Source organism: Aeribacillus sp. FSL K6-2848, from assembly GCF_038004325.1.
GTDB lineage: Bacteria > Bacillota > Bacilli > Bacillales > Aeribacillaceae > Aeribacillus > Aeribacillus composti.
Map to the genome: position 1 here is coordinate 435,001 of NZ_JBBOQQ010000001.1, position 57,671 is coordinate 492,671.

Genomic DNA, 57,671 nt, shown 5'->3' on the forward strand with positions numbered 1-57,671 from the left:
GCCCCCGCAACCAATGGTCCCGTAGTGTAGCGGTTAACATGCCTGCCTGTCACGCAGGAGATCGCGGGTTCGATTCCCGTCGGGACCGCCATTACAACAATATACGAACAACTAACGAAACGTTCAACGTTTCGTTTTTTTATTTTATGAATATCTTGGATAAGCTAAACATATGCGGTAAACTATACAAGAGGATTGAATTGGATTCTTTAGGAGAGCATCTTTTAAAGAAAGAGGTTTTATATGTCAATTCAGGATGAATTTGAGTTTATCCGAAGTATTCGGCCAGCACATTATTTTCATGAAGGCCTTGTTGTCGGAATAGGTGACGATGCCGCAGTTTACACACCGAATAAAGGTTTTCAGCAAATAGTCTGCACAGACACAATGGTCGAAGGGGTTCATTTTTTACGTAAAACAATGGAGCCTTTTGATATCGGCTTTAAATGTTTGGCAGTGAACATTAGTGATATTGCCGCAATGGGCGGGATTCCAAAGTATTTTTTAGTTTCCATTGCGATTCCCTCTCGATGGCACGAGAAAGACTTACAATCTATATACAAAGGAATGGCAGATGCCGCAGAAAAATATAAAGTGGATTTAATCGGTGGAGATACTGTTTCTATTGCTGATCACCTTGTCATCACCGTCACCTTGATTGGAGAAGTTGAACGCGGGAAAGCCCAATTGAGAAGCTCAGCAAGACCGGGGGATGTGGTTTTTGTTACGGGTACTCTGGGGGATTCAGCTGCTGGATTGCACCTTCTATTAAACGATGAGTTCAATTTGCCGGAGGACGATTATCAATATTTAGTATCTCGCCATAGACGTCCGAAGCCGCAAGTAAAAGCGGGCAGGATTATTTCTGAAGTGGATCGGGCGAGCCTTAATGATATTAGTGACGGTATTGCAAGCGAATTGAATGAGATAGCTGTCATGAGCAACGTACAAATCGTCGTACATAAAGATCTTCTTCCATTAAGTGATTCAATACAATTATTGCCGTTAGAAAAGCAATTTGAGTGGGCTATCACTGGAGGAGAAGATTTTGAACTGGTAGGAACGACTTCTAAACATTCCTTTGAAGTATTGAAAAAAAAATGCGAGCAAGAAGGAATACGCATAACGAAGATCGGAGAAGTATTTGAAGGCAGCCCATCGGTTTATTTGCAAGAAAAAAATATTCGCAAACGGCTATTAAGCAAAGGCTACAATCATTTTAAAAAAGGTGATTCATTTGGATCAATTTGAAATAAAAACAACAAATCCTGAAGAGACAGGGAATATGGCGATGAAGCTGGCTCAGCACTTACAAGCGGGCGATGTGATTACGCTTGAAGGAGATCTTGGAGCAGGCAAAACTACATTTGTGAAAGGACTGGCAAAAGGTTTGGGCATTGGCAGAACAGTGAGCAGTCCTACTTTTACAATCATGAAGGAGTATACAGACGGCAGACTGCCGCTTTATCATATGGACGTTTATCGGATTGAAAATAGCGATGAGGATTTAGGGTTTGATGAGTTTTTTGATGGAGACGGTGTAACAGTTGTAGAGTGGGCGCATTATATAGAAGATCAACTGCCGGAGGAAAGACTGGATGTATTCATCCGTTACATTCAGGACAATACAAGATCTCTAATTTTTAGGCCGAAGGGAAAAAGATATATTAAGCTGTGTAAGGAGTTTTTTACTGATGACGGTATTAGCGATTGATACATCAAACGACTGTTTAGGCATTGCGTTAGTAGACGAAACTAAAATTATTGGCGAATATATGACGAACTTGAAAAAAAACCATTCTGTTCGTGCAATGCCGGCAGTTGATTATCTTTTGAAAGAGTGCCACGTTCAGCCCAGCGACTTAACAAAGATTGTGGTTGCCCAAGGTCCTGGCTCTTATACTGGTGTGCGAATCGGTGTAACAATTGCTAAGACGCTTGCATGGGCTAGAAACATTCCTTTAACGGGCGTTTCCAGTCTTGAAGTGCTTGCGCTGAACGGGCGTTTTTTTGACGGATTGATTTGCCCTTTATTTGATGCAAGAAGAGGACGAGTTTATACCGGGCTGTATGAATTTAAAGAAAACATACTTTGTGTGAAAGAAGACAGAAATATTCTGCTAGAAGATTGGTTGAATGAAATAAAACAGCTCAAAAAGCGGGTGCTCTTTTTAGGGAATGATGTTTCTCTTCATTTAGATCTGATCAAAGAAATAATGGGTGAGTTGGCAGTCATCGGGGATCCGTCATTGCACCAGCCGCGTCCGGGATTGCTAGGTTTGCTGGGAATGACTAGAGAAGCAGTCAATGTTCATCAGTTTGTGCCAAATTATTTAAGGTTAGCAGAGGCGGAAGCGAAATGGATCGAGCAGCAAAAAACGTCAACATGATTAATAATCAAGTAAATGTTCGAAAAATGACAGTTGAAGATATACATCGTGTTTATGAAATCGAACAGCTGTCATTTTCGGTTCCTTGGACAAAGGAATCATTTTATCGGGAATTGGTCCATAACCATTTTGCTACTTATTTAGTAATAGAATATGAAGGAAAAGTTGTAGGTTATTGCGGTTTATGGGTGATTGTTGATGATGGGCAGATTACCAATATTGCTATTTCTCCAGCGTATCGGGGAAAAAAGCTGGGAGAGACCCTGCTTAGAAGCGTTTTAAACGTAGCAAAAGAAAAAGGAGCCAAAACCGTTACATTAGAAGTCCGAGTTTCGAATACTGTTGCGCAATCATTATATAAGAAATTGAATTTTGAACCAATCGGAATCCGGGAAAACTATTATACGGATAACCAAGAAGATGCGATATTAATGCAGGTGAATTTATAATGAAAGATCGATTAATTTTAGGAATTGAAACAAGCTGTGATGAAACAGCAGCTGCCATTGTGAAAAACGGAAAAGAAATTGTTGCACAAGTCGTTGCTTCCCAAATTGAAAGCCATAAACGTTTTGGCGGAGTCGTTCCAGAAATCGCTTCACGCCATCATGTCGAGCAAATTACTCTCGTATTAGAAGAAACGTTAAAACAGGCGAATCTTTCGTATCACGATTTGAACGCCATAGCCGTGACAGAAGGACCGGGGCTGGTTGGTGCATTATTGATTGGAGTCAATGCCGCAAAGGCTTTAGCTTTTGCGTATGATCTTCCACTAATCGGAGTACATCATATTGCAGGACACATTTATGCGAACCGTCTTGTGAAAGAATTTTCTTTCCCGCTGATTGCATTAGTTGTTTCCGGCGGCCATACAGAGCTTGTCTATATGAAGGAGCACGGTTGTTTTGAGGTGATTGGGGAAACACTTGATGATGCAGCAGGAGAGGCTTATGATAAAGTAGCGCGAACATTAAACCTGCCTTATCCGGGCGGGCCTCATATCGACAGGCTAGCACATGAAGGAACTGCTTCCATTGATTTGCCGCGAGCATGGCTTGAAGAAGGCTCGTTTCATTTTAGTTTCAGCGGGCTGAAGTCAGCGGTGATTAACACTCTTCATAACGCGGCGCAAAGAGGGATCACGATAGATCCGAAAGATATGGCTGCAAGTTTTCAGCAAAGTGTTGTAGAAGTTTTAGTGGAAAAAACTGTTCGTGCCAGTGAGAAGTATCAAGCTAAGCAAGTTCTTTTATCAGGCGGAGTAGCGGCGAATAAAGGATTAAGAACTGCTATGGAGGAAGCATTCAAAAAGAAAAAAGGGATCGACCTCGTCATTCCACCATTGTCCTTATGCACAGATAATGCGGCCATGATTGCAGCTTTCGCTGATGTACTTTATGAAAAAGGAATTTTCGGTGATTATCGTATGAATGCTCATCCTGGATTGGAATTAACGTCATATATATAGAGGCAAAATAGGGTCGAATGAACAGCGGCCCTATTTTTTTGTTTTAACCACAGGTTATCCACAAAGAAAATCTTCATTTTGGATAAATAAGACGAAACATTGAAATAGAAGAAGAAAAAACAAGGTGAAACATGTGGATAACTAAAGGGGTTTGTTGTGGATAATGTGAACAAATAAGACAAATATTATAAGATAAGGAACTAATGATGTGGATAACTGTTTGAGAGAAACATGCTGAAGGAAACAAAATAAATAAAAAACCGGCATGAGCCGGTTATTCAGAAAGAAGTGATTCCCATTCCTCTATCAGCTGATCTAGTTGTTCCGTTAACATGACATTTTGATCATGAAGTTTTTGAGCTTTTTCATGATCTTGGTATATATTTGGATCGCAAAGCATTTCATTGTTTTCAGCGATCGCTTCTTCAATTTCTGCTATTTTGTTTTCAAGTTCTTCAATGCGGCGCTGTCTTTGCCGTTCCTTTTTTTTCAATATTTTTTCTTGTTCATAAGATAATTTTCCTTGTTTTTGCTCTTTGGTTTCGATAGTTGGTTTTTTCAACTGTTCAAGCTCGATCATCTCCGCTTTTTTTGCAATGTAATAATCATAGTCCCCGATATATTCGGCAATGCCTTCCGTGGATAATTCAAAAATTTTGGTCGCGATTTTGTTGATAAAATAACGATCGTGCGAAACAAACAAGATTGTTCCAGGAAAATTTATCAGAGCGTTTTCCAATACTTCTTTGCTGTCGAGATCCAGATGATTCGTAGGTTCATCCATGATGAGAAAGTTAGCTTTTTTTAGCATTAATTTCGCTAAAGCGAGCCGAGCTTTTTCTCCTCCGCTTAAAGACGAGACGGTTTTCAGCACTTCATCTCCGGAAAAAAGGAAATTCCCTAAAACCGTTCGGATTTCTTTTTCTGTTTTTTCGGGATAGTCATCCCACAATTCATCTAAAACCCGTTTAGATGAAGACAAATCCGCTTGTTCCTGGTCATAATATCCGATTTGGACATTAGATCCAAACTGAATTTTTCCGCTCAGCGGCTTTAAGCGGTTGATGATCGTTTTTAATAAGGTAGATTTACCAACTCCGTTTGGCCCTATTAAAGCAATTGAGTCCTTCCTGTTGATCGAAAAGTTAATATTTTTCACGATCGGAGTTTTTTGATCGTAGGAAAGGGACAAATCAATGGCTTTTAACACGTCATTGCCGCTTTGCTTTTCGATTTCGAAGGAAAAGCTGGCTGACTTCTCGTCCCCAGCGGGTCTGTCCAGTATTTCCATTTTCTCAAGCATTTTCCTTCTGCTTTGCGCACGTTTCGTTGTCGATGCTCTTGCTAAGTTTCGTTGAATAAAATCTTTCATCCGCGCGATTTCTTCTTGCTGTTTTTCAAATTGTTTTAATTCCCTTTCGTACGCTTCCGCTTTTTGTTTTAAATAAGTGCTGTAATTCCCAACATACTTCGTACAAACTGTTCGTGATATTTCATAAACAGTGTTGACAACGCGATCTAAAAAGTACCGGTCATGGGAAACAATTAGAACCGCTCCATTATAATGCTGTAAATATTGTTCGAGCCAGTTTAATGTTTCCATGTCGAGATGGTTTGTCGGCTCGTCGAGTATGAGCAGATCCGGTTTTTTCAACAGGAGCTTTCCGAGTGCTAACCGGGTTTTTTGTCCTCCGCTCAAAACCGAAATTTTAGTTGAATAGTCGTAATCAGCAAACCTTAATCCATGCAGCACAGAACGGATATCCGCCTCATATTGATATCCGCCATTTTCTTTATATAAATGTTGGAGTGAATCATATTCCTTCATTAAGCTTTGCAAAGCATGAGAATCTCCAGCTGAGGAGATAGCTGCCATTTTTTGTTCAATATTTCGCAGCTCAGCTTCGATGTTCCGCAGCTCTTCAAAAACGGTTAGCATTTCATCCCATATCGACTTAGTTGATTCTAATCCTGTGTTTTGTGCCAGATAGCCGATTGTTAAATCTTTTGGCTTCACAATTTCACCAGAATCAAAGGGCATTTCACCGGCAATGATTTTCAATAATGTTGATTTTCCGGCTCCATTGCGGCCTACAACGGCGATTTTATCTCCTGTTTGGATTTCCAGCTTAATATTCGATAAAATAAGGTCAGCACCATAATATTTTGTGATTTTGTTTAACTGCAATAAAATCATCCATAGTTCACCTCAATCTTTGCTAGAATAAGTGTAGCCTATATATTTGACTGCAGGCAACTGACCTGATGAACAAAAGGACAAGAAATTGTAACAATCGTTCAAAAGACACGAATAAAAAAATAGTGTATAGTTTTTATATAAGGAGAGTTTGGAGAAAAAACAAATAAAAAGAAATGTAGACGGAGAAGAAGATCAGGATGGAAGCGTTATCAGTCTGATATTGTTTCATACAGGCGAGCAGCCGCTTGCTAGAAAACATAGTTAAAAACAAAATTAGTCAGGTTGTTTTGGATTGCGAGGGATGAGCATTGAATCAAGATCAATCTAAGATACCGCAAGCAACTGCAAAAAGATTACCTCTATATTATCGGTTTTTGCAAAATTTACATGCCTCGGGAAAACAACGTGTTTCCTCTCAAGAACTGAGTGAAGCAGTAAAAGTAGATTCTGCGACAATTAGAAGGGACTTTTCATATTTCGGAGCGCTGGGCAAAAAAGGTTATGGATATAATGTCAATTATTTGTTATCATTTTTTAGAAAGACGCTTGACCAAGATGAGTTGACCAAAGTTGCCCTCATTGGCGTCGGAAATTTGGGAACAGCTTTTTTAAATTACAATTTTACAAAAAATAACAACACACAAATTGTTATTGCATTTGACATTAATAAACGAAAAGTAGGAATGAAAATTGGTGGAGTTCCAATTTATCATTTGGATCAGCTAGAAAGTGAATTGCCTGATGATGTGCCTGTTGCGATATTAACGGTCCCGGCAACCGCCGCTCAAGGAATAACGGATCGGTTAGTGGAAAAAGGCATAAAAGGCATTTTAAATTTTACGCCGGCTCGCTTAAATGTTCCGGATAAAATTCGGATTCATCATATCGATCTATCTGTTGAACTTCAGGCTCTTGCATATTTTTTAAAACATTATTCGAATGAAGATTGAAGGAGCGATATTAAATGCCAACAATTGGAATTGGAAGCTTGCTGTTGATTGTATTTGCAGCTCTGCTTGTTTTCGGGCCGAAAAAACTTCCTGAGCTTGGAAAAGCTATAGGAGAATCATTAAAGGAGTTTAAAAGTGCCACGAAGGGCTTAGCAGACGATGATGAAGAAAACAAGAAAAATGAATAGCAAGAAGAATGGATGAATAATGATGAGCGAAAAAAAAATGTCCGTGTTGGAGCATATAGCGGAGCTTAGAAAACGGCTGATTATTGTAGTCGTTTTCTTTTTCGTTGCTATGATTACTGGCTTTTTCATAGCGAAGCCAATTATTGTTTTTTTACAGCAAACTGATGAAGCAAAGCAATTCGCCTTAAATGCTTTTCGTCCTGCAGATCCATTGATCGTTTATATGCAGATTACATTTATTATTGCTTTAATTCTAACTTTCCCTGTTTTATTGTACCAGCTTTGGGCGTTTATCAGCCCAGGACTGTATGAAAAAGAAAGGCGGGTCACATTAAGCTATATACCGTTGTCGGTTGCTTTATTTCTTTTAGGAATAAGCTTCTCTTATTTTATTTTGTTTCCTTTTGTCATCGATTTTATGGGGCGGCTTTCCAATGATTTAAACATTCAACAAATGATAGGAATAAATGAATACTTTCGTTTCCTGCTGCAGTTAACATTGCCTTTCGGACTGTTGTTTCAGCTTCCCGTTGTCATTATGTTTTTAACAAGACTCGGGATCATCAATCCGGCGTTTTTGGCAAAGGTTAGAAAATATGCGTATTTTGTATTGCTTGTTATCGCAGCGATTATTACGCCGCCTGAAATTGTGTCGCATTTAATGGTCACGATTCCGCTATTCATTTTGTATGAAATAAGTATCATTGTTTCAAGATTTGCTTACAAAAAAGCACAGTCTTCTCAAATAAAAGAATCAGATCAAAAGTAAAACCGATGGGCTGTTATAAACATATCCCTCTTGTGAAGACAGTATAGGCTTTTTTCCTACTGTCTACACAAGAGGGATAATATCATTACACCTCATCGGTTGTTTTTTGCTTTCCGAATTTTATATGAGAAAGTGAACATGCGGATGGAAACAGCAAAATCAAACGTGGCTAAAATCATTAAAATCATATTTGTAGCTGTCCACATACCATTTTCAGCATGATGAATTGCTAAATATGTAAATAGAACTCCCATGATAAAATAGAAGAGTCCCATGGAAACGGGATGAAAATTCATAATCTTAGCTGCCTCCAATAATGATTTGTATTTGTTCCATTTGCTTCATCATGTTTTCAATCTCATCATGATAAATTGTTTGAATGATGACTACGATTGTATTCATCATTGTATGGGCAAAAATAGGGACTAATATGCGTTTTGTTTTATAATATAAAAAAGCGAACGTAAACCCCATTGCTGTATAACGCAATAAAAGTTCAGGTTCCCCATGCACGATGCCGAACAATAGCGAGCTGACAAGCGCGCCGATCCAAAAATTCGTTTTTTGATAAATCACCCCGAAAATAATTTTTCGGAAGATAATTTCTTCAAGAATCGGTCCTATTATTGATGTGACAATAATCAAATAAGGCGTTGCTTCAATTAAATCCATAATAACTTGAGTATTTTCCGACATCGGATTAACTTTAAGTACATATATTTCAATATTGCCAACGATTGTTTGAATGAAAAAAGCTAAAAAAACTCCGAAAACAGCCCATATGGCAGATTCGCCGAAAGAAGCTTTTTCAATCCGGACATTATTTTTCCGTTCATGACGAAGGAGAAATAAAATAATGACGAACGCAGCAGTAAAACTTGTAATCGACCAATATGCTTGCGCTTGAAAAAGTCCTGCATTGAGATTTTCATCGTCGCCAACACCCAGTTCATAAAAAAGGGGAACTCCAATATAGGATGAGAGCTGCATAATGATGTACGTAATGATGATCCACCAATATTGCTTTTTCACGAATAGTTCTCCTTTATAAAAGATTCATATGACTATTTTAACACACAATGTTTTAAAGAAAGAAAAACAATTTTGACAAGGAAAGCACTTAATGGAGGATGTTAAAATTTTTTTAAAAGAGACTTGAAAAATAGAGGAGGTTTCTATAATATAATAATTGGTGTTAGCACTCGATAGCAATGAGTGCTAATAATGAATAAGGAATAAATTTTGAAAATCTCAAAAGATATTTGAGGAGGTTGTTTCCCTTGTTAAAGCCATTAGGTGATCGCGTTGTAATTGAACTTGTTGAAACAGAAGAAAAAACAGCAAGCGGCATCGTATTGCCTGACACAGCTAAAGAAAAACCTCAAGAAGGTAAAGTAGTAGCAGTTGGTACTGGTCGTGTATTAGACAGCGGTGAACGTGTTGCAGTTGAAGTTGCTGTTGGCGATCGCATTATCTTCTCAAAATACGCCGGCACAGAAGTAAAATATGACGGCAAAGAATACTTAATTTTGCGTGAAAGCGACATTTTGGCTGTGATCGGCTAATAGAGACAGCCCAATATCATAGACAATTTAAATTTTGAGGAGGTTTTCGCAACATGGCAAAAGAAATTAAATTCAGTGAAGAAGCACGTCGTGCAATGCTGCGTGGTGTGGATAAATTAGCAGATGCGGTTAAAGTTACTTTAGGACCAAAAGGCCGTAACGTTGTTCTTGAGAAAAAATTCGGTTCTCCGTTAATTACAAACGATGGCGTTACGATTGCAAAAGAAATTGAATTAGAAGATCCATTTGAAAACATGGGTGCAAAATTAGTTGCAGAAGTTGCTAGCAAAACAAACGATGTTGCTGGGGACGGTACAACTACTGCAACAGTTTTAGCTCAAGCAATGATCCGCGAAGGACTTAAAAACGTAACAGCTGGCGCAAACCCAATGGGTGTGCGTAAAGGAATTGAAAAAGCAGTTGCTACAGCTGTTGAAGAATTAAAAGCAATTTCTAAACCAATTGAAGGAAAAGAATCAATTGCTCAAGTTGCTGCTATTTCTGCTGCGGATGATGAAGTAGGTAAATTAATTGCTGAAGCAATGGAACGTGTTGGTAACGATGGCGTTATCACTATTGAAGAATCTAAAGGTTTCACTACTGAGCTAGACGTTGTAGAAGGAATGCAGTTTGACCGCGGATATGCTTCTCCATACATGGTAACAGATTCTGATAAAATGGAAGCTGTTCTTGAAAATCCATACATTTTAATTACTGACAAGAAAATCTCTAACATCCAAGAAATCTTGCCAGTTCTTGAGCAAGTTGTACAACAAGGCAAACCTTTATTAATCATTGCTGAAGATGTTGAAGGCGAAGCTTTAGCAACATTAGTTGTGAACAAACTTCGCGGTACATTTAATGCTGTAGCTGTAAAAGCTCCTGGATTCGGTGACCGCCGCAAAGCAATGTTAGAAGATATCGCCATTTTAACAGATGGTGAAGTTATTACAGAAGATTTAGGTTTAGATCTTAAGAGCGCTACTATTTCTCAATTAGGCCGCGCTGCAAAAGTTGTTGTAACGAAAGAAACAACTACAATTGTTGAAGGCGCAGGCGCAAGCGACAAAATTGCAGCTCGCGTAAATCAAATTAAAGCTCAATTGGAAGAAACAACTTCTGAATTTGATAAAGAAAAACTTCAAGAGCGCTTAGCAAAATTAGCTGGCGGCGTAGCAGTTATCAAAGTTGGTGCCGCTACTGAAACAGAATTGAAAGAACGTAAACTTCGCATCGAAGACGCTCTTAACTCCACTCGTGCAGCAGTGGAAGAAGGAATTGTCTCCGGTGGTGGTACAGCTCTAGTTAACGTTTACAAAAAAGTTGCTGAAATTGAAGCAGAAGGCGACGTTCAAACTGGTGTAAACATCGTTCTTCGCGCTTTAGAAGAGCCAGTTCGCCAAATCGCTCACAACGCTGGTTTAGAAGGCTCTGTTATCGTTGAACGCTTGAAAAAAGAAGAAGTTGGAATCGGCTTTAACGCTGCTACAGGCGAATGGGTGAACATGATCGAAGCTGGTATCGTTGACCCAACAAAAGTAACTCGTTCTGCTCTTCAAAACGCAGCATCCGTTGCCGCTATGTTCTTAACAACTGAAGCAGTTGTTGCTGACAAACCAGAAGAAAACAAAGGCAACGGCAACCCAGGCATGCCTGACATGGGCGGAATGATGTAATAATTGCAGTGAACTAGTCACAGAAACAAATATATTCAATCGTAAGGACTACTTCCTATAAAAAGGAGGTAGTCCTTTTTTGTTGCTCAAATTTGCATATCAAGATTTTTTAGAAGATCGGAAATTCAAAAACACAACAAAAGCGAACATAAGAAATTATGAAACGCTTCTAGGTGAATTTATCAACTATTGATTGATGGTCAATATGCTTATAAGGAAGAAGAACTTTTTAAGCCGAATGAGGATATTTTAAAGAAATTTAATTATGATGAAAAAGCTGCACATGCCTACATAGACGAACAATGGAAAAAGAATGTGATTGAGTTTTTTAATGATAAACCTGAATATGCGGAAATGTATATGCATTACATAATTAATTTTAGGCAGTATAAAGAAGTTCCTTTTGATGATGATTTTTACCGTTATTGTACTTTGAAGTTGTTGCAGCAAGGCGATTGGATAGAGTTTGAGATTAAGAAGGTAATATAATCAATTAGAAAGGTGAATTGAATGAAAAAAATTGAAATTCCTAGTTTATTTAAATGTACTAAATGTGGTTTAAAAATCCCGTATGAGAAAGCTGGAGAAATGGAATGTGGACAGTGTTCGTTTGAGGATTGGGAGAATGGCTTTAAGGATAAACATGCTGTTTTTAGTGATTATTGTGATGCCGGGCAAGAAATATTTGATACATACGAGGAAGCAAAGGCAGAATTTGAACGAAGAAAAAATGATGAAAACGAAAATGGTGTAGATGTTTGCTTATGCAAGGTAATTGAAGAATATCATGCTAAGTGAAAGGGAATAAATCAAATATTTAAAATGATAGATCACAAAAAGTTATCACAGCTATTATTTCTTTGATGTGGTGTACTGTATTTGCGGCTTTAGCGTGTGGAATTGCTTGGTTGATTGAAACGCTATTTAAAGTAAATGTTAATTATTATGTAGCTGGTGGAATTGGCGTGTTTATTTATGTGTTATTGTTTTTGATTGCGTTGAACCAATATTTGTTTATGAAGAAATTTAGTAATGAGATTGAAAAGAATTGGTGATGAAAACTACATTCTGGGAATGTGGTTTTTTATTTTTTCTTTTTGGACTCGTAGCTCAACGGTTAGAGCAGCCAGTTTGAATACTGTGCGGTTTGCAGGTTCGAATCCTGCCGAGTTCACCGTAAAATGTGTTTTCTCTTGTCGAAGTTACTAGGAAATTCCTCCTATCATTCTCGAAATATGGTAAAATATAGAGAAGATTGGAGGATGATATGAGTATTGAAGAAAAAATGTCAAAACTTGTTAAGGAAGTTCAAGATCTAAAACCAAAAATGAAAGAAGAATACTTTCCTAAAGCAGAGGGGATTATAAAAAATATACCTATTGAATGCTCATTACATGAATTAGCAATTCAAAATCAAAAAAAAGAAATGCTAATCCTAATAAAATTCATCCTATTCAAGTTAAACGAGGTCAAATTTACAATGCTCTAATTGGAGAGAATATAGGTAGCGAACTCTGTGAAAATCATTTGGTCTTAATATTACAAAACGACACCGGAAATATGTTTGCTGATACCGTTAATGTATTAACGATTAAAGGTGATGGAAATAATATTAACGAAACGTTTCATGTCAAACTCACTAATAATGATATGTATTATGGCAAACTAGATAAAGATCCATCTAGAATAAATGTTACAGAAATACTAACAATTGATAAAGCTCGATTAGATAAAAGAGTAGGTAAGATAAAAAATGAATTATTCAAAGAAATAAATAAAAAAGTAAAAAATCAATTAGGTTTAAAATAAATCTATTGACAAACCCTTATATAATACTTTAAAATGGACTCATAAAATTTATTTAGCCTTAAACAAGGCAAATGGCTCAATCTTTTGAGTTTTGTTAGGGGGAGAAATTGTCTTCCCCAATTTCATTTAATAATCATATTTTTGTCAACAGTGCATAAAATATTTACACCATTTCAAAAAATTATTTAGTCACTTTAGTGACAATAGGCTTCCAAATGGAAGTTTTGTGTATCTTTGAAATGGGGCAGGAGTTTTGTCTCCTGCTTTTATCAGTCATTAAAGACCTCCTCAATAACCATATGGAGGTCTTTTTCGTTGTAAATTTTTTAAAAAAGAAGGAATTTTGTAATGCCCTATTGAATTATACTAACGTATAATTCAATAGTTAATCAAAAAATTAATAAAAATTGTGTATAAGCATCCTTTTTTCAGGGTGCTTTTTTTATTTGGAGGGAAGAAGATGATAAAAGCCAGTGATTTGTTTGAAATAAAGACGGAAACAGTAAGTGAATCTGATTATAGTGTAACATTTGCTCATTATATAAAGCTAAAAGGAACAGATGAATGGCAGTACATTGGAGCAGTACAGTATTTTGCCAATGGCGATATTGATTTAGTGGTGATGCAATTTATCAGGAGGGAAGAAAATGAACGAAATAAAAATAAAGTAAGAAAATGTTACTTGAAATACTTTCTTAAATTAAATGAGAATCATTTGTTAATATTAAGAGTTCTTCGTGATATTTGTATTGCTAATGATTATAACCTTCGTCAAATTGTATCAGTACATGAAGATTATCGAAATAATAAAAAAGAATATGATTACCTTCATAAGAAGGGTTATATCGACCTTTATTGTGATACTGTGAATGAATCAAATCGACATGCTTCATTAACCGAAAAGGGAATAAAATTTGTACTCAAAAATCTTGGCTTTCTGACTCAAGTTTGACACCATTTCACTACATGTGGATAACTAAAGGTGATTATACCAATAGTTATCCACTTTTTTTATCGAAAATATAATCATTATGTAGTGTTATGTGGATAACTTTTGTATATCCAATAATATGTAATATATGTTATACTATTAGTGCTATGTATATTCGAATTAATAAGCAAAAAAATAAAAATGGTTCTGTTCGTCAATATCTACAAATATGTCGTACATTTCGTGTAGACAATAAAGTTCGGCAACAAACGCTTTGTAATCTAGGGAGGTTAGAACATTTATTAGAGAATGGCTCTGTCGATAACATAATCGAGGGATTAGCCAAATTTTCAGAGCGTTACTTTGACCGAATTCACGGGCAAGGCTCTTCCTCTTCTGTCTCCGTGCTTTGGACAAAAGAGTTTGGGCCGGTTTATCTGTTCCGAAAGGTATGGGAAAAGTTAGGGCTTGGTCGGCTATTACGTAAAATCATGGATGATTCCGAGGCTGCTTCTCAGTATGACGAAGCCATTTTTGCCATGGTGTTAAACCGTCTCATGGATCCCAATAGTAAGCATTATATCTTCAAACAATGGATCGACACGATTTATGCAGAAGGTCTTTCAGACATCCAACTCCATCACTACTATCGTGCATTAGACTTCTTAAGTGAACAAAAAGAAAAAATTGAGGAACAACTTTATGGACATTTAACCGATTTAACCTCATTAGAAGTAGATATCGTGTTTTACGACACGACAAGCACCTATTTCGAAGGAGAGGAAGCAGACGAACTGCTGGCTCACTATGGTTACTCCAAAGATCATCGTGGAGATCGAAAACAAGTCGTGATTGGCTTATTAATGACCAAAACAGGGATTCCGATTGGGCATCAAGTCTTCCCTGGAAACATGCATGATACGAAGACATTTGGCATGGTGGTTGGAGACCTGAAGAAGCGCTATCCTATTCAGAAAGTCATTCTAGTGGGAGACCGCGGAATGGTTAGTGAAGCCAACTTAGATCAAATTCGTGAACTGGGCATGGAATATATTGTGGGTGTCAAATTACGAAAGTCGAAGAAAGCCCAAGAGCTATTATCCATCCGTGGGCCATATAAGAAGGTTCTCCCGAATCTAAAAGTGAAGTCAAAGAAAATCGATGGCGAAACGTATGTACTCTGTTACAATCCGGACGCTGAAGAACGTGATCGAGCGAGTCGTCAAGTCGTGTTAGAAAACCTTCAATCGAAGCTTGATGAACTCGGTCCATCTGGACTCGTCAAAAACCGTGCGTATTCCAAGTTTTTAACGATAGAAAAAGCATCGGCCAAAATTGATGAAGAGAAGGTATCCAATGACGAAAAGTTTGACGGAAAGTACGCCATTCGGACCAACTCGTCATTAACGGATGAAGAGGCAGCACTTGCCTATAAAGAGTTGTGGAGAGTGGAACAAGCCTTTCGTAACCTGAAGTCGAATCTAGAACTTCGCCCGATGTACCATCGAGTGGAATCTCGTATTCGAGGCCATATCATGGTTTGTTTCCTTGCGCTTGTCATGGAATCCTTTTTGGCCTATAAGCTAAAAGAAATAGGATGCCAAACAAGTGTAAAGGATATTTTGCATGATGTAAGCCAGATGAAGGCCTCGAAAATACGCGTGAATGGTGAAGAGCAAATCGTTCGTACAGAATTACAAGGTCAAGCAAATCTAGCATTTGAAGCACTTGTCACACAAGCGCCTCCTAGAGTATTAGAAAAAAACACGTGCCACTAACAAGTGTAGTGGTACGTGTTGTGGGTAAAGTCCAAAACACCAGTATTTTCGGGCTTTTCTTTAGTGTACTCTGTCAAACTTGAGTCTGACTGATGATGAACTTGAACAATTAAAAGAAATTATCAATAATTCACCGAAAAATAATATAACAAGTGATCAACTTAAATTGATAAATAGATGATAAATACGCTGTGTTAGGAGATGATATATGAAGAATTTTTGTGTTGAGAAGATCGAATTTATTAATAATGAGGAGTTTAAGGTTATAGTGAAGCTTATACATAAAGGAGAAGAAAAATATTTTGTAAAAAACTTTGGTAAAGACTATATGGAGAGGAGTATTAGCGAACTGGAACAGATTATGAAAGGAATTGTTTTTGATTGTATTTTAGATGGCGTGTGTAAATTGTAGACAATTCTTATTTTTTTAATTATATAAGTGAATTATTATATGTTTATATAAAACATCCTTTTTCATCTGGTAACAATGTTACATTTTCATTAAATAGATATTCGTTGTCTTCATCTCTGTGAATTTTTAAGTATAATCCAAAGTAGTAATACTCCCACTTTTTACATTAAATTGGTATGTCAACACTAAACTAGACAATTTTTTTGAGGTGTTTCTCTTTGTACTCCACCGGGCTTAAATACCCAAGTGTTCCATGTATTCTAATATGATTAAACCAATGAACATAATCATCTAATTCCAGTTTCAATTGGTCTAAATTTTCGAAATATCTACCCTTAACAAATTCTGTTTTGATAATTTTAAAGGTTGCTTCAGCTACTGCGTTGTCATAGGGGCAGCCCTTCATGCTTAACGACCGATTAATCTGAAAAGTATCTAGAGCTTCATCAATTGTCTTGTTCTTGAATTCATTGCCTCTGTCTGTGTGGAATAATTGAATTTGCCGTAAATCTGCTTTCACGGTCGATAAAGCTTGGTAGACTAGCTGGGCATTTTTGTTTGGGCCTGCACTATGACCAATAATTTCTCGATTATAAAGATCGACAAATAAACAGATGTAATGCCAGCTTTTTTCTACTCTAACGTATGTTAAGTCACTAACCACAACTGTTCATTCTTTTTGTTGATCAAATTCTCGTTTTAACACATTTTCAACTTTTGATTCATTGCATTTATCTACATGAGGTTTAAACTGGGCAACCGTATAATTTGATACTAGCCCGTTTTCTTTCATGATTCTGCCAATTCTTCGTCTTGAGGCAATCATACCAAGCTTCTCTAATTCATGTTTGATTTTACGTGTACCATAGTTTTTTCGGCTTTTCTGGAAAATTTCCAGAATGGCGGCTGTCAGTTTATCTTCTGCATTCCTTTTTTCTTTTGCTTCGTAATAATAGGTGCTTCTTGGAAGTTGTAGGACATCGCACATTGCTGATATCGAGTATTTGTGTCTGTTATTCTTGATCACATTTACTTTTGTCCTAGTATCAGCGCGGCTTGCTTTAAAATATCATTCTCCATCAATAAACGCTTGTTTTCTTTTCGAAGCTGGATCAATTCATTTTCTTCTGGAGAACGATTGTCCTTTTCCTTAAATGAACCGGATGTTTTGCTTTGTTTGATCCATTTGTCCAAGGCTGAAGGCGTTAAATCATATTCACGAATAATATCTTTTCTTGGTTTCCCATTTTCATAAAGCTTGACCATTTGAGCCTTGAATTCTACAGTGAATGTTCGTCTGTTTCTCATTTTTAAACTCTCCTTAACTGTGGTAGTGTTGAAGTAGACCACCAAAACAGTGGGTTTGCGACGAAACTTGACATGGAGCCTCTGCGGGCATGCTTTCCCAGCCAGGAAGTCAGATGATGTGTTCATCTGTCTCGCCGACAAGGCTAGCATCCCCGCCACTCCACGTAAAGTTTCTAGTACGGATCCTTTATGTTTAATAAGCAGTATACCCAAATTTGGTGTTTAGTCTACTTGACCTTAATTTTATTGTCCAGTTAAGTGTAGCCGATTCAAATGTGTAGTCTTTGTTGGTTTCTCCATTAATCTTTAATTCAGGTTGAAAACTCATTGTAGTATTGTTAGCTGTTGCGTCAATCATTAAATCTTTGATAGCAGTATCGGATTTTCCAATATTATAAACGTCAATTTTTATTTTTAATTCTAAAAATGAAGCTTCATCGGGAGTTGCTATCTTTTCTACGTCAAAACCATTTTCATTTACAAAATTTTTATAGTAATTAAATTTTCCAGATGACTCATTGATCCCAGTTCTAATTTTAGGCTTATTTTGAATATAATCTTTGATTAAATTTAAACAAAAACCTAATACAACACCAATTAATGTCATGAAGGGTAATAATAACTTCATATTAATTAAATTTATTAAACAAAAGCCTAGTACAACTCCTATCAGTATCATGAATGGCAAAAGTAACTTCATATACTTACTCCTTTATTATTGTACTGTACAACATTAGGATTGAAGTCTACTCATAAAAGTTTATTCTTCCTCTTCAACCTCAACCAGTTCCGCAAGATCATCCACTTTATACCCTACAATTTTCGCTAAAATAAAGGCTTTCTCTAAAGTCGGGAAACTTACTCCATTTTTTCAATTCCAAAGCTGTTTTTGTTGCACATTTACGTGTTTTCGTATGTAATCATTCCGCAATTCACTCTTTTCAATTAGTTCCCCAATATTGCTTTTCAGTTTGTATTTTTTCATCACTCATCACCATTTAAAATAATTCCACTCGTTTCATTTTTTCCTTCGTCCAAAATAAATAATACAGTTATAAATAAAAAGAGTTAATGTAAAAAGATTATCCATTTCGTATTGTCCAAGTAAATGGACTAAAATTACGCTCATAAGGGACGGTAAGTTACCGTTCCTTTTTTGGTTCACATAGTAATGTTATAATTAGTAGGAAAATTTCGTAAAGAGGTGATTAAGTTTGAAAAAAAATTTGCTTTTAACAATATTTTGTTTGGTATTTATGAGTATGATAGGTTGCAGTTCAGAAAAAACTGTTGAAGAAAATAAAACAAAGGAAGAGCAACAAGTGCAAAGTAAAATTGAAAACAAGGCAAAGTACGATATAGATAAAATTATTGTTCCCGTTCAGACAGAATGGACAAACGATTTAAAAGTATATCGAGACTTTAATATCGCAGTAATAAAAGAAATGGCTCAATCAAATAATATTCCAGTTGAACTAAGAGAATTTCCTACATTTGACGATGTGATTATTGCTTTAAAACGTGGAGATGTTGATGTTGTGCCGGGTATTGATAACCTCGTAGAAACAGATTTAACTAAGACGTATACATATTTTACGGGAGCTATATATCTCCCTAATGGAGAAGAGTTTGTACCGAAGAAAAGCTATGCAATGGCAGTAAGAAAAAAAGATACAGAACTTTTAAAATTTTTCAATGATATGATCTTAAAGTTTAAAGAAACAGGTAAATTAGAAAAAATCCAACAGGAATATCTAGGAGATCGAAATTAAAGAGAATTTCGTTCAAAAAGGTAACCGTTTACGAATATTAACATGGACAATAGCGTTAATAATTAAGACCACTCATTTCGAGTGGTCTTTTTCATCATCAATATATTCAATAAGATCCTCAACTTTGCAATCCAAAGTTTTACACAACTTGTTTAAAGTATCAAACTTTATTCCATCAGTTCCCTCATTGTATATCTTTGCAATTCCATTCCGATGCAACCCTGTCATTCTTGCCACATCTGAAATCTTCAACCTTTTCTCTCCCATTATCCTTGAAAGATGTACTTTAATCATTATTTTATAATATCCCCATTGACTACTTTACACTTTTTTGTAACTATTTTATAATGTAAATATCTTAATTAAAATAGGAAGTAGTCAGTATGTTTTAAATATATTTATAACTGTGATTTATATATGTTTGGACATTGTTGGAAAAGTATGAACTTCAAAACTATTACTGATTCAGCAATACTTTATTGTTAAGCCCGCAAGGATTAAAAATATAACTCCTTCTTAACATTCATAATGTCTATCCTAACTTTTCCCTTGATATATCATCTAGGTTAGAAAAAAGAATGTCACATCCTAAGAATAGAAATGTAATAAAAAAGGATAAAAGTAACTCTCCTCCTTGAAATATGGATACATTACTTAGATGGCTATCTGTAACATACTGTATGGAGAAATAAACAGCTATCCATGCAACAGCAAACTCACATATGTAAGTTATCCACTTAGGGATTCTGAGAAATATTGAGAGTCCTTTTATAACTGCCATAAGTATAAGCATGTAAACAAGTGCTAATGCGCTTACCAATAAAGAAAATATATATAAATCGGATCGAGAGCTATAATTTACATAGTCGCCTAAGAAATGATTAACACCTAAAGAAACAAAGTAAATAATTAGGCTAGTAACAGCTATGACAAAGAATAAACAAAAGCCAATAAGGAGGATAAAGGATATAAATGCTAAGGTGTTTGGAGGATTATCTATAACACCCTTTTTAATCAAAAATAAAAACAAACCACAGGAAATAACCAAACATGAAAGTATAGATAGAGTTATTGCTGTAAAGATAGTCAAGTCATCTTTAACCTCCATTAGAAAAGTGCCATTAGCAGGGAACTAACAGCACTTTTTCTTAAATTTTTAATGCGTTAAATCAGCGCAACAATGAATTTTGCCAACGCTCTCGCCACATCAGGTGGACAGCCAATGCCTCTAAGTCCATTATAAAACTGATTCTCTGTCCATTTTTCGCCTTTATCCATCAACTTAGCTACTTTAGCAGAGTTTTTTCTAACCCATGCGGCGGCCTTTGGAGACAAAGGTCTTAGCATTTGCGATAAAGCCCATCCTCCTGAGCGGAGAGCTAATTTAAAGGCTTTATAACTCCAGGACACTGCGCCTTGAGTTTGAAAATTCCCATTAGCAGTAGCTACTGTTTTAACAGGTACATTCTGTGACTTGATAGCGTTTTGTATCCCTTTATGAACAGTCACTTTCACAGGAACAGGAGCAGATGACGCTGTTTTTTCAGATGCTAATGCACCTGATGTGCCTAAGAAAGATGTAAGAAGTGTAGCGCTTAGAACCACTGAAGCTATTCTCTTTTTATTTTTCATATATATTTGCCTCCTACTATTTTATGAACATTTTTTAATAAATTGCTTTTATTGCAATGGTTGTCCAATGCGGCATAGCTTTAGCACTTGAGTCAGAAAGTCCTGACTTTTTAAGCGATTTATATAGCTTATTTTGGACATCAGACCATCCAAAAGCAGAATACTCATCCAAAAGGTCTCTCAGTACCGGCTCAATATACTTTGAAAACCTTTTTTCAAGCTCAGTTCTTATTTTCTTTTCTGCAAACTTTTCTATAAGTTTGAAAAGCTTTGCTTTGTTTTTTAGTACAGCTCTAATAGCATCTTTGACAGGATTTTCAATGAGTAACTGAATCTTTGATGGTTGATTATCTATAGTATAAACAACAGATGAAGCTATTCCAGTGGGATTGGTATCATTTTCTTTAGTTTGAGGTGACTGGACAAAAGAAGTAGAGGCAGGGGCTAAAGAAGCAGTTACTATGAATCCTTTAGCTAGTCTATTGATGCTCATTTCCTCCCCTAATTAGTCGTATAATTAGTAGCAAACCAATGACCATGTATTTAGGTTACAACCTGTAATTGTTTGCTTTAGTATAAATTCCCACCTCCTCCTTGTTATCATTCTATCAACAGGAAAAATATAGGTGAATAGGAAAAAGGAACAATATTTATTTACATAATTTACACTCTTAAAAAAGTTCAAAAAGTGTAATTGCGGATAATAATGTATTTGTCATATCGGAGAAGTTTTAAGTATTAATAACAGAAACCATGTAAAAAACATAAAGATAACTTTTTAGAAAAAGTTTTCTAAGTGAAAAAACAATTACAGTAGAGGGAAAGATGGTAAAAGCCTTTTGCATCAATAAAATTATCTTTTTAAGGGTAAAACAGATAACAAAAAGGTAGCTAAATCCTTCTCTTAGCAGATAAGGAGAATTTACAATACCTATTTAGCCCCTAAATGAACTTGGACAATAAGAGTAAAAAATAATATACTGCTTAATGTACCAAGGAGGCTAAACAACATGACACGAACCAAACACTCCAAGGAGTTTAAATTACAAGTCATCAAAGAGGCACAGGAGACAGGCAATAACAGCCTTGTTGCCCGCCGTTATGAACTGAATTCCAACATGGTATCCCGTTGGGTGCGGGAATATAAAGATGGCAAATATGGTGATGTTGATGTCACTGTTTTGCCGGGCCTTGACCCGAAAGAAATATCCAAGGAAAATGAAAAGCTCAAAATATTGCTTGGTGAAAAAGACCTTGAAATCGCGATCTTACGCGACATGATAAAAAAGAAAAACCCTCACTTGCTGAAAAAATTGAAGTAGCCGACAACTGGATCCAAAAAGGCTATTCCATTTCCAAGGTGCTAAAGATTATAGGGATTGCTCGTTCCACCTACTATTATCAAAAGAGCTACCGAGTGGAAGAGAAAAAAGTGAGTGAGGGGCGTCCGGCACCAGGTTATTCCTTCACAGAAGACGGGCGAAAAGTATCAGACGAACAAATCAAAGAATTCCTGCTGGAGGAAATTGCAGGCGATGGCTTCAACTAGCAGGCATAATGCTTCTTTTTCGCGATATCCATGCCAACGACGAGCGTTTGATCGGTGACTTGATTAATCTTCTTGTTTGAGATAGAATTCATGTATAGTCCTCCTTGGTATCCAAATTAGGGGTCAATTCATCCGATTGACACCCCCGAATCATACCAAGAGGGCTTTTTTTATTCAAGTCCCCGAAAAAACTTCTAACAGGAATGCTCCTTTTATAGATTTATAAATAATCTTTACTTCGCTATTTCTTACTAATACGCAATAAATATGCATTAACTATTGTCATTATATACCTTTATCATAATCATCACAATGTCTGTGCCAGAATACCTATTAACCGTTTGAATTCTTCCTCTAACTCTTATATACGCTTGTTTTTAGCAACGATAAGGACATCTTTGCTTGCATCTGTCATTTCCCGTTTTAACTTGCATTCAGTATTGATATTTACTTATGTAAAAAAATAATAGATAGAGCATACACAAAATACCATGTAGCCTATCTATTATCATAGTTTAGATAAGAAATTCTGGATCGTTTTTTGATAATTTAGTTTTTTCAGAAGAAAGTTTGTTTAATAGTGATATGGAAGATTACAAAATACTTAAAAATACAGAAATTTGAATCAAATTTCAAAACGTATTGATTCATGTGGCTGCTTAAGCGGAGTGAATAACCAAATGGCGCTTTCGACGAAATCCATTGCTTTTAGTTAGCCCGCAAACGCTGTTCATTTGATTCCTATAAACTTGGTATGGAGTCCGTTTGAAAAACAAAAACATCCCCTTTCTGTATAACATTCATTTCTATATTCAGGCATGAGCTTTTGCAAAGAGGGGCAGGTGATAGGACTTTGCACGGCATACAGACCAGTCTATCACCACACCCGCCCCACAGGTTGAATATGATGCCACTGTACAAGGCTTTGATTGTATAAAAACTCAATGATTCACAAGTGATTTCAAAAGGTCTAAACAGGGATTAAAATGTTTTTGAAATCATATCAATCGAAATAAAACGACTTCTGTCAGGAGATTTCTTTATACTTGAACTTTCATTTCATCCCATTGTTTTAGTTGTCTTAAAGATTCTTTATAGTAATTGACCACCACATCTAAATAGTTTCCATGCTTAATCGGCGTAAATGGATTGGGGCCTTCTGCGACCATTTCCATTATAATCGGTCCTTTGAAACCAATTTCATCTAAAGCTTTTATTTGACCTCTAATATCAGAGTGTCCGTTACCTATAGCTTGCCTATTGGAATCAGCGACATGATAAACACCCAGCTTATTCCCTGCGTCCTTGATTGCCTGAATTGGACAAGCCTCCTCAATATTCATATGATATGCATCTAATAATATATAAAGGTTGTCGCTTTTTACTTCATTAATTAATGAAATCGCTTCCTTTGCTGTTAAGATTTGATGGTTCTCATACCGATTGAGTACTTCAAATACAACTTGAAGGCCAACTTCCTCCGCTTTATTTACAATCTCCTTCGTACTAGCTACAAGCAAATCCCAGTCTTTTGTTAAATCTCCGCATCCATGTATTTTCCCAACATCACCATGTAAGCAGATTCTGTTGGCGCCTAAATTTTTCGCCCAACTGATTAGGTCTAAAAAATATTGTACGGCACTAGCTCGAATATTTTCATCAGAACTGGAAATGTCTACATTTTCAGGTGTTACGGACAATACCTTCAAGTCATATTTTTTTAAAATCGCTGCTAACTCTTCCGGAGATTGTGACAAATCCCCTTGGACCTCCACTCCGTCAACACCAATCTCCTTGGATATTTTACATTTCTCTTCAAAATCTATATCTCCAAACGTCCATAAACAAAGACCATAATCTCTTTTCATATTATTTTCCCTCCGGCAAGTAGTCATTTATACAATTCTATTATTTATAGATTGTATCAAAATCTGAAATATTCTGAATACTATAAGTTGTAAGATTTTGAATCTGTTAAGCTTTCACAGATTCAATACTAGTTATTGCAATTTTGTTGAAACGGATCTCGTCCTATTATCTTAATTTTTCTTAGTTTTACAGTTGGCGGATCAAATATAATAGTAATTTCCGATTCAGAATCTATAACTTTAATTCCTTCTTCCATTCATTGTTTTGCAGCTTCAAACAGGTAAGTCCTCAGCTTGTTCTTTCTTCATTTACAAGATAGTCTAATTCTTCTTATATCAGATTTTCTGCTTCTTCCGGCCTATTATTTCATCTTTCTTTCCAATAGTTAATATTTCCTGTTTTACATGTAATAAAATTTACAATTAACCCTATATATGGTAATTGATAAATAAAGGGCATGTAAAAAAATTGTCGTCTCTTCATCATTTTCTGTAAACAATATCTTTTGCCACACTTGTTTTAATTACAGGAGAAGTATTTGAACCGGTAGGACTGCGGGTTCTGGTTCCAAATCTAGATCATGATGTGGCTGTTGCTCTTCTTAATCAAGTTGAGCCTTTTTTAATACGGCAGTTTGTTTTATTGTATTTTGGTGTTAAAGCATTATTGAAATCTGAAAGACGGGTTGCTCCTTTACTTATTGTAAGTATTATCTTTGTAGCAAACTTGACATTAAAAACAATTCCATCGATTATGACAAGTTTCCTATAAATTAAGGAGAGTAGTTATTATGAAAAAAAGAATGCTCATATTTTTATTGGTCACGGCGTTTTTTACAGTTTCGGTTATTATGGTTGAGTTAAGTATCCGTTCAGCTGTTTTATCGCCATTTATTCTTCTCGATTCAAAAAAAAATGTAGGAGTCCAGAAGCTTTTAACTGGCTATTCCATATACCAAGGGGACTATCTTTTAGATATTGAAAATACTGAAGAAGACTCTACCAATCGTCCGCTCGCTTTTCATATTGGACCTATTGATTATCAATTTATCAAAGTCAATACAGAAAACATTATCTTACCTGCTGGAGAAGAGCTGACTGTTATGACGAGAAGAGGGGTTGAACCGTCTTTTAGTAAGGAAGTGACGATTCAGTCTAGTAAGAGGAAATTTTTTTTTAATGAATATACAATACGTGCTGCAAAAAATGATGGATCATTCTCCATCCAATTGAAGGCGGAGTTTAGTAAAACTCTTACTTTTTTGATATATGGTTGTTCATTTTTATTGCCCTTTCTTTTGGCATTGTTTATTAACAAGGTTCTTCCATGGCGCAATCTTTTTACATTGTTTGTTCCGTTTATCTTAGCTGGAATCCTTCCATTGATATTAAACTATCATTTTTCGATGGGTTACGCACTACTTTTAACAAAATCATACATTTGGAGCATTTTGTTATGTATCTTTCTCCCGACGTTTTTATCAGTTTCATTGACAACTGCTATATACCAATGGACGATAAAAAGTGATGAGGATATTGAAGGAGAGTCTGAAATGGAGGAATCAGATTTCCTTGAATTTTCAAAAAGAGAAATAGTTATAATTTTTGTACTCACTATAGGAAGTCTTGCTTACTTTTTCTCATTTTTCCTTTTTCCACTATCCCTATATGTAAAAATTGTGGACAAATGGTATTTATTTGCTGCTTGGTATTTATCGTTAACCCTTATTATAATGCTAGTTTATACTGTAATACATCGTTTCATGGGGAACTATGAAAATGTGGGATTCACCGAGCAATTTTACTCTTTGAAAAAAACGATAGAAGCTGCATGTAGTATAAACGTTAACCTATTTACGAAGAAAGAGTCCGAGAATGAGACGAATGCTTGGGTGTATAGTACTCCTTTTGCATCTAAAAAAAGCATTAACATTTACATGACAGAAGGTTTGATAAAAAAATTTACTTTAGATGAGGTAAAGGCAGTGTTATTTCACGAAATTGGACATATCAAACGAAAGCATGGTCGTTGGATACTGTTTATTACTTTTGGAGTAGCGACGCTTATTAGTTTGCTGATGTTCTTTACTAGAAAAATTATGCTAGGATTTGGATGGGGACAGTATATCCTTATTTTTCCAGTTGGTATAATCGCTTTAATAGGGCTCACAGAATGGCTTCCGAATAAAATTAGTAAAATGTTTGAACACCAAGCAGATGAATTTGCTGTAAGGCAATTGGGGAATAAGGAGTTATATATTCAAACATTAATGAAGTTAGAGCGAATCAGTGAAAAAGAGAATGACGAGTTTGACTTCAAAAGGAAAGAGTGGAAAGAAACTCATCCATCCTTCCAAAAAAGAATTAACTTTATCAAGGACTTGGTATGAACGTGAAAAATATATTTCGACTTAAGGTGTTTGGTATGGCATTTTTGGAAAGAAATCGAGATGTTTTTTTATTTCACTTTTAATTGTTTTAATAAGTTTTTGTGGACCAATGATTTATTTGCAGTTAACTGATGAAGAGAAGCAACAGACACGGAACAGGAGGCTGTAGTAATAGTTTCAGAAAACCTCGATGATGAGGAGCTTACGTGGCAGTCTATATTTTTTCATAATTTCATGATTTTATTGCCAGCATGTATTGGTGTGTTTTCATTTGGTTTCGTTTCTTTTTGGTATATCCTTTTACAAGGATATTTATTAAGTACTAGTAGGGGCTGTCTTTGAAAGTCAAATCGCCATAGAAAACAAAAAATCATAAACACCGATATATCAACGTTTCTAAAGCATTAATGGGGGCGTCAATAAGCCGTAAAAACGACTTATTAAACACCCCCATTCTCTTTTTGGTTTGTATTTAAATATACAATTTTTCATGGTGTTTTTGAAATCCTAGCAATTATACTTGTTGGGGCATTCGCACTAAAGCCTGCAGTAGTGACTTTTAAGTGCATTATATTAAAAAAGCCCTTTTTCCAAAAAAAGAGATTTTAAAGATATGTCTATACTGTTTGTGCTCTATGTATTTTTTCTTCTCTTGGCAGCGTTAATTGAAGGTCTTATAACAACAAGGCTTTGAGAAATGGGGACTTATATGAAAAAAAATTTGGCTTATATGGAACAATCGGACACGGTTAACTATTAATAAAATTGTGTACCAGGATGAAAGCATGATAATAGTTAGTAGTTCCTATTTTACAAGTGTTATATGGAATTTAATTTACAATCAACCCTATATATGGTAATCTAGGGGATTGAAGGTATTTGTATAAAATTGCTAATTTAGGAGATAGTATCAATGAAGCAATGTGTAGACCTGAAAAAAAGGATTTTTTGCTAGTCTTTTAACTTTTGCATTAGGTTTAATGGCAGCTCAAGTTACTACTGAAATAGGAACTGTAAATTCATCTTTCGCATGATTAGCTACTAAACTCGGAATTAAACAGGCTACAGCAGGGCTTATTATTGATTTGGTTTCTGGAGGTTCAACTCTTTGGTCGATTGTTGCGGCAGTAGCTGGACTTAGCGGCGCAATTGGAGGTATTACTGCAATTAAAGCCGTTATTCAAAATTCAGGAAGAGACTTTGCTATTGCTTTGTAATTAAAGCTGAAAGAGTACAAGCACAAGCTGCGGAAATCCGGCAAAACTTGTATTCGCAGCTAATACTAAAATTAACATGCCACTTCTTTTTTCTGTTTACCTAGTCAGGAGGTGCCAATTCAATAATGTTTACTAGTAATTCTGTCTTTTCTTTTATAGATAAAATGATCAATATAATAAAATATAACAGAAAATCTGCTCTGCGAAAATTTTTAGCAGACTGGCAGCTGGATAAAATTGATCTTAGAAAGATATATAGATGGATTACACTCATTGTGATTTTTATTATGAGTGCTTTGTTTTTTTTCACAGTATTTTTAACTGGTTATATCATCAAGGATCTAGATGCAAATACATGGTTAAATGCCTTTTTGAGCTTTGTAATATTTCTTGCTTTCTTCAACTCATTAAGTTTCTTTAATAAAAAATCTTCTGTTTTTTATTATGACACGACAAAAATGTTGTCTCAATTAAAAAGTTATAGAGTGTTGCAAGTCATTGCTTCTATTTATGGTGACTCATTGAAAAATACAGTGATAATGTGGTTCGTTTTGTTAATGCCTGTAGTTTTAGGGATACATATAAATTACCCAAGTTTTGAGCTGAAATTTTTGATTTACTATTTTCCGCTATTTAGTCTATTAAGTTTAATAATGACTATGTTTTTTTCATACTTCCGCTTTTTGTTTGCCCATTTTTTTTATATACAATCACTGCGTTTATTAAATCGCTTTTTTCTATTTATAGTCGTTGCGCTCTTATTTTTTTTATTACCCTTCACGATCGCTTCACTGTTATTCAATTCACAAAAATTTGGAATTAAATTAGCAAATATTGTGATAAAATATCAGTCTTTTTTAATGGAACTCGGTCTGCCTAAGGACATATATAATCTGGAATTTCATATACTTTTCATCGTTTTTCTTTTCATGCTATCCATAGCTGGTGTATTCACTTTGATATGGATCAAAACATTAAATCATTTAGATTTAATACCTTATTACCAAATTCGTACCCGTAAAAACTCTATATCTGATAAAGATAAGTTCATAAATACGAATAAATATTTTTTTGTAAAAGACATACTTCATATTAAGCGTGTTAGTTCATGGTTTATTGGGCATATAGGAAAAACTATATTAGGCTTGCTAGTATTTATCGGAATCGCCTTGCCAGTCGTACAACATTTTATTGATTCAACATCACCGTTGTTTTTTTTATCCATTATAACAGTATTTGCTTTTGCCATATTTCAAATTGTTGGCGAATCACTAAAAATGATATTAGCGATTGATACAGAGGCCAAGAATATACACTTGCTTGTTTATACCAAATATACAATGTGGGATATTGTCAAAGAAAAATGGTATATATATTTTATTTTTACATTTCTAGTCACTTTTTTCGTCGTCTTATTATCTTCTGTTTTTATAAATGTAAATATTTTCCTGTATGCTTTATCAATCACTATTATGCTCACCTATGGTGGACTGAGTGGTTTATTTCAAATATTCTCAACAGCGTTATACCCACGGATAAATTGGGAGCATCCCTATGAAATTGGTGAATCCCATAAAGCTAATTTTATAGAAAGCATTTTAAATAATGGTCTAACTTATCTATACACGGTTTTCATAGGAGGATTACTGATCGCAGATCAATTTTTCGGATTAAAATTAAACACTATGGTTGCATGTATTCTTATATTAATTCTCGTTGCTTTTTTCTTTTGCGCTTATGCCATCGTTGCTGCGTATACTAAACAAATTTCAGTCAGGGAGGTTTTCTTAAAAAATGATTAAGGTGAAAAATTTATCAAAAAGATATGATGAAAATATCGTTTTAGATAACCTTAATTTCCAAGTGGATACGGGTTGTATCTATGGGATTGTTGGTACGAATGGTGTTGGGAAAACTACCTTTCTACGTATCCTTGCAGGTTTATCCAAACCAGATAATGGTGAAATATACATTGATAATATGAATCCTGTTGGTAATAAAAGCAATAAAAAAATAAGTTTTGTTCCTGATTCCGCTTCTTTATATGAATATTTAAGCGGGGAAGAATATCTTCTGTTCTTTGCATCTATTTTAGATGTTCCGAAAGAGTTGCGAAAAGATAAAGTTTCTTATTTAATTGACCTCTTCAATTTAACATCAGCAAAAGATGAATTGATTAAGACATATAGCCACGGAATGAAACAAAAGGTATCTATTGCATCAGCATTATTGAACGATCCAGATATATTATTATTAGATGAACCTTTGACAGGAATCGATTTAATCAATTCACATATTATAAGACAGTATATAAAAAAGTTTGTAAAAGCAGATAAAACAGTTATTCTAACGACACATTTACTTGAATTGGCACATTCTCTATGCGATAAAATAGGGATTTTACATAAAGGTAAAATTGTCGAGGAATTTTCAACCAATAAATTAAGTCTCGATTCAATAGAAAAGCGTATTACATCAGTTTACTTAGGTAAAAATTCTGGAGAAATGATGAGCAAATGAATTTTCAGGGAAGGGGTATAAAAGATGTTGTTCGTAAGCTTGTATCTAATAACAAAATATTGTTTGTCATTTCTTTACTTTTATTTTTTGGGGGGATGGCAGGGGGGTATTTGTTTAGAATAGATGCAGTAAGAGGAGACTTAAACTATATACAGGCTTCTGATGTAGAAAACTTACTTTTTAATAATATAAAGGCATCACTAGTTATTGCTTCGGGATTACTTTCTCTAGGTATTCCTACTGTTATATTTTTGATAACCAATGGGTTAATAGTCGGTTCCTCTATTCAGCAGCAATTGGAGCTTGGATTGTCTATTTCAAGTATTTTTGTAAAGCTAATCCCGCATGGAATATTTGAGATACCTGCGATATTAATAAGTGGAATCATTGGATTAAAAGGCGTATCAATTATTATTGAATTTTTCCGTACTTCTTTAAGTACAAAACAGCTAATAAAACAGACGTTATTTGAAATAGCCCTATTAACCAGTATAATATTAATTTTCCTTACATTGGCAGCAATAATAGAATGGTATATAACCCCATTATAATATTGGAGGTCATGTCATGAGTGCAAAATTTGCAAATTTTCTATCAACTGCCCTTTTTTTCTTAGCATTGATCGTTATAGTACTAACTAAAAATCTATATTTAAGTTTATTCCCCTTAATTTTATCTATGTTTATTCTTGCTTGGCAATTAGGAGGAAAGATAAACAATAAAATGTTAAAATTCCTTTTTTTGGGCTTTGAATTTCTGTTTCTTTTTATACTCTCATTTTTTTTAATAAATCATCTACTTACGAGGGGTATATAAATGAATATTATGAATAAACCAAGTATCAAGTTAGTATGGTTTGGAATATTGGTAAATTAGTTATTGTTTAACATTTTATTTTTTACAATTAGGAAGTACTCTTCTTTCAAACAGAATGCTGAATTTATAACCATTGACCAAGGAAGGCTTAGGCAGTATGTGATTTGCTTATCCCAAAAATATAGTCTTACATTGGTCAGTTGTGCAACTATTTTCGAATTAAAACAAAGTCATTATTGTTTTCAAAAATGATTTTGACTGAAAAATAACTGGCCAAATCACAAAATAGAGATGACGTTGATATTGAGCTGCCTGATGTTTTTGCAACGATAAAAGTTCAACTATTTCGCTCCGATTAATGTGTACGTCTTCATGACAAAATTCCATCCTGCATATATAGCGAATCGGTCAAGGGGAAAATTGCCTTTGGCTGCGAGGAAGCTCAAGGAAGTTTCGGCATATTACCCTTTCTGGAAAAGATTATCCCTAATTTTTTATCGCCCATATTTTAGGTACAGGGAGATCTTTGGCTTTTTTATTTAGGTACTTGCACTACTAATACGTGTCTGCATAGATTATGGTGAAATATTTAAACACAAAGGATGAGTGCACATGGTTGCATATTTGGATTACACATCACCTAAAACGCAATTCACCTTCGATGTCAACAAGAGTAGATCGTTCACAAAGGATAAACACAACTTTATAAATATCTTGGGAATTAAACAGTTAAACACATTAGAAAACATATCTTTATTGGATATTTTTTTAAGCAAAAATAATGTTATAGAACCTCACTATCATCAAAATGCAGCTGAGCTGGTCTATTGTATTTCCGGTGCTGCCACTGTCTCGATGTTGAACCCATTTACAAAACAAATTCATAACTATCCAATTAAGCCGGGGCAGGTGGTAAATATCCCGCAAGCATGGTGGCATTACGAAGTAGCAACCAAGGATAATACACACCTTCTGGCAATATTTGATGCCCCGACTCCTGAGGTGATTTTAGGTTCAGATATCTTAAAGCTTACTCCGTCAAATATCATGGCGCATACTTATTGCCTGAATGAACAGGAATGGAAGAAAACTATAGCTCCTATTCAACCGAACACATTTATCGGCCCACATAAAAACTGTAAACGTAAGAAATATGAAAATGATCAAACTAGATCGACCCGCCAAAATCCAAATTATATCCATCATTACCATCATTACCCTTATAATTACCCATTCGCATCTTATAGTCCCAGCCTTTCCTAAGGCAGAGCCTTTAAAGGAGGTATTTTTCCTTTGATAGGTTTTGTTTTGAGAATTTACTGAAAATTCCAGTCGTATGATACAGTTCCTGATTATAGAAATCTTATGGCAATTCTCTTTTTTTGTTTGAAACCATCTCTTAGATAAGGAAAAGGTGGTTGGAAACATTGCTTCGTAAGCTGTTGGGGTATAATCACCGGAAGAATGTTTCAGGAAGAACTATGCTAAGCAAATATGCGGCTGTGAGCGACATGTGGTGTAGCTCCTCAACTCATGAATTCGTTTCGCAAATATTCTTAAACCCTTGGGCAATCCAGTAAAAGGATTTGTCCAAGGGTTTTATGTTTGCCGAAGGAGGTTTTCATGATTTGCCTTAAAAATCTTTATACATACTTTGCAACAGTTCCCAAAACGAAAAAAAGGCGGGGGTTTTTGCATAACTAAGTTGATTTTTGATTAAGCGGTGTTGAAGGGAGGGCTTCTCTGTTTGCAAATTGTCCAATTGTAACCGCAGGTTTAAATCCTTTTTGCCAATTGGTTCGACCAGCAGCTTGAAAATAGAATAATCGAATGGCTTTCACTCTGTTGTGTCCGTTAAAATAAAAACATTTACACTTATCTACTGAATGAATCAATTACTTCCTGTTCCATAGAACAGCAGGAACGATTTCGAAAATCTATTAAAATATGTCTCCATCGTTAAAAGGTGAACAAGCTTGAGGAAGTCATGATGAGAACAAGGATTCAGTCACCTCAAAAACAATTTGACAAAAGAAAAAGCTGCTAGCCGCTTGTCAACGATGTTTTATGTTTAATTTTCATTATCAGCAATGACAAGCTGGATATTGTGTTTTTTGGCAAATTCCTGGTATTGCTCGCTCGGAGCAGTGTCCGTAATAATATAATCAACCTCATCAAGACGGCAATAAGTCATTAAAGCGTATTTATCAAATTTATCATGATCTACCAATAAATAAACTTGTTCACTTCTTTTTACAATTGTTTGTTTTATTTCGCTTTCAAGCGGGGAAGAGTTCGTTACGCCATTTGAAATGGAGATGCCGGTTGATGCCATGAAAGCTTTATTAATATTGTAGCTTTGTAATATATCCATATTTTTGAGACTGACGAACGATTTCGTTTTACGTTCAAATACTCCACCTGTTGTCAGAACGTTTAAGTTTGGATAAGGGTACGAATTTATAATAAAGTCCAAGTTGTTTGTGATGATCGTAACCTGTTTTGTTTGCAAATATTCCACCATTTCCAATGTTGTTGTTCCCGAATCAATATAAATAATATCGCCGTCCTCAACATATTTTGCGGCTGCTTTGGCAACGGCTTTTTTCTGCTTTTGATTGCGGGTTTGTCTGACCGTAAATGATTCTAATGTTGTATGATTAACAGCAACTCCTCCGTACACCTTTTTGATCGTTCCCCGTTCAACTAATTGTTGAACATCGCGCCGGATGGTGTTTTTTGACACATTGAATTCCTTAACAAGTTCGTCCAACGAAACGGTTTGATGTTCAAAAACATATTTTTCTATTTGTTCTATTCGTTTAGATTTTAACATGTGGATCCCTCTTGCTTTCTTTAGTTTTCACTGGCTAATATTTGAAACAAATTATAAAGTTAACCAAAACTTAACCATCAACGTTAATTATATCTATATTACCCTATAAGTTCAATAATAATGAAGATTTAGCCGATTAGTCGCAGAAATATTTTTAAATTTTTGTTGACTGAAAACGCTTTTAATATTATCATAAAAATCGAGATATAACCAAAATATAACTAATATATAACAATAATATCATCAATTTTTTAAAAAACATACCAACTATTTATGATCAACTAGTGTTGATGAATTAAGGGGGACAGAAAATGTCTAACGCATTAAAATTAAAAAATTACATTAATGGCGAATGGGTTGAAAGTAAAGCAACAAAATATGAAGATGTTTACAATCCTGCTACAAAAGAAGTAATTGGCCAAGTTCCGCTTTCTACAAAAGAGGAAGTGGATGAAGCTGTAGAAGTTGCCAAAAAAGCTTTTGAGGAATGGAAAAACGTCCCTGTTCCTCGCCGTGCAAGAATTCTATTTAATTTTCAGCAGCTGTTAATAAAGCATAGGGAAGAATTAGCGCGGATCATTACGATTGAAAATGGAAAAAGTTATTCTGAAGCATTAGGAGAAGTTCAGCGCGGAATAGAAAATGTAGAGTTTGCGGCAGGAGCGCCTACTTTAATGATGGGGGATTCCTTATCAACGATTGCGACTGATATTGAGGCGACCAATTACCGCTATCCGATCGGCGTGGTCGGCGGGATTACTCCGTTTAACTTCCCGATGATGGTGCCTTGCTGGATGTTCCCAATGGCAATAGCGCTTGGCAATACTTTTATATTAAAACCATCTGAAAGAACACCGCTCTTAATCGAAAAATTAGTCAACTTGTTTACAGAAGCGGGTCTTCCAAAAGGTGTATTAAATGTGGTAAATGGAGCGCATGATGTTGTCAATGGAATTTTGGATCATCCGGATATCAAAGCGATTTCGTTCGTTGGCTCCAAGCCGGTTGGCGAATACGTTTATAAACGGGCTAGTGAAAATTTAAAACGTGTTCAGGCGTTGACTGGAGCGAAAAACCATACGATTGTGTTAAAGGATGCCAACTTGGATGATGCTGTTACCAACATTATTTCTTCAGCATTCGGATCAGCAGGAGAACGATGCATGGCATGTTCAGTTGTGACGGTGGAGGAAGAAATTGCTGATCAATTTATCGCCAAGTTAAAAGAAGAAACAGAAAATATTAAAATGGGCAACGGCCTTGATGACGGTGTCTTGCTAGGACCGGTCATCCGAGAAGAAAATAAAAAACGCACGATCCGTTATATTGAAAAGGGTGTTGAAGAAGGCGCAACCTTGGTATGTGACGGACGCAATCGCGCAACTGACGACGGGTTTTTTATCGGACCTACGATTTTTGACAATGTTACAACCGATATGACCATTTGGAAGGACGAAATTTTTGCACCTGTCTTATCGATCATTCGGGTGAAACATTTAAAAGAAGCGATCGAAATTGCAAATAGATCTGAGTTTGCCAACGGCGCATGTATTTTTACAACGAACGCTCAAGCCATTCGCTATTTCCGCGAAAATATTGATGCAGGTATGCTAGGCGTTAACTTAGGAGTGCCGGCTCCAATGGCGTTCTTCCCGTTCTCCGGATGGAAGTCTTCGTTCTTTGGAACATTGCACGCCAACGGAAAAGACAGCGTTGATTTTTATACGCGCAAAAAGGTTGTAACAGCGCGCTATAAAACGCCAAGTTTTGAATAATAGATTGGTAATGTGATAGAAGATTCATCCTTCAGGCTCATTATTCAGCTTCATGAGCCTGAAAATGAATCGGAAAAGAGAGCGCGACGGCTTTGTCAAAAGCTTTAAGAAAACAATTGTTTTTTCGGTTTTCTTTCCTTTAAGAAAAAGAAAACCGCCGCCATGTGAGGGAGGTATATATGAGTCATTTGCTGCGAAAACCGAACAATAAAGAAATCGAAAAGGGAGTAATAGTTGTTCATGAAGTAACATCAGAAAACTCTCCTTTGGAATATGTGGGATTTAAAGTCATTGATTTAGATCCGAACGCAAAATATTCGGAATTATTAGGAAACCAAGAATGCTGCATCGTCGCCTTAACGGGAAAAATTAATGTTTCAGTCGGTGATGAAAATTTCAAAAATTTAGGCACGCGGGAAAGTGTTTTTGAAAAGATCCCGACGGACAGCGTATATGTTTCCAATCAGCGCCATTTTGAGGTTGAAGGAGTAACAAAAGCGCGCGTTGCCTTATGCTATTCCCCGTCTGAACGTCAGCTGCCTACGAAATGGATTAAAGCAGAAAATGTAGGAATCGAGCATAGGGGGATACTTAACAATAAACGTTTTGTCCACAATATTTTGCCTGATTCAGATCCAAGTGCGAATAGTCTTTTAGTGGTGGAAGTGTTTACGGAAAGCGGCAATTGGTCAAGCTATCCTCCGCATAAGCATGACCGTGATAACTTACCAAATGAGTCGCTATTGGAAGAGACCTATTATCATGAAATGGATCCGCCTCAAGGATTCGTTTTTCAGCGAGTTTATACGGACGATCGTTCACTAGATGAAACGATGACAGTTGAAAACGGTGATGTTGTCATCGTGCCGAAAGGATATCATCCGGTCGGCGTACCAGACGGTTATACCTCTTATTATTTAAATGTTATGGCAGGCCCGAAACGGATTTGGAAATTTTACAATGACCCTGATCATGAATGGATATTGAAACGTTAAAAAATACAAGGAGCTGTTTATCAAAGATGAGATATGATTTCAATACCGACAGAGAATTTGACATCATTGCAATTGGCCGTGCATGCATTGATTTAAACGCTGTGGAATACAACCGTCCGATGGAAGAAACGATGACTTTTACAAAATATGTTGGAGGCTCTCCGGCTAATATTGCCATTGGCTGTTCAAAATTAGGGCTGAAGGCTGGATTCATCGGAAAAATTTCAGACGATCAGCATGGCCGTTTTATTGAGCAGTATATGCGCAATGTTGGGGTTGACACATCCCATATGGTCGTTGATCAGGAGGGGCATAAAACCGGATTGGCTTTTACAGAAATTAAAAGTCCGGAAGACTGCAGCATCTTAATGTATCGTGAAAATGTAGCAGACCTCTATTTGAAACCGTCCGAGGTAGATGAGGAATATATCAAAAGATCCAAAATTTTGCTTGTTTCCGGTACGGCGCTATCTAAAAGCCCTTCGAGAGAAGCTGTTTTGAAAGCGATCTCTCTGGCGAAAAAACATGATGTGAAAGTCATATTTGAATTGGATTATCGCCCGTACACTTGGATATCTACTGATGAAACTTCTGTTTATTATTCATTGGTGGCGGAAAAGGCAGACGTTGTGATCGGCACCCGCGACGAATACGATATCATGGAAGGAACAAAAGACGGGAAAAACGAGGAGACCGTTCGCTATTTGTTTCAGCATTCGCCCGACCTGATTATCATTAAGCATGGCGTTGAAGGCTCTTATGCGTATGCGAAATCAGGTGAAACATTTCAAGCGAATGCTTATCGGACAAAAGTATTAAAAACGTTCGGTGCAGGGGATGCATACGCTTCAGCCTTCTTGTATGCGCTAATTACAGGCAAGGACATTGAGACGGCTTTAAAATACGGGAGCGCCTCAGCAGCTATTGTCGTCAGCAGACACAGCTCTTCTGATGCAATGCCGAAAGCAGAAGAAATCGAACAACTCATTGCCGAAAGATCATAATTGAATACGATCAGGGGTGAAAAAGATGGGAACTATCCGGTTGACAACAGCTCAAGCTTTAATCAAATTTTTGAACCAACAATACATTCACGTTGACGGTAAAGAATTTCCTTTTGTGGAAGGAATCTTCAATGTGTTCGGACATGGCAATGTTTTAGGAATTGGTCAGGCGCTTGAGCAAGATCCCGGCCATTTAAAAGTGATTCAAGGGAAAAATGAACAAGGAATGGCGCATGCAGCCATTGCTTACAGCAAACAAATGCTTCGGCAAAAAATATTTGCCGTCACCACGTCGGTTGGACCGGGGTCGGCCAACTTGGTCGCGGCAGCGGGTACAGCTCTTTCCAATAATATTCCCGTCCTTCTGCTCCCTGCAGATACCTTTGCAACCCGCCAGCCTGATCCTGTTTTGCAGCAAGTGGAACATGAATATAGTACGGCGGTGACAACCAATGATGCGCTCAAGCCCGTATCAAGATATTGGGATCGGATCACACGCCCTGAACAGTTGATGTCAAGTTTAATCAGAGCTTTTGAAGTGATGACAGATCCGGCCAAAGCGGGTCCTGCGACCATCTGCATTTCGCAAGATGCCGAAGGGGAAGCGTTTGATTTTGATGAGAAATTTTTTGAAAAACGGGTGCACTATCTTGACCGCAAATTGCCGACCGATCGAGAGCTAAAGGGAGCTGCAGAATTAATAAAATCAAGCAAAAAACCACTTATCATTGTGGGCGGCGGTGCAAAATATTCCCAAGCGAGGGATATTTTAATCAAGCTTTCCGAGAAGCACGATATTCCGCTTGTCGAAACGCAAGCCGGAAAATCGACAGTCGAATCAACATTTAAAAATAATTTGGGCGGAATCGGAGTAACCGGAACATTAGCTGCCAATAAAGCGGCTAAAGAAGCGGATTTGATTATTGGAGTGGGAACAAGATATACAGATTTTACGACTTCGTCGAAAACAGCGTTCAATTTTGAACAGGCAAAGTTTTTGAACATTAATGTCAGCCGTTTGCAGGCTTATAAAATGGATGGTTTTCAAGTAGTCGCAGATGCCAAAACAACTTTGGAGCTGTTATTCCCGCTGTTGGACGGGTATAAAAGCGAATTCGGAGATCAAATTGTCGAATTAAAAGAGGAGTGGCTGAGAGAGCGCGACCGTTTAAGCAAGATAGTGTTTGACAGGGAAAACTTTACACCGGAAATAAAAGATCAGTTTTCCCAAGAAGTGCTGAATGAATATGCAGATGCGTTAAATACAGAATTGGCGCAGACCACTGCATTATTGGCGATTAATGAAGCGGTTTCGCCTGACAGTATCATCATCGGTTCAGCTGGTTCATTGCCTGGAGATCTTCAACGCTTATGGCATTCAACAGAACCTAACACATACCATATGGAATACGGGTATTCGTGTATGGGATATGAAGTGTCGGGTGCTTTAGGAATCAAGCTTGCGCAGCCTAACAAAGAAGTTTATGCCATGGTCGGCGACGGCAGCTTCCTCATGCTGCATTCTGAATTGGTTACAGCCATTCAATATAATCATAAAATTAATATTTTGCTGTTTGACAACTCAGGATTTGGCTGTATTAGCAACCTGCAAATGGGCAATGGAATGGGAAGCTATTATTGCGAATTCCGAACACATGACAATCAAATCATGAACATTGATTATGCAAAAGTGGCTGAAGGCTACGGAGCCAAAACTTACCGTGCCAATACAGTCGAAGAATTGAAAGCAGCATTAGAAGATGCCAAGAAACAAAATGTATCTACTTTAATAGAAATGAAAGTGCTTCCAAAGACCATGACAAATGGCTATGAAAGCTGGTGGCATGTCGGGGTTGCGGAAGTCTCTGAAAAGGAAAGTGTGCAAAAAGCATTTAAAGAAAAACAAGAAAATTTAAAAACTGCCAAACAATATTAAAGAAGGAGACAAACAATGGGAGAGCAAGACATCTTATGGGGAATTTCGCCGATCGGCTGGAGAAATGATGATATACCGGAAATCGGAGCTGAAAATACGTTGCAGCACCTTTTAAGCGACATTGTTGTCGCAGGTTTTGAAGGCACCGAAGTTGGCGGCTTTTTCCCTGAGCCGAAAGTGTTAAACAAGGAATTGAAGCTGCGAAACTTAAAAATAGCAGGACGGTGGTTTAGCAGTTTTATTATCCGCGACGGCATAGAAGAAGCTAAACGGGCTTTCCATCAGCATTGTCAATACTTGTATGAAGTTCATGCAGATGTGGCAGTAGTTTCTGAGCAGACTTACAGCATTCAAGGTACCGATAAAAATGTTTTTTCCGAAAAGCCGCACTTTACAGATGCCGAGTGGACCCAATTATGCGAAGGCCTGAACGAACTGGGAAAAATCGCTGTGCAGTACGGTTTGAAATTAGTTTATCACCATCATATGGGAACGGGGGTTCAAACCCTTCCGGAGATTGATCGGTTAATGGAAAACACTGATGCAAACTACGTGCACCTGCTCTATGACACAGGCCACATCTATGTTTCCGATGAAGATTGCCAGCAGCTATTAAACAAGCATATTGACCGCATAAAACACGTGCACTTTAAAGATGTAAGAAAAAAGATAATGGAGGAGTGCAAAAAAGAAGGAAAATCATTCATGAATTCCTTCTTAAGCGGAATCTTTACGGTACCAGGGGACGGCTGCATTGATTTTACCGTACTTTATCAAAAACTATTGGACCATCAATACAAAGGATGGATTATCGTTGAAGCCGAACAAGATCCGTCAATAGCCCATCCATTGGAATACGCTTTAATTGCTCGTAAGTATATAAATGAAAAATTATTAAACAACTCTTAAGCAGGGCATGGAGGATGAAACAAACAACAGTTTCGCTCTTTTAAAAAAATGTCACCCGTTAATCGAAACAATCGATTCGTAACTTTGATTGTAATGGGATGCTGGGCGGTCATGATTTTACCTTTGCCGTTCAGAAAATTTTGTGAAAGGTGATCAAAATGGAAAAAGTAAAGTGGGGAATTATGAGTGCAGCTAATATTGCTTACGAGCAGCTTCTTCCTGCCCTGAGACAATCCTCTCGTTCCGAAGTTGTAGCGATTGCGAGCAGAAGCAAAGAAAAAGTCGCCCGATTCAATATTCCAAAGGTTTATAGTGATTACGATCAATTGTTAGAAGATGAATCGATAGATGTAGTTTATATTCCTCTTCCAAATGCCCTGCACGCCGAATGGGCAATAAAAGCTGCACAGAAGGGAAAGCATATTTTAGTAGAAAAGCCTGCAGCTGTTAGTACGAAAGAATTATTGAAGGTTCAGGAAGCTGTAGAGCAAAACAACGTAATTTTTATGGAAGCCTTTATGTATCAATTCCATAAACAACATGCACGTGTAAAGGATTTATTGGCTTCGGGGATGATCGGAAGCATATTGCATGTAAAATCACATTTTTCTTGGAGTTTGCAAGACCGGGATGATATTCGTTTAAACCCCGCATTAGGCGGAGGAGCTATGTGGGATGTCGGGTGTTACGGAGTTCATGCGATGAGCCAGATCATCGGAATAAAACCAGAGAAAGTTGTTATGTTGGGGGAAGTTGACCCTGAACATAAAGTGGATATGTTATCAACTTGTATTTTTGTAGATGAGTTTGGAAGAACAGCCGAAATTACCGCCAGCATGAAGCTGCCATTTATTAATCGGTATGAAATTATAGGAGAGCGCGGAACCATTTTAGTAGATTCCTCTTTTCGGCCTGATGTGTCATCAGATCAAAAGGGCAAAGTAATTGTAAAAGATGACAATAACGAAATAATACTGTTTGAAACATATAAAGATAATCAGTATTTCAATCAAGTGGAGCATGTAAATGATTGCATTATCAACGGAAAACAACCAGTTTATGGAATCCGAAATTCTATTCAAGTTATTCATTATATAGAAAAGGGTTATGAATCTTTGCGCAATCAATCCGTAGTAACAAGTCTAAATAAATTTTAGGAAGGTAATGAAAATGAACAGAAAAATTCGCTGTGCAGTGATCGGGCTAGGACGTCTTGGATATTGGCATGCTGTAAACGTTAAGACAAAAATCCAATCCGCTGAACTAGTATACATTTGTGATAGAAATGAAGAGCTTGCCAAAAAAGTTTCCATAGAATTAGATGTTCCTAACTTCACTACAAATCCAAGTGATATTTTTTCAAATGATCGGATTGAGGCTGTTATCATTGCTTCTCCTACGAGTACGCATTTTGAACTGTTGAAGGAAGCAGCTTTTAGCAATAAAGCAGTTTTTGTTGAAAAACCGCTTGTCAGCAATTTAGACGAAGCGAAAGAAATTTTTGAAATAATGAAGTGGCATAACACAATTTGTCAGGTCGGCTTTATGAGACGGTTCGATCCAGCGTACGCTGAAGCCAAAAAAAGAATTTTAAGAGGAGATATCGGTAAACCAATTTATTTTCGGGGAATTTCTCGCGATCCGGCATCGCCTCCTGAAGAATTTATAAAAAATAGCGGCGGTATATTTATTGATATGGCCATTCATGATTTTGACATTGCAAGGTATTTAATGGAATCAGACGTTGAAGCAGTATCAGCTCACGGCAAAGTTTTAAAATATCCGTTTATGTCCAAATATCAAGATGTGGATCAATCTCTCTGTTATTTAGAATTTGAATCGGGAGCCGTTGGTGACGTTGAATCCAGCAGAAATGCCCATTATGGCTATGATATACGTGCGGAAGTAATAGGTACGGAAGGAACTATTTTTATTGGCGGCTTGCGTCAACATAACATTCAAGTTTTGACCAGTTCTGGCGCAGTTCATGATATTGTTCAAGATTTTCCGACCAGATTTAAAGACGCCTATTATCTTGAGCTGGAAGACTTTTTCAATGCTTTACTAGAGGGGTATCAACCTAAAGTAACTGTTGAAGATGGAGTAAAAGCTCAAGAAATTGCTGTTGCGGCACAAGAATCGTTTTTTAAGCAAGAAAAAGTTTCCTTGAAAACATCTAAAATATTATGATTTTGTCTTCAGAATAGCTGTTGATTCTCTTAATAGATTAGTTCCTATACGCAGAGAAAGGAGGAAAAAACATTGGCTAGTGCTGAAGGAAGCTTACTGGTGATGAAGGGCATTAAAAAAAGCTTTTCAAATAATCATGTTTTGAAGGGCATTGATTTTGAAGTGAAACCTGGGGAAGTTCATGTGCTGTTAGGTGAAAATGGGGCTGGTAAATCAACGTTGATTAAAATTTTGACGGGAGCCTATCAAAAAGATGAAGGAGAAATTTATTGGGAAGGCCAGCCGGTTCAAATCAGCTCACCTTTGGATGCCATGCAGCTTGGAATAGCAACGATATACCAAGAACTAAACGTGATTCCAGAGCTGAAAGTCTATGAAAATATATTTTTAGGCCGGGAAATTAAAGGGAATGGGAAATTTTCATTTATCAACCACAAACAAATGAAAGAAAGCGCGAAGCAATTTTTGCAGATGCTTGGACAAGATCCAGCTATTGCAGAGCAGCCGCTCGGTTACTTAGGAATAGGTCAGCAGCAGCTAGTCGAAATTGCGAAAGCTCTTACTTTAGATGCGAAATTAATTATCATGGACGAACCAACAGCGAGTTTGAGCCAGTCGGAGGTAGAACAGTTATATAAAACGGTTGAACAATTAAAAGAAAAAGGAATTGCAATCATATTTATTTCTCATAGACTTGAAGAAATTAAACGAATTGGCGATCGAATCACTATTTTAAGAGACGGCTTTAAAATCGATACACTTCCAGTAAAGACAACGAGCACGGATCATTGGATTGAACTAATGGTAGGTAGAACTCTTGAAGAAAAATATCCAAAACAAACCTTTACGTTAGGGGAAGAAGGCTTTCGAGTCGAAGATTTAAAAGTTAGCGGATTTAAAGAACCTGTCAGCTTTAGTATTCGCCGCGGCGAAATTGTCGGTATTTCCGGGCTTGTTGGTGCCGGCAGAACGGAGCTGGCAAGAGCCATTTTTGGTGCAGATAAAAAGGAAAAAGGGAAGATCTATGTTGACGGAAAATTAGTCGACATTAAGTCACCTAGGGACGCCATCTCTGCCGGAATAGCCTTTATTACAGAGGATAGAAAAAGTGAAGGATTGCTGCTAGATCAACCGTTATACATGAACATTGTCCTTGCTAATATGGATAACTTTAGAAAAAAGAGCAAATTAATAGATTTGAAAAAAATCAAGCAGGGAGCCATGGACTATGTAAAAGAATTGAAAATCCGCCCGGGAAATATTGAACTGAATGCAAGAAAGCTGAGCGGAGGAAACCAGCAAAAAGTCGTTATAGCCAAATGGCTTTGTACAAAAGCGAAAGTCTTTATATTTGATGAACCGACACGTGGTATCGACGTTGGCGCTAAAGTGGAAGTATATCGGTTGATGAATCAATTAGTTGAAAATGGAGCCATCGTTTTAATGATTTCATCTGATTTGCCAGAAATTTTAGGAATGTGCGATCGCGTACTGGTGATGTCTGAAGGAAAAATAACAGCAGACTTTCCTATAAATGAAGCTTCGCAAGAGAAGATTATGAAAGCGGCTACAGGAGGGAGTAATTGATGAGAGAGTTAGCGGTGAACAGCTCGGAAACGAATGTTGAAAAGAAATCTGTCAAGCATTACCTTAGTAAGTTTGGCGCTCTGATCGGGCTTATCATTTTATGTACAGTTCTCACGATTCTATCGGATAAGTTTTTAACCATCAATAACATCATGAATATCGCCAGACAGTCATCCATTAATGCATTGTTGGCTTTAGGAATGCTCTTGCCGATTTTGACTGCAGGTATCGACTTATCGGTCGGATCCATTTTAGCTATTTCAATCATGTTAATGGGGATTGTTTCCGTTAATATGGGCATGCATCCCATTTTAGGAATTCTTGTTTGCTTATTAGTAGGATGTTTTTTTGGGTGGCTAAACGGAATATTGCTGACAAAGCTTAAATTGCCTCATCCGTTTATTTCTACTCTTGGAACAATGAACATAGCACGTGGTTTAGCGTTGATTGTAACAGCAGCTGCACCTATTGCCGGCTTCCCATATTTAATTCAATTTTTGGGGAGAGAATTTGTCGGTCCAATTCCTGTGAGTTTTTTGCTAGTTATCGTGATGTATATCATTTTCCATATATTTTTAACTAGAACAAAAACCGGAAGATATATTTATGCAATTGGAGGAAATAAAGAAGCAGCTCATTTATCCGGAATCAATGTTGATCGTGTTCTTGTCATTGTTTATACGATCAGTGGTTTTATGGCATCGCTGGCAGGATTAGTTATGGTAGGAAGAGTAAATTCTGCCTTCCCGCTAGCAGGTTTATCATATGAATTGGATGCTATTGCAGCGGTAATTATTGGCGGAGCAAGCTTTTTTGGTGGAGTTGGAACAGTTTGGGGAACTCTGATAGGAGCTTTAATTATTGCTGTGTTGAGAAATGGCCTTAACTTATTGAATGTTTCAGCCGATTTTCAAATGGCAGTCATAGGATTTGTTATTATAGCGGCTGTTTATGTAGATGTGATTAGACAGAGAAAAAGCAAGAAAGACTAACTTTTTCAAAAATAGTGTTAATATTTAAAAATTTATTTATAAATTCAAGGGGGATGATTTTATGAAAAAATGGGTGAAATCTTTAGGTGTTGTAGCAATGGCTGCTAGCATGATTATTGCATCCGGATGTGGGGGTGAAAAATCTTCAGGGGGAAGTAGTGAGAAAGAAGGCAACGATTTAGAAGGAAAAACAATATCAGTCGTTTTAAAAACGTTAAGCAGCCCATATTGGAAATATGTAGAGGCTGGTGCGAAAGCAGCTGGAAAAGAATTGGGTGTTGAAGTAAATGTTGTAGGACCAGCTTCAGAGTCTCAAGTGATCGAACAAGTAAATATGATTGAGGACCAAATCAATCAATCGCCGGGGGCATTAGTTGTTTCGCCAACTCAGCCTTCAACTGTTGTTCCTTCACTAGAACAGGCTACACAACAGGGCATTCCTGTATTGCTCATTGATACAGACGCAGAACTGAAAGATAAAACAACATTTATTGGAACAGAAAACTTCACAGCTGGTCAGGAAGCTGGAAAATTGCTTGCATCAATGTTGAATAAAGGGGATGAAGTAGCTCTTATTAGCGGTGCTCTTGGGAACACTGCAACAGATGAGCGTATAAAAGGAGCCAAAAAAGCTTTAGAAGATGCTGGGATGAAAGTAGTAGCTGAACAACCGGCAGATAGTGATAAATCAAAAGCGATGTCAGTAATGGAGAATATATTACAGAACAATAAAAATATTAAAGGTGTATTTGCTGCAAACGATGATATGGCACTTGGAGTGCTCCGGGCAGTTGAAGCTAAAGGAATGAAAATCCCGGTCATTGGCACAGACGGTACAGTTGAAGCTGTTGAATCGATTATAGCCGGAAAATTAGCCGGAACAATTGCTCAAAGCCCTTATGACATGGGATATTTAGGAGTTGAAAATGCAATTAAAGCTATAAAAGGTGAAAAAGTTGAAAAAAGAATTGACAGCGGCATTGATGTCATCACAAAAGAAAATGCGCAAGAAAAATTAGAATTCTTGAAAAGCATTACGAAAGAATAAATTTTTGTTAACTGATGAAAAGATGGTTGTTCGCAACAACAAGTCTGTCGGACACGTAAAAGCATTAAATAGCTCGAGCTTCTTTAGCTCGAGCTCATTAATATAATGATCCTTTATTTACTTAAATAAAAAACTTTTAATGATGAGCAAGCAGATTTCATCATGCCAAATGATGGTCATTTTCTTGGTGAAAATGGAGGAGATCGGAACATGATAAACATTGGAATTATTGGAGCAGGGAGAATCGGGCGGCTGCATGCAGAAAACATGCAGCATATACCAAATGTAAAGATTAAAGGAATATCGGATGTAATGATTGCTCAAATGGAAGATTGGGCAAAAGAAAAGAACATTTCAATAGTTACGGATAATTATGAGGATCTTTTACGTGATCCGGAAATCCATGCCATTTTTGTTTGCTCTCCAACTACTACGCATGCCGAAATTATTAAAAAGGCTGCGGCGGCCGGTAAGCATATCTTTTGTGAAAAACCGGTTAGTTTTTCAGTTGAAGAAACAGTAGAGGTAATTAATGAAGTTGAAAAGGCTGGCGTCAAATTTCAAGTAGGATTTAACAGACGCTTTGATCCGAATTTTAAAAGGCTACACGATCTTGTTCAACAAGGACAAATTGGAACACCTCATATTTTAAAAATTACTTCAAGGGATCCAAAACCGCCAACCATTGATTACGTGCGGACTTCAGGCGGTTTATTTATGGATATGATGATCCACGATTTCGATATGGCTCGTTATATTGTAAACAGTGAAGTAGTTGAAGTTTTTGCTCAAGGAGCCGTTTTAATAGATTCAGAAATTGGCAAAGCCGGTGATATCGACACGGCAGTTGTAACACTAAAATTTGAAAATGGTGCATTAGGTGTCATTGATAATAGCAGACAGGCCGTTTATGGATATGATCAGAGAGTAGAAATTTTTGGAGATAAAGGGGCGGCAACTGCTGATAATTGCCGGCCGACAACAGTTGAATTATCAACATCTGACCATGTTGTGAAGGATAAACCGCTCTATTTCTTTCTTGAACGTTATTCTGAAGCCTATATTGAAGAAGTTAAGCAATTTGTTCATGCTTGCATGGATAATGAATCTGTTTTGTGCAGTGGATTTGATGGTTTGCAAGCACAAAGAATTGCCAAAGCTGCGCAAGAGTCATTTGAAAAAGGAGTACCGGTGAAAGTCGAGTTTTAACAAACCATTTAAGAAAAAAATTCGTTGTTTTTCATTGAAGATCTTGTATAGAAAACGTAATAGCAAGTACAGATTTTCCCCAGAAAATAGTCGGTATAGGAAAAGGATGATGAATAAATGCCTTTAGTGACAATGCGAGAGATATTCGCAAGTGCGGAAGAGGACAATTTTGGAATCGGCGCATTTAGTGTTGCAAATATGGAAATGGTTATGGGGGCGATCCAAGCGGCAGAGGAATTACGATCGCCCATTATATTGCAAATTGCCGAAGTTCGTTTGAAGCATTCTCCGCTTCATTTAATCGGCCCATTAATGGTTGAAGCTGCGAAACAATCTGTTGTCCCAGTAGCAGTTCATTTTGATCACGGTTTAACTTATGAAAAAATCAAGCAGGCACTTGATATCGGCTTTACATCTGTCATGTATGATGGATCACATTTACCTTTAAAAGAAAATATAGAAAAGACAAAAGAAATTGTTAAACTGGCGAACTTCTACGGTGCAACCGTTGAAGCTGAGATTGGAAGAGTCGGAGGAAGCGAAGATGGGTCAGAAGATATCGAAATAACTATTACAGGGGTTGAAGAAGCTGAGAAATTTGCGGAAGAAACAAAAGTAGATGCATTAGCAATTGCAATCGGGAACGCCCACGGCGTATATAAAGGTGAACCAAATTTGCGGTTTGACCGTTTGAAGGAAATTGATGAGCGAGTTGAAATACCGCTTGTATTGCACGGTGGATCGGGAATCGAAGAGAATGATTTTAAAGAATGCATTAAGTTAGGAATTAGAAAAATTAATGTTGCTACTTCAACCTTCAACAATGTTATCAATCATATAAATAAAAATGTCCAATCTTCTTGCTATACAGATTATTTTGTGTTTCATCAAGATGTTATCCGTGCCGCATATGAAAATGTCAAATACCATATTGAGATTTTCGGAAGCTCCAATCGAATAGAAAAATTGATGCAAAAAATATAGTTTTCTGTACGCTTATTCCCAAAAGATTTATTCCTGCCGGGGAATCGAAAAGCTCATCCAAGAAAATATGGAGAAACTGGCAAATTTTCTTTACCCATGCTGAAAACAGTCACAGGATATGGCGGTGAAGAAAACTATATGCAGTTGGTGTTGAGAAAGAGCCTCGATTTGATTTTCTGATTTCTTATGGCACCTACGTACAAGAACAACACACAAATACAAAAAGACATCAAAATTGCGAAAAACTGGACGTATTGTGAGCAAGATAATTGTTTTATCTGCCCAAATGGAAGAAGAGTTGCGTTTAAAAAATACCAAAACAAAAAGGACCCGTCTGGTTATGAGCAAAGCTTCAAAATCTTGAATGTGAAGACTGTCGTCATTGCCCTCTAAAATCAAAATGCACGAAAGTGAAAGGGAACTGTAAAATTATTACAATAAAAGGATATGTAGGGTGCATGTAATAAAATTTGACCACTTTTTTGAGAACTGGTCTATAGAATAAGTGAGGACTACTTCCTTACTAAGAAGAAAGGAGGTAGTCCTTTTTTGTAGTCAAATTTCCTATCGAGAAGTACTGTTAGAAGGATTGAAAATTTAACTAAATTTTGATGAGCTAATCCATGCATTACACAAACTTTTTTGTTCATTCCTTCGTACAAAAATCCAATAACATAATAAGTTTTTTAAAACTTCACTTTCCTTTGCATAATTGTATTTCAATCAATCCATATTATCTAAAGAATGGTGATATATGAATTTTGTTAGGAGGTTTATTATGGGAATTTTAAGCGGTAATCCAAAAGAAGAGCCAATGCACTACGGAGAAATATTTGGCGTATGGTCGTATTTACAAACGACTAAAGGATTTGTTGCCGGATATCAAACATTGCTCAACCACACAGGCGATAAGGATTTAAAACGTTTTATAGAGGATAGCATCGAAAACGTTTTAAAACCGGAAATACAAGAAATAGAAAACTTGTTAAAAGAAAATGGAATAGCACTTCCGCCATCACCCCCAGAACGGCCAAAAGCATGTTTGGAAGATATTCCAGCTGGTGCGAGATTTGCCGACCCGGAAATAGCTGCAATGCTTAGCAAAGATATTTCTGCTGGTTTAGTGGCATGCAGTACAATTATAGGAGAGTGCATCAGGGAAGATATTGCTTTAATGTTTGGTCAATTTCACGTAAAAAAAGCGCAATATGGTGCTAAATTGCTTAGAATAAACAAAGAAAAAGGCTGGCTAGTTCCACCGCCGCTCAACGTGAAAAGTTCGGATTGCTAAATATGGAAAAGCTTGCGATGCCGCAAGCTTTTACTTTTTAAAAATCGTCTTTTGTATGCCAACCATTCATCACGTTTGTGGAATAACAGTAAATCCCCAATCCCTGCCTTAAAACATTTGATAATAGCTCCCCTTCTTTTATAGAAGATATATACCTTGTAATTGCATTCATTTCTCTTTTTTTACCATCTATTTTTTCTTTAACGCACTCGTTTATTGAATTGAATAGGTTTAAAAATGACGCCCTAAACGGCTTCTATATCTAAAGAATAATTGTTCTTTTGATGGACATATTAAATGTTAACAATTATTAAAAGGAGGTGAAAACCATGTTAAAAAAAATTCTCCATTCATTTTGCGCTCTATCAGTTGCGTTGATGCTTTTTGGGATAGTTGCCTACGCTGAAAATGACAGCATAGACGTCAATAACAACACAAACAAAATTACTCAAATGGCTCAAAATACAGATGTTGATAATAGCGATGATAATGAAGATACAGATTGGGGATGGATTGGTTTAGTTGGTCTTGCAGGACTGTTAGGGTTAAGAAGAAATGACAGAAGAGATTAGACCCAATATATTTATTACTCAACTTTCGCACACAGAAATATTTAAGCATTGCTTGATATAATTAGGTATAGTGGCCAACCATTTATTCATTTGATTTTTAAAGATGTCCATGTTCAAAGAAACCTCGGCTTCCGCCAAAGTTTGGAAAAGGTCAATAAGTGATTGAAGGGCAGTAATAAAATCTATGTCTTTTACATCTTCGCAAAGGATGTAAAAAAGGTTGCCAATCGTCTTAGGATCCTCCTCTTTTCGCATTTGCCAAGCAATGAGAATATATCGTGTAAAAACAATGGTTGTATGGCTAATTGTAATGCACCCCTTTGTCAAGACACAAATTGATAATATTTAAGTTATCCATTCTCTCCTTTCGCTATGAATGTGGTGCGTGTGCAAAAAAGGCTTGACATGGAGCCTCTACGGGCACGATTTTTTGCGCTGGAGCGATGGACAGATAACATCGCATGGCTAAAACAGCCTATCATGCCCGTCTCTCCATATAAAGCCTCTCATCACGTTCGATGGTTAGGATGCTTGAACCATCTTAGGTTGCTTGTACACTGTTGCTGGCGTCAAATAGTCCAAGGATTGGTGAGGTCGGTCTGTATTATAGAACGTAACATAGCGTCGAATGCCTTTTCGCAACTCTTTAGGATTCTCGAATTCATTGAGATAGATACATTCATACTTTAAAGCTCTAAAGAATCGTTCCGTACGACTATTGTCTGTTGCTCGTCCTTTGCCATCCATTGATACCTGGATGCCATACTCTTTCAACAGCCCGAGATAGTCAGCGTTTGTAAAATGGCTGCCCTGGTCACTATTGATGATGGCCGGCTTACCATGACGCAATGCCCGCTTCAGACAGTCGATGACAAATCCTTTCTCCAGCGTACTAGATAACTCGTAATCGATCACTTTGCGGCTGAACCAGTCGATGATGGTAAACAGGTACATAAAGCCCCGTCCCATACGAAGGTAGGTGATATCCACTCCCCACACATGGTTCGGATGGGTGATCTCCAATCCACGGAGCAGGTAAGGTCGGCAGTACTTGGCATGTAGCCTCTTACTAAGGTTGGGTTTTGGGTAAATAGCTTGTATACCCATAAGGCGCATGAGACGGCGTACGCGTTTACGATTCACATCAAATCCTTTCTCACGAAGTTTCGCAGTCATGCGCCTGTAGCCAAAGTAGGGATGAGCTGTATAAAGCATATCCATTTCGTGCATGAGCATGATGTTTTCTGAGCTTTCTGTTTGCCCCTTTGATTGGCGATACACGCTAGTACGATGAATACCTAATAACTGTGCCTGACGCTTGATGCTGATCGATGGGTGATTGAATTCGACCATAGCCTTTCGTTCGTCAACAGACTTATTTGAGCCCAGATTTTTTTTTCAGCCAGTCAACTTCAACCGTTAACTGACCTACCAATTTCTCTAAATTTTCTTGTTTGGCCTCATATTCTTTACGGATTTTATCCACTTCGCTTGAGCCTTTTTCAAAGACCATCGAGGATCGTTCTAGAAATTCTGCTTTCCAACGACTGACCATGACTGGGCTTAATTCATATTTGGCGGCTATTTCATTGACGGTTTGCTCTTCACGCAACACCTCAAGAACCACCTTAGCTTTAAATTCTGCGGTATATCGGTTTCTTTTTTTCATGGTATCATTATAACTTATTTATCACGCTCATGTGTCTCACCTTATGGGAGCATTATAAATTAACATGTCGTAGGAACGTCCCTGGAATTCTTTCTCTAAATTTAAAAGGGATTTATTGCATTTGAAGAAGACTTCAATGTCCCAACGCATGCCGTAAATACGAATGATCTCTTCATTTTCTAATGTTGTATCTGTGCTGAGAATGGCAAGCCATTCGCTCCGTTTATTACGGTTTCGTACAAATAGAATTTTTACTGGAATTCCATTGTCTAAAGTAGCATAAACGGATCCGCGAATGTCTTTTTTACCCATGTGAGGTTTTGCCAATTTGTAAAGTTGATTCAGTGTGAAACGTTCACCATTGTAAACGTATCGCTGCTTTAATTGCTTCACCAAGCCAATGACAAATAACCCTTTGTTCGTAATCTTCTCAATTAAAGGCGCTTGTGTAAACCAGGAATCCATGAGAACATAGTCAGCTATAATCCCTTTTTCAAGCGCATGATCAAGTAAAGCTGAAGCCACGTCCGGTTTTGATTTCAGAGCTTCCTGGCGACGCTTATAGCCAGATGTTCGTTTATCAATATTGGTATTGATTTCTTGCAGGCGATTTTCCTTTTTCGGTGAACTTAGAAGAGCAAAATCAACGGGAATAAAAGTAAAACTATCGGTCCAGCCAAGGGTAAGCATTTGAAACCCTTTCAAGTACTGATGGGTAGAGTGATCAAAAACCTTAGCCAACAGTTCAACCGACTTACTACGGTTTCTTGAAAAGACAGAATCATCAATCACAAAAGCTGTGACACGATCTTTTGAAGTTAATGGTTGAAGCAGACGGATCATTTCACTGCTTAATGAAAGCAGAAACTTTCTCCAATGATAGGTTGGTGTATTTAAAAAGCGATAGACTGTATCCTTTCCGGGCAGATCCTGAGATCGTTTACTCATAAAAGCACGAAACCAGTTCTTATATTGGAAGACTAAAAGAAAAATCAGTTTGAAAACAGTAAGACAAGAATACCCGGAAAGTTTCGTAATATTCGCTTTTCTTAAATGATATCCAATATTTAATTCGGAAAATCCTTGTTTAATTTCTTTTGGTAATTGCGCAAAGTAGTCTTTATTCGTTATCATAGTGGTGACACCTTTCTTTTGGATTTGGTTTCGTCACCAATATTTTACCAAAAGAATAGGTGTCTTTCTTTATGTTTTAAAAAATGTCAAATGATAATTTTGTACTTCCCAAAACCATTTACATCAAGCATTTAAACAAGATTTTGGACTGCGAAAGCTGAGTATTTAATAAATGTTATTTCATTTCTTATTTTTTTGATTTTTTTTATATTTCTTGATAGTAACCATTACTTATTCTTCTATGTATGGATTTTTTTCGGGCAATGAATTTAATATTTTCGTTAATAAATTTTTACTAAATTCCAATTACGAGGAATATAACATTCCCTTAAAAAATAAGAAAAGACCAAATAGCTAAAAAAACCAATTGATCTTTTGTGTATAAATTTTACAAAACAAAGAAGAAGTAAACACAAGAAAGCGCAAAAGACATAGGGGAACAATGTCAGAAGGATCTAAGGTGTTATGATTTATCCTGACACTATTTATCAGTAAATCCCTTCTTTTTAAAAAGAAATTTGTTAACTATTTCTAGTCAATCTGGTTTTCTTTGATTCATATATGAATCCATTATACTTATAATTAATAATCGTTATTAATTATTTTTACAAGTGCATTATCATTAGTAGATACAAGACCTATAATTTGAAATAGATCCGTTTATTTCCATTCTCGTCTATGAAGACAATATTAAAATTCCTTTCCCTTCTTTCCTTAAGTTCCTTCCTTATAAAATTTAGAGGTATAAACCAACTCACAGAGCCGTAGAAATAAATAAAACTGTAGTTCCCCCATAAATCAGGTTGTCGGTGAACAAATAAATTAACAATCCAGCGAATGGACCAGTTATGTTAAACAAAGTAAGAGCTATCATATTCCAAATTCTATCGTTTTGATTTTTTGCCAAGATTACAACATGATCGTATAGAAATAAGTAGAATCGGTGAAATAAAACGCCACTGCTAATAAACACTGCAGCAAATGATAAAAAATAGGAAGCTGGGGTAAATTTTAAGGTAATATAATTGATTGGATAAAACATTACGGAACAAATAAAACAAAAAATAATTGACCACACCACATAAACAGTACAGAAATAAAGCGTTTATTTGAATTAATTTTTTCTTGTACATTTACTGAATTGTATTCTTCTGCATTTTGCAATTTGAATCACCTCTCTTTATTACATCTAACTTAGAATTTAGTCAATGGAACCGGATCTTTACAGATTCTCGATTAACAGCAGCGTTAGTGGACAGGCTAATTCATCACGCCCATATCATCTCTTTTCATGGCGAGAGCTATAGACTGTCCCACGCATTGTCGAAAAGGAATTAAATGGGTGGCAAACCTCTGCATTTTTAATTGCATTTCTCTGCACTTTTCTATTGCAAAATACATTATATGACTCTAAATTATTAATATTTTTATTATAATTTTGTCATTTCTTCAATAACAAAGAGTAGAAATAGTCAGTATAATGAAATTAGAGAGGGGAATATGTATGTTTAAAGCTACTCATCCTGTCACTTGAGGAGGCTTTCGAACAAAACACATAAGTCCAGCAATGAAATAAAAGATACCAGGAATAATACCAATCCCCGCTGTAATAATTGCAACCAAGACAGCTGTCACAATGAAGATAGTACCAGCTCCTTTTGGGCGTTTATTCCCTTTAATCGTGAAAATTGCTATAATACCTAATATGATCGCAAGAATGGATGCGATTATAAACATTGTTCCCCCTGTGCTCATTATCTTAACCACTGTTTCCAAATCATCCGCCCCATTGCTTGAAAATTCTTTAAGAAATTCTTCGTTATTTCGTAGAAAGAACATAAGCCCACCTAAAGCTATCACTAGTCCGTACGACAAAATCCCTAAAATAGCCAATATTACCTCTACTATTCTTTTCATTGATACTTTATCTCCCTTACTATTTACAAAATGTTATCCAACAAGTTACTAAAAATGCTACTCAACACTACAATAGAATATGTTATATAAAATACGTGAAGATCATGAATACAAGCATTGACATCATATCAAGGTTTACCGATTTGAACCTAAATTATTTTATATGCTAATATCCCTTTTTTGAAAAAAGGTAAATGTTATCAACAAGAATATAGTGTAGTACACCGCCAAAATGATTAAGGACATTGGCAATGTTACGTCTTGGAGTATTTTTTCTTGTAGAGCATAAACTGTTAGATCCAAGTGTGGAAAGATTAAAAATTTTGCCCAGGTATATTTTTCTGCTAATAACACAATCATACCGCCAATAGTTGAGGATAGGAACAAAACAAATATTCCGATACCCACGGCCAATGCTTGGCTTTTAAACAAGGTAGATAACATGAAAGCAATCGTTATGATAATCAATAGACTTGGAATATAATACATGACCTTTAAAAAGAATTGTGTCCCCACAACAGCTAACTTTTGTTGGCCATCAAGAGTGGTTTCAAAGATTTTTGCGTTAAAATCCCCGCTCCCGAAAAGAATCAAGCCTACAATATATCCTGATATAATAAGAACAATCAATAACACTATAGAATAGAGTAATACTGAGATATACTTAGACAGAAGGATGACCCATCTTTGATGGGGTCTAATTAATAGCTGTTTGATTGTCCCTTCGGCAAATTCTGATGATACACTTGCACTGCCTACAATAACTGCAAACAGAGTGACCAACATTGTCATGCCTATCACAGTTCCATTCATAAAATGCCAATTACTTACTGCATTTGGATTTATATTTTCATCAAGATAGCGTTGCTTTTGCTCTATTTGCTCCATAATCCATTCCTTATCTTCATTTGGAGCAGCTTCCAAATCCTTTTTTAATTGGTTCAATTCGGTTTGAGTTTCCTCGCGCCAATTATCGCTCGGTTCCCCATATATTTTTTGTTGAATGATGCCTCCAATGACTACAGCTAAAATCAGAATCAAGATGTATATCCAACTAGCCTTTTTCGCAAAAATCTTCACCATCTCATTTTTAATTAGAGAAAACACTAGTCTTTACCCTCCTACTTACCTTTGCCGGTTAATTCTAAGAAACGATCCTCAAGCGTTGTAGTTACTAGATTGATTCTATATACATTGACATTATTCTTCACTAATAGCTGATTAACTACTGCAATTGTCTCTTTGTCTATGTTAATTGAAAACTGTTGGTCACCTACTATTTTTAATTCATCGGTCAACTTATTTTCTTGGAGAAGCTGAACTGCTGTTTCTACATCACTAACCTCAAACACCACATTTTGTAATGATTGATCTTGTTCATTATGTAAGTCCATAGAAGAAACATGAATTAGTTTTCCTTGTTTAATAATGGCAAATCGGTCACACATTAATTGCATTTCTGATAATAAATGAGAGGATACGATAACAGAGATTCCCTCTTTCGTTAAAGAGCGCAAATAATCCCTGAATTCTCTAATCCCCTGAGGATCAAGTCCATTTGTTGGTTCATCCAGTATTAATAAAGATGGATTATGCAATAAAGCTTGTGCTAATCCTAATCGTTGCCGCATTCCAAGTGAATATGTCTTTACCTTTTGGTGAATAACTTGTTCAAGACCTACTACCCTTATTACTTCTTGAATACGTTCCTCAGTGACTTTGTGTCTTGCCATGTTTGCATAGTGCTTTAGATTTTTATATCCGTTCATATATTTATAGAATTCTGGATTCTCTACAATCGCTCCAATTTCACTCATTGCTTCTTTAAATTGCTCATCTAAATTGTAGCCATTCACATACACACTGCCCTTCGTGCGCCCTATCAAGCCCACGATCATCCGTATAATCGTCGTTTTTCCGGCACCATTAGGGCCAAGCAACCCAAATATTTCACCTTTTTCAACGGCGAAACTAACATCATCGACAATCACTTTATTTTTTACTTTTTTCGTTAAAGATCGAACTTCTAGGGCTTTTACTGCCATGTACTCTCTCCCTCTTTCTGCAAATTCCATACTATCAGTCACGATTTTTGACTCTAAAAGGTTACTTACTATTAAATTCTGAAGCATTCATGTTTCACATATCTTCCAATAATTTAAAAGAAGGTTTTAACAAAAGGAGCTACTTTAGATGTTTAAATAGCCTAGAGAAGCAAGCTCATTCCTTTTCTTTAGCTTCACGCATCTTACTAAGTAATAAAAGTAATAAAGGTAATAAAGGTACAACGATAAGTCTAATCATAAACACTTGCGTTTCTCCATGTCTCAAATCGGAGAAATACCCCCACACAATGGATATAATTAGTCCAAAATTATCGGCGGTAGTGCCGATTTCAAAAATACCCTCTCCTTT

General features: G+C 36.5%; 54 protein-coding genes, 3 tRNA genes and 5 pseudogenes (1 of these 62 running past the window's edge). 45 read left to right on the top strand and 17 right to left on the bottom strand.

Going from position 1 to position 57,671, the window contains the following annotated elements:
* The 7 genes from NSS70_RS02210 to tsaD all read left to right on the top strand — a co-directional run.
* Window positions 1-13, top strand: a tRNA-Met gene (locus NSS70_RS02210) (it extends 64 nt beyond the left edge of the window).
* A gap of 2 nt (window positions 14-15) precedes the next feature.
* Window positions 16-91: transfer RNA gene (locus NSS70_RS02215), tRNA-Asp, on the top strand.
* 152 nt (window positions 92-243) lie between these two features.
* On the top strand, window positions 244-1,251 hold the full coding sequence (gene thiL / locus NSS70_RS02220; protein WP_130158241.1) for a thiamine-phosphate kinase: 1,008 nt from the start codon (window positions 244-246) through the stop codon (window positions 1,249-1,251).
* Window positions 1,238-1,714, top strand: a complete 477-nt coding sequence (tsaE, locus tag NSS70_RS02225) for a tRNA (adenosine(37)-N6)-threonylcarbamoyltransferase complex ATPase subunit type 1 TsaE (RefSeq protein ID WP_130158243.1) — start codon at window positions 1,238-1,240, stop codon at window positions 1,712-1,714. Before thiL ends, tsaE begins: the two co-directional genes overlap by 14 nt.
* Entirely contained in the window at window positions 1,695-2,390 is a 696-nt protein-coding gene (gene tsaB, locus NSS70_RS02230; protein WP_066248096.1) for a tRNA (adenosine(37)-N6)-threonylcarbamoyltransferase complex dimerization subunit type 1 TsaB, read from the top strand. Before tsaE ends, tsaB begins: the two co-directional genes overlap by 20 nt.
* Window positions 2,360-2,839: a ribosomal protein S18-alanine N-acetyltransferase gene (rimI, locus tag NSS70_RS02235; RefSeq protein ID WP_063388681.1), complete on the top strand. Its 480-nt coding sequence runs from the start codon at window positions 2,360-2,362 to the stop codon at window positions 2,837-2,839. Before tsaB ends, rimI begins: the two co-directional genes overlap by 31 nt.
* Window positions 2,839-3,858, top strand: coding sequence for a tRNA (adenosine(37)-N6)-threonylcarbamoyltransferase complex transferase subunit TsaD (gene tsaD, locus NSS70_RS02240; RefSeq protein ID WP_130158245.1), 1,020 nt, complete (start codon window positions 2,839-2,841; stop codon window positions 3,856-3,858). The genes rimI and tsaD overlap by 1 nt, the downstream gene beginning before the upstream one ends.
* Before the next feature lie 274 nt (window positions 3,859-4,132).
* On the opposite strand, the gene NSS70_RS02245 is transcribed toward tsaD, so the two are convergent.
* The gene (locus NSS70_RS02245) at window positions 4,133-6,055 is read right to left on the bottom strand and encodes an ABC-F family ATP-binding cassette domain-containing protein (RefSeq protein ID WP_340880868.1); all 1,923 of its coding nucleotides are present in this window, start codon (window positions 6,053-6,055) and stop codon (window positions 4,133-4,135) included.
* A gap of 311 nt (window positions 6,056-6,366) precedes the next feature.
* On the opposite strand from NSS70_RS02245, the gene NSS70_RS02250 reads away from it, so the two are divergent.
* The 3 genes from NSS70_RS02250 to tatC are packed head-to-tail and all read left to right on the top strand — an operon-like array spanning window position 6,367 to window position 7,965.
* Complete coding sequence (locus tag NSS70_RS02250; RefSeq protein ID WP_063388684.1) at window positions 6,367-7,008, top strand: redox-sensing transcriptional repressor Rex; 642 nt, start codon at window positions 6,367-6,369, stop codon at window positions 7,006-7,008.
* Between the two features lie 14 nt (window positions 7,009-7,022).
* Entirely contained in the window at window positions 7,023-7,196 is a 174-nt protein-coding gene (locus NSS70_RS02255; protein ID WP_063388685.1) for a twin-arginine translocase TatA/TatE family subunit, read from the top strand.
* Window positions 7,197-7,218: 22 nt separating this feature from the next.
* Window positions 7,219-7,965, top strand: coding sequence for a twin-arginine translocase subunit TatC (tatC, locus tag NSS70_RS02260; RefSeq protein ID WP_066248101.1), 747 nt, complete (start codon window positions 7,219-7,221; stop codon window positions 7,963-7,965).
* 92 nt (window positions 7,966-8,057) lie between these two features.
* On the opposite strand, the gene NSS70_RS02265 is transcribed toward tatC, so the two are convergent.
* Window positions 8,058-8,261 carry a YdiK family protein gene (locus NSS70_RS02265; protein WP_063388687.1) on the bottom strand — a complete coding sequence of 68 codons (204 nt, stop codon included), beginning with the start codon at window positions 8,259-8,261 and terminating at the stop codon, window positions 8,058-8,060.
* A gap of 4 nt (window positions 8,262-8,265) precedes the next feature.
* Window positions 8,266-8,997: a CPBP family intramembrane glutamic endopeptidase gene (locus tag NSS70_RS02270; protein WP_340880869.1), complete on the bottom strand. Its 732-nt coding sequence runs from the start codon at window positions 8,995-8,997 to the stop codon at window positions 8,266-8,268.
* A gap of 248 nt (window positions 8,998-9,245) precedes the next feature.
* Here NSS70_RS02270 and groES point away from each other — a divergent pair, with 248 nt between their 5' ends.
* The 10 genes from groES to NSS70_RS02320 all read left to right on the top strand — a co-directional run bounded on the left by groES (window position 9,246) and on the right by NSS70_RS02320 (window position 16,136).
* Entirely contained in the window at window positions 9,246-9,530 is a 285-nt protein-coding gene (gene groES, locus NSS70_RS02275) for a co-chaperone GroES (protein WP_063388689.1), read from the top strand.
* Between the two features lie 53 nt (window positions 9,531-9,583).
* Window positions 9,584-11,206, top strand: coding sequence for a chaperonin GroEL (gene groL, locus NSS70_RS02280; RefSeq protein ID WP_063388690.1), 1,623 nt, complete (start codon window positions 9,584-9,586; stop codon window positions 11,204-11,206).
* Between the two features lie 189 nt (window positions 11,207-11,395).
* A complete protein-coding gene (locus tag NSS70_RS02285; protein WP_339194060.1) occupies window positions 11,396-11,695 on the top strand; it encodes a hypothetical protein in 300 nt (99 codons plus the stop codon).
* Window positions 11,696-11,716: 21 nt separating this feature from the next.
* Window positions 11,717-12,004 carry a hypothetical protein gene (locus NSS70_RS02290; protein WP_339198477.1) on the top strand — a complete coding sequence of 96 codons (288 nt, stop codon included), beginning with the start codon at window positions 11,717-11,719 and terminating at the stop codon, window positions 12,002-12,004.
* 301 nt (window positions 12,005-12,305) lie between these two features.
* Window positions 12,306-12,380, top strand: a tRNA-OTHER gene (locus tag NSS70_RS02295).
* A gap of 93 nt (window positions 12,381-12,473) precedes the next feature.
* Window positions 12,474-12,695, top strand: coding sequence for a hypothetical protein (locus NSS70_RS02300; protein ID WP_340880871.1), 222 nt, complete (start codon window positions 12,474-12,476; stop codon window positions 12,693-12,695).
* Window positions 12,696-12,706: 11 nt separating this feature from the next.
* A complete protein-coding gene (locus NSS70_RS02305) occupies window positions 12,707-13,015 on the top strand; it encodes a type II toxin-antitoxin system PemK/MazF family toxin (protein WP_339195643.1) in 309 nt (102 codons plus the stop codon).
* A gap of 460 nt (window positions 13,016-13,475) precedes the next feature.
* On the top strand, window positions 13,476-13,967 hold the full coding sequence (locus NSS70_RS02310; protein WP_339194065.1) for a hypothetical protein: 492 nt from the start codon (window positions 13,476-13,478) through the stop codon (window positions 13,965-13,967).
* A gap of 146 nt (window positions 13,968-14,113) precedes the next feature.
* Window positions 14,114-15,724: an IS1634 family transposase gene (locus tag NSS70_RS02315; RefSeq protein ID WP_339192846.1), complete on the top strand. Its 1,611-nt coding sequence runs from the start codon at window positions 14,114-14,116 to the stop codon at window positions 15,722-15,724.
* Window positions 15,725-15,992: 268 nt separating this feature from the next.
* Complete coding sequence (locus tag NSS70_RS02320; protein WP_339194067.1) at window positions 15,993-16,136, top strand: hypothetical protein; 144 nt, start codon at window positions 15,993-15,995, stop codon at window positions 16,134-16,136.
* Between the two features lie 190 nt (window positions 16,137-16,326).
* On the opposite strand, the pseudogene NSS70_RS02325 reads toward NSS70_RS02320, so the two are convergent.
* Window positions 16,327-17,444: pseudogene (locus tag NSS70_RS02325) on the bottom strand (IS3 family transposase).
* 193 nt (window positions 17,445-17,637) lie between these two features.
* On the bottom strand, window positions 17,638-18,144 hold the full coding sequence (locus NSS70_RS02330) for a hypothetical protein (protein WP_339194069.1): 507 nt from the start codon (window positions 18,142-18,144) through the stop codon (window positions 17,638-17,640).
* Between the two features lie 514 nt (window positions 18,145-18,658).
* On the opposite strand from NSS70_RS02330, the gene NSS70_RS02335 reads away from it, so the two are divergent.
* Entirely contained in the window at window positions 18,659-19,216 is a 558-nt protein-coding gene (locus NSS70_RS02335; RefSeq protein ID WP_063388943.1) for a substrate-binding periplasmic protein, read from the top strand.
* Between the two features lie 72 nt (window positions 19,217-19,288).
* Here the strand turns inward: NSS70_RS02335 and NSS70_RS02340 are convergent, their stop codons facing one another.
* Both NSS70_RS02340 and NSS70_RS20735 read right to left on the bottom strand, forming a co-directional pair.
* Entirely contained in the window at window positions 19,289-19,510 is a 222-nt protein-coding gene (locus NSS70_RS02340) for a helix-turn-helix domain-containing protein (protein WP_339194073.1), read from the bottom strand.
* Between the two features lie 238 nt (window positions 19,511-19,748).
* Window positions 19,749-20,234 carry a YrvL family regulatory protein gene (locus NSS70_RS20735; protein ID WP_445206415.1) on the bottom strand — a complete coding sequence of 162 codons (486 nt, stop codon included), beginning with the start codon at window positions 20,232-20,234 and terminating at the stop codon, window positions 19,749-19,751.
* On the opposite strand from NSS70_RS20735, the gene NSS70_RS02345 reads away from it, so the two are divergent.
* A complete protein-coding gene (locus NSS70_RS02345) occupies window positions 20,143-20,352 on the top strand; it encodes a hypothetical protein (protein WP_157727888.1) in 210 nt (69 codons plus the stop codon). The genes NSS70_RS20735 and NSS70_RS02345 overlap by 92 nt on opposite strands.
* A gap of 28 nt (window positions 20,353-20,380) precedes the next feature.
* Here the strand turns inward: NSS70_RS02345 and NSS70_RS02350 are convergent, their stop codons facing one another.
* Entirely contained in the window at window positions 20,381-20,848 is a 468-nt protein-coding gene (locus NSS70_RS02350; RefSeq protein ID WP_340789491.1) for a hypothetical protein, read from the bottom strand.
* A 34-nt stretch (window positions 20,849-20,882) separates the two neighbouring features.
* Entirely contained in the window at window positions 20,883-21,341 is a 459-nt protein-coding gene (locus NSS70_RS02355; protein ID WP_232515643.1) for a hypothetical protein, read from the bottom strand.
* A gap of 517 nt (window positions 21,342-21,858) precedes the next feature.
* On the opposite strand from NSS70_RS02355, the gene NSS70_RS02360 reads away from it, so the two are divergent.
* Complete coding sequence (locus NSS70_RS02360) at window positions 21,859-22,170, top strand: transposase (protein ID WP_339194083.1); 312 nt, start codon at window positions 21,859-21,861, stop codon at window positions 22,168-22,170.
* A gap of 95 nt (window positions 22,171-22,265) precedes the next feature.
* A complete protein-coding gene (locus NSS70_RS02365) occupies window positions 22,266-22,397 on the top strand; it encodes a hypothetical protein (protein ID WP_257790163.1) in 132 nt (43 codons plus the stop codon).
* A 1,040-nt stretch (window positions 22,398-23,437) separates the two neighbouring features.
* Here the strand turns inward: NSS70_RS02365 and NSS70_RS02370 are convergent.
* Window positions 23,438-24,265: a sugar phosphate isomerase/epimerase family protein gene (locus tag NSS70_RS02370; protein ID WP_094245009.1), complete on the bottom strand. Its 828-nt coding sequence runs from the start codon at window positions 24,263-24,265 to the stop codon at window positions 23,438-23,440.
* A 791-nt stretch (window positions 24,266-25,056) separates the two neighbouring features.
* Here NSS70_RS02370 and NSS70_RS02375 point away from each other — a divergent pair.
* From NSS70_RS02375 to NSS70_RS02395, 6 genes and pseudogenes are all read left to right on the top strand, one after another.
* Window positions 25,057-26,655 (top strand): M48 family metallopeptidase, encoded by a 1,599-nt coding sequence (locus NSS70_RS02375; protein WP_340880872.1) that lies wholly within the window; start codon window positions 25,057-25,059, stop codon window positions 26,653-26,655.
* 1,046 nt (window positions 26,656-27,701) lie between these two features.
* Window positions 27,702-27,872: pseudogene (locus tag NSS70_RS20740) on the top strand (uberolysin/carnocyclin family circular bacteriocin); the annotation flags it as partial.
* A 125-nt stretch (window positions 27,873-27,997) separates the two neighbouring features.
* On the top strand, window positions 27,998-29,674 hold the full coding sequence (locus tag NSS70_RS02380; protein WP_130158053.1) for a hypothetical protein: 1,677 nt from the start codon (window positions 27,998-28,000) through the stop codon (window positions 29,672-29,674).
* A complete protein-coding gene (locus tag NSS70_RS02385; protein ID WP_117017319.1) occupies window positions 29,667-30,392 on the top strand; it encodes an ABC transporter ATP-binding protein in 726 nt (241 codons plus the stop codon). Before NSS70_RS02380 ends, NSS70_RS02385 begins: the two co-directional genes overlap by 8 nt.
* Window positions 30,389-30,943, top strand: coding sequence for a stage II sporulation protein M (locus NSS70_RS02390; protein ID WP_327847886.1), 555 nt, complete (start codon window positions 30,389-30,391; stop codon window positions 30,941-30,943). Before NSS70_RS02385 ends, NSS70_RS02390 begins: the two co-directional genes overlap by 4 nt.
* An 877-nt stretch (window positions 30,944-31,820) precedes the next feature.
* The gene (locus NSS70_RS02395; protein ID WP_063387638.1) at window positions 31,821-32,471 is read left to right on the top strand and encodes a cupin domain-containing protein; all 651 of its coding nucleotides are present in this window, start codon (window positions 31,821-31,823) and stop codon (window positions 32,469-32,471) included.
* An 808-nt stretch (window positions 32,472-33,279) separates the two neighbouring features.
* Here the strand turns inward: NSS70_RS02395 and NSS70_RS02400 are convergent.
* Window positions 33,280-34,044 (bottom strand): DeoR/GlpR family DNA-binding transcription regulator, encoded by a 765-nt coding sequence (locus tag NSS70_RS02400; RefSeq protein WP_063387636.1) that lies wholly within the window; start codon window positions 34,042-34,044, stop codon window positions 33,280-33,282.
* A 311-nt stretch (window positions 34,045-34,355) separates the two neighbouring features.
* Between NSS70_RS02400 and iolA the strand changes: the two genes are divergently transcribed.
* From iolA to NSS70_RS02470, 14 genes are all read left to right on the top strand, one after another.
* Window positions 34,356-35,819, top strand: a complete 1,464-nt coding sequence (gene iolA / locus NSS70_RS02405) for a methylmalonate-semialdehyde dehydrogenase (RefSeq protein WP_063387635.1) — start codon at window positions 34,356-34,358, stop codon at window positions 35,817-35,819.
* Window positions 35,820-35,998: 179 nt separating this feature from the next.
* Window positions 35,999-36,814 carry a 5-deoxy-glucuronate isomerase gene (gene iolB / locus NSS70_RS02410; RefSeq protein WP_144598227.1) on the top strand — a complete coding sequence of 272 codons (816 nt, stop codon included), beginning with the start codon at window positions 35,999-36,001 and terminating at the stop codon, window positions 36,812-36,814.
* Between the two features lie 26 nt (window positions 36,815-36,840).
* On the top strand, window positions 36,841-37,818 hold the full coding sequence (gene iolC, locus NSS70_RS02415; RefSeq protein WP_063387633.1) for a 5-dehydro-2-deoxygluconokinase: 978 nt from the start codon (window positions 36,841-36,843) through the stop codon (window positions 37,816-37,818).
* Between the two features lie 25 nt (window positions 37,819-37,843).
* Entirely contained in the window at window positions 37,844-39,754 is a 1,911-nt protein-coding gene (iolD, locus tag NSS70_RS02420; protein ID WP_144598228.1) for a 3D-(3,5/4)-trihydroxycyclohexane-1,2-dione acylhydrolase (decyclizing), read from the top strand.
* A 15-nt stretch (window positions 39,755-39,769) separates the two neighbouring features.
* On the top strand, window positions 39,770-40,663 hold the full coding sequence (gene iolE / locus NSS70_RS02425) for a myo-inosose-2 dehydratase (protein ID WP_063387631.1): 894 nt from the start codon (window positions 39,770-39,772) through the stop codon (window positions 40,661-40,663).
* A gap of 158 nt (window positions 40,664-40,821) precedes the next feature.
* Window positions 40,822-41,820 (top strand): Gfo/Idh/MocA family protein, encoded by a 999-nt coding sequence (locus NSS70_RS02430; RefSeq protein WP_117017313.1) that lies wholly within the window; start codon window positions 40,822-40,824, stop codon window positions 41,818-41,820.
* 13 nt (window positions 41,821-41,833) lie between these two features.
* Window positions 41,834-42,853: an inositol 2-dehydrogenase gene (gene iolG / locus NSS70_RS02435; RefSeq protein WP_340880875.1), complete on the top strand. Its 1,020-nt coding sequence runs from the start codon at window positions 41,834-41,836 to the stop codon at window positions 42,851-42,853.
* A gap of 102 nt (window positions 42,854-42,955) precedes the next feature.
* Window positions 42,956-44,440 carry a sugar ABC transporter ATP-binding protein gene (locus NSS70_RS02440; RefSeq protein ID WP_063387651.1) on the top strand — a complete coding sequence of 495 codons (1,485 nt, stop codon included), beginning with the start codon at window positions 42,956-42,958 and terminating at the stop codon, window positions 44,438-44,440.
* Window positions 44,440-45,432, top strand: a complete 993-nt coding sequence (locus tag NSS70_RS02445) for an ABC transporter permease (protein ID WP_063387628.1) — start codon at window positions 44,440-44,442, stop codon at window positions 45,430-45,432. Before NSS70_RS02440 ends, NSS70_RS02445 begins: the two co-directional genes overlap by 1 nt.
* A gap of 61 nt (window positions 45,433-45,493) precedes the next feature.
* A complete protein-coding gene (locus NSS70_RS02450) occupies window positions 45,494-46,480 on the top strand; it encodes a sugar ABC transporter substrate-binding protein (protein WP_063387627.1) in 987 nt (328 codons plus the stop codon).
* Window positions 46,481-46,690: 210 nt separating this feature from the next.
* On the top strand, window positions 46,691-47,689 hold the full coding sequence (iolG, locus tag NSS70_RS02455) for an inositol 2-dehydrogenase (RefSeq protein ID WP_063387650.1): 999 nt from the start codon (window positions 46,691-46,693) through the stop codon (window positions 47,687-47,689).
* 117 nt (window positions 47,690-47,806) lie between these two features.
* Window positions 47,807-48,673, top strand: a complete 867-nt coding sequence (locus NSS70_RS02460; RefSeq protein WP_063387626.1) for a class II fructose-bisphosphate aldolase — start codon at window positions 47,807-47,809, stop codon at window positions 48,671-48,673.
* A 778-nt stretch (window positions 48,674-49,451) separates the two neighbouring features.
* Window positions 49,452-49,964 (top strand): DUF3231 family protein, encoded by a 513-nt coding sequence (locus NSS70_RS02465; RefSeq protein ID WP_340880877.1) that lies wholly within the window; start codon window positions 49,452-49,454, stop codon window positions 49,962-49,964.
* A gap of 329 nt (window positions 49,965-50,293) precedes the next feature.
* The gene (locus tag NSS70_RS02470) at window positions 50,294-50,536 is read left to right on the top strand and encodes a WGxxGxxG family protein (protein WP_130158037.1); all 243 of its coding nucleotides are present in this window, start codon (window positions 50,294-50,296) and stop codon (window positions 50,534-50,536) included.
* Between the two features lie 18 nt (window positions 50,537-50,554).
* Here NSS70_RS02470 and NSS70_RS20745 read toward each other — a convergent pair.
* The 3 genes and pseudogenes from NSS70_RS20745 to NSS70_RS02480 form a co-directional block, all read right to left on the bottom strand.
* A pseudogene (locus NSS70_RS20745) lies at window positions 50,555-50,842 on the bottom strand (IS4 family transposase); the annotation flags it as partial.
* A 216-nt stretch (window positions 50,843-51,058) separates the two neighbouring features.
* Window positions 51,059-52,205 (bottom strand): IS3 family transposase gene (locus NSS70_RS02475; protein WP_445290576.1). Its coding sequence is split into 2 segments (ribosomal slippage): window positions 51,059-51,935 and window positions 51,934-52,205, totalling 1,149 coding nucleotides; the frame shifts between segments, so codons are not numbered across the junction.
* Window positions 52,206-52,247: 42 nt separating this feature from the next.
* A pseudogene (locus NSS70_RS02480) lies at window positions 52,248-53,339 on the bottom strand (IS4 family transposase); the annotation flags it as partial.
* Between the two features lie 1,176 nt (window positions 53,340-54,515).
* Here NSS70_RS02480 and NSS70_RS02485 point away from each other — a divergent pair.
* A pseudogene (locus NSS70_RS02485) lies at window positions 54,516-54,677 on the top strand (ATP-binding protein); the annotation flags it as partial.
* 180 nt (window positions 54,678-54,857) lie between these two features.
* Here the strand turns inward: NSS70_RS02485 and NSS70_RS02490 are convergent.
* The 3 genes from NSS70_RS02490 to NSS70_RS02500 form a co-directional block, all read right to left on the bottom strand.
* Window positions 54,858-55,256 (bottom strand): DUF4064 domain-containing protein, encoded by a 399-nt coding sequence (locus tag NSS70_RS02490; protein ID WP_339198518.1) that lies wholly within the window; start codon window positions 55,254-55,256, stop codon window positions 54,858-54,860.
* A gap of 159 nt (window positions 55,257-55,415) precedes the next feature.
* Entirely contained in the window at window positions 55,416-56,363 is a 948-nt protein-coding gene (locus NSS70_RS02495) for an ABC transporter permease (protein WP_339198521.1), read from the bottom strand.
* A 14-nt stretch (window positions 56,364-56,377) separates the two neighbouring features.
* Window positions 56,378-57,301 carry an ABC transporter ATP-binding protein gene (locus NSS70_RS02500; protein ID WP_339198525.1) on the bottom strand — a complete coding sequence of 308 codons (924 nt, stop codon included), beginning with the start codon at window positions 57,299-57,301 and terminating at the stop codon, window positions 56,378-56,380.
* Between the last annotated feature and the right edge of the window lie 370 nt (window positions 57,302-57,671).

What these genes read in the sequence shown, in the direction of transcription:
- NSS70_RS02490 (WP_339198518.1), bottom strand. Translation starts at nt 55,256, where the DNA reads ATGAAAAGAATAGTAGAGGTAATATTGGCTATTTTAGGGATTTTGTCG.
- NSS70_RS02290 (WP_339198477.1), top strand. Translation starts at nt 11,717, where the DNA reads ATGAAAAAAATTGAAATTCCTAGTTTATTTAAATGTACTAAATGTGGT.
- NSS70_RS02350 (WP_340789491.1), bottom strand. Translation starts at nt 20,848, where the DNA reads ATGAAAAATAAAAAGAGAATAGCTTCAGTGGTTCTAAGCGCTACACTT.
- NSS70_RS02440 (WP_063387651.1), top strand. Translation starts at nt 42,956, where the DNA reads ATGAAGGGCATTAAAAAAAGCTTTTCAAATAATCATGTTTTGAAGGGC.
- NSS70_RS02470 (WP_130158037.1), top strand. Translation starts at nt 50,294, where the DNA reads ATGTTAAAAAAAATTCTCCATTCATTTTGCGCTCTATCAGTTGCGTTG.
- iolG (WP_063387650.1), top strand. Translation starts at nt 46,691, where the DNA reads ATGATAAACATTGGAATTATTGGAGCAGGGAGAATCGGGCGGCTGCAT.
- tsaB (WP_066248096.1), top strand. Translation starts at nt 1,695, where the DNA reads ATGACGGTATTAGCGATTGATACATCAAACGACTGTTTAGGCATTGCG.
- NSS70_RS02370 (WP_094245009.1), bottom strand. Translation starts at nt 24,265, where the DNA reads ATGAAAAGAGATTATGGTCTTTGTTTATGGACGTTTGGAGATATAGAT.
- NSS70_RS02345 (WP_157727888.1), top strand. Translation starts at nt 20,143, where the DNA reads ATGACAAAGAATAAACAAAAGCCAATAAGGAGGATAAAGGATATAAAT.
- NSS70_RS02460 (WP_063387626.1), top strand. Translation starts at nt 47,807, where the DNA reads ATGCCTTTAGTGACAATGCGAGAGATATTCGCAAGTGCGGAAGAGGAC.
- tsaD (WP_130158245.1), top strand. Translation starts at nt 2,839, where the DNA reads ATGAAAGATCGATTAATTTTAGGAATTGAAACAAGCTGTGATGAAACA.
- NSS70_RS02395 (WP_063387638.1), top strand. Translation starts at nt 31,821, where the DNA reads ATGGTTGCATATTTGGATTACACATCACCTAAAACGCAATTCACCTTC.
- NSS70_RS02375 (WP_340880872.1), top strand. Translation starts at nt 25,057, where the DNA reads ATGAAAAAAAGAATGCTCATATTTTTATTGGTCACGGCGTTTTTTACA.
- groL (WP_063388690.1), top strand. Translation starts at nt 9,584, where the DNA reads ATGGCAAAAGAAATTAAATTCAGTGAAGAAGCACGTCGTGCAATGCTG.
- NSS70_RS02265 (WP_063388687.1), bottom strand. Translation starts at nt 8,261, where the DNA reads ATGAATTTTCATCCCGTTTCCATGGGACTCTTCTATTTTATCATGGGA.
- NSS70_RS02310 (WP_339194065.1), top strand. Translation starts at nt 13,476, where the DNA reads ATGATAAAAGCCAGTGATTTGTTTGAAATAAAGACGGAAACAGTAAGT.
- NSS70_RS02300 (WP_340880871.1), top strand. Translation starts at nt 12,474, where the DNA reads ATGAGTATTGAAGAAAAAATGTCAAAACTTGTTAAGGAAGTTCAAGAT.
- NSS70_RS02360 (WP_339194083.1), top strand. Translation starts at nt 21,859, where the DNA reads ATGACACGAACCAAACACTCCAAGGAGTTTAAATTACAAGTCATCAAA.
- NSS70_RS02380 (WP_130158053.1), top strand. Translation starts at nt 27,998, where the DNA reads ATGTTTACTAGTAATTCTGTCTTTTCTTTTATAGATAAAATGATCAAT.
- tatC (WP_066248101.1), top strand. Translation starts at nt 7,219, where the DNA reads ATGAGCGAAAAAAAAATGTCCGTGTTGGAGCATATAGCGGAGCTTAGA.
- iolB (WP_144598227.1), top strand. Translation starts at nt 35,999, where the DNA reads ATGAGTCATTTGCTGCGAAAACCGAACAATAAAGAAATCGAAAAGGGA.
- iolG (WP_340880875.1), top strand. Translation starts at nt 41,834, where the DNA reads ATGAACAGAAAAATTCGCTGTGCAGTGATCGGGCTAGGACGTCTTGGA.
- NSS70_RS02315 (WP_339192846.1), top strand. Translation starts at nt 14,114, where the DNA reads ATGTATATTCGAATTAATAAGCAAAAAAATAAAAATGGTTCTGTTCGT.
- NSS70_RS02385 (WP_117017319.1), top strand. Translation starts at nt 29,667, where the DNA reads ATGATTAAGGTGAAAAATTTATCAAAAAGATATGATGAAAATATCGTT.
- iolD (WP_144598228.1), top strand. Translation starts at nt 37,844, where the DNA reads ATGGGAACTATCCGGTTGACAACAGCTCAAGCTTTAATCAAATTTTTG.
- NSS70_RS02255 (WP_063388685.1), top strand. Translation starts at nt 7,023, where the DNA reads ATGCCAACAATTGGAATTGGAAGCTTGCTGTTGATTGTATTTGCAGCT.
- NSS70_RS02465 (WP_340880877.1), top strand. Translation starts at nt 49,452, where the DNA reads ATGGGAATTTTAAGCGGTAATCCAAAAGAAGAGCCAATGCACTACGGA.
- NSS70_RS02355 (WP_232515643.1), bottom strand. Translation starts at nt 21,341, where the DNA reads ATGAGCATCAATAGACTAGCTAAAGGATTCATAGTAACTGCTTCTTTA.
- NSS70_RS02400 (WP_063387636.1), bottom strand. Translation starts at nt 34,044, where the DNA reads ATGTTAAAATCTAAACGAATAGAACAAATAGAAAAATATGTTTTTGAA.
- iolE (WP_063387631.1), top strand. Translation starts at nt 39,770, where the DNA reads ATGGGAGAGCAAGACATCTTATGGGGAATTTCGCCGATCGGCTGGAGA.
- thiL (WP_130158241.1), top strand. Translation starts at nt 244, where the DNA reads ATGTCAATTCAGGATGAATTTGAGTTTATCCGAAGTATTCGGCCAGCA.
- NSS70_RS02330 (WP_339194069.1), bottom strand. Translation starts at nt 18,144, where the DNA reads ATGAAGTTACTTTTGCCATTCATGATACTGATAGGAGTTGTACTAGGC.
- NSS70_RS02430 (WP_117017313.1), top strand. Translation starts at nt 40,822, where the DNA reads ATGGAAAAAGTAAAGTGGGGAATTATGAGTGCAGCTAATATTGCTTAC.
- NSS70_RS02450 (WP_063387627.1), top strand. Translation starts at nt 45,494, where the DNA reads ATGAAAAAATGGGTGAAATCTTTAGGTGTTGTAGCAATGGCTGCTAGC.
- NSS70_RS02245 (WP_340880868.1), bottom strand. Translation starts at nt 6,055, where the DNA reads ATGATTTTATTGCAGTTAAACAAAATCACAAAATATTATGGTGCTGAC.
- iolC (WP_063387633.1), top strand. Translation starts at nt 36,841, where the DNA reads ATGAGATATGATTTCAATACCGACAGAGAATTTGACATCATTGCAATT.
- NSS70_RS02340 (WP_339194073.1), bottom strand. Translation starts at nt 19,510, where the DNA reads ATGATTAAAGTACATCTTTCAAGGATAATGGGAGAGAAAAGGTTGAAG.
- NSS70_RS02500 (WP_339198525.1), bottom strand. Translation starts at nt 57,301, where the DNA reads ATGGCAGTAAAAGCCCTAGAAGTTCGATCTTTAACGAAAAAAGTAAAA.
- NSS70_RS02445 (WP_063387628.1), top strand. Translation starts at nt 44,440, where the DNA reads ATGAGAGAGTTAGCGGTGAACAGCTCGGAAACGAATGTTGAAAAGAAA.
- rimI (WP_063388681.1), top strand. Translation starts at nt 2,360, where the DNA reads ATGGATCGAGCAGCAAAAAACGTCAACATGATTAATAATCAAGTAAAT.
- NSS70_RS02390 (WP_327847886.1), top strand. Translation starts at nt 30,389, where the DNA reads ATGAATTTTCAGGGAAGGGGTATAAAAGATGTTGTTCGTAAGCTTGTA.
- iolA (WP_063387635.1), top strand. Translation starts at nt 34,356, where the DNA reads ATGTCTAACGCATTAAAATTAAAAAATTACATTAATGGCGAATGGGTT.